A 55,075-nucleotide genomic window follows, 5' to 3' on the forward strand; every position below is an offset into this window, starting at 1 on the left:
CCCCAGTCGAGACCGCGGTGGCCGTTGGGGTGGGCGCTGTCCTTGACCTGGAACTCCGTCGTCACTCGCCACGTGCCCTCGAACGGGAGCTGCCACGTCGCGGGCACGGCCGTTCCGGTCACGTTGTTCCAGACGCTCACTCCGTCGTCGCGGGTCATCAACAGTCGGCCGTCCGTCTCGAGAACGACCCTCTTGCCCTGACGGCCGGCGGTCGACGCCTGCCACCGCACATTGGCGCCGTTCTGAATGACGAAGTTGCCGTCGCTCTGCATCGACGCGACGGAGCCGGGGACCGACGTGCGGGTCTGCCACTGCACAGCGTTGGACCGGCTGTAGATCACGAAATTGCCATCGGCCTGCATGATCGCCTTGTAGCCGTTGTTGGACAGGTAATGTCCGGGCTGGAGAGCCTCTCCGGCGATGAGAGCCGCCGAGAAGGTGTTCGAGCGATATCCAGCAGTGCCGTCAGGACGGTAGAGGACGATGTTCCCGTCGTCCTGCAGCGAGAGCTTCGCCGCCGTTCCCGTGGAATACGTCTGCCAGATGGAAGGACCGGATCCCCGATAGATGACGAGATTGCCGTCCGCCTGCGGGACGAATCGGCAGTCCGCGCCGCTCGTGTACGACTGGAAGACGATCTGATTGCCGGGCGTGTAGACGGCCAGATTGCCGTCGCGCTGCATGACGAGTCGGAACTGCCCCGAAGGGGATCGGAGAGTATCGCCGTACGCCATCTCGGTCCCGACCGGAACGGAATCCGTGTAGAAGATCGGCTTCGTCTCCGTTCCGCTGAACCAGAGGGCCGAGTCGGACGTCGACAGCAGCACGAGATTGCCGTCGTTCTGCATGACGAGCTTGCGCGCCGCAGCGCCGGATCCGCCCGCCCGCAGCACCTTGACGATGCTGTTGTCGGTCGCCCGGTAGATGACCAGCCCGCCGTCGGCCTGGACCGCCAGCCTCGCTCCGCTGTTGCCGCCCGTATCGCTCTTCCAGAGCGCTGAATTGTCCTTGGCGTAGATGACGGCATTGCCGTCCGACTGCATCACGAGACGAGTGCGGCCGTTCGGCGAGACGATCTGATCTCCATTGCGGAGATCGGCCGGAGCGGCGACTTCTCCGACGTAGTCGGCAGCGGAGGCGGGGACGGCCGAGACCACCGATGCGCTGACGACGGTCGCTCCGAGAGCGGCGAGTACTGTTCGACGTTTCATGGGTGCTCCTTCTGGAATATGCGACGCTTCCTCACATCGCTCCATGACCGTAACGAGAGCTCGACTCCGTCGGCACACGCCGGGAGGATTCCTCACACAGGAGTGGGTTCGACGGGCGTCAACGCACTCCTTAACCCGCCGGCAGCCCGATGGGGCGGTCCTCGACGCGGAATCATCCTTCGATGGCGCGCGAGACCGCCCCACACCTCCGCGCGCCCGTACCTCCCCGCGCGCATGCCGATCCCCCTCCGCGAGATGCCACTTGTGCACGCTTTTCGCGGCGTGTCGCGTGCACAAGTGGCATCTCGCGGAGGGGGGCAGAGGCTACGGGCCGCCGAAGCGCTCGGTGCGGACGCGGGCGGGGTCGTGGCCCTGGGCCACGAGGGCGGTGGCGACGGCCTCGACGAAGGCGGTGGGGCCGCAGACGTAGACCGTCGGCTCCTCGGAAGCGGGCATCGCCGTCGCGGCGAGCAGCTCGGGGGTCAGCCTGCCCGCGGGACGGGCGGTGCCGGGCGGGGCGACGCGCGTGTAGACGAGCTCGGTCTCGACGCCGCCGTGGTCGGCGGGAAGGTCGCCGAGCGCGCGCAGGTCGTCGCGGTAGTAGGCGAAGACGCTGGAGCGCACGGAGTAGAGCAGGCGCATCGGGGCGGCGTTCCCGACGCGGCCGTGCTCGCGGGCCATCGCCATCAGCGGGACCAGCCCGCTGCCGCCGGCGATCAGCTGCACCGGCTCGGTCTGCTCGGGACGCCAGACGAACCAGCCGCCGATCGGACCGCGCACCTCGAGGCGGTCACCCGCCTCCAGTCCCTCGACCAGGTACGGCGAGACCTCGCCGTCGTCGAGGCGCTCGACGGCCAGCTCGACGCGGTCGCCGTCGGAGGGCGCGCCGATGGAGTAGGAGCGGCTCGCCTGGTAGCCGTCGAGTGCGGTCAGCCGCACGTCGAGGTGCTGCCCGGCCAGGTGCCCGGGCCAGCCCGGGACGCGGAGAGCGATCAGGCGCGAGGTCGGAGTGAGCGGCAGGACCGACTCGGTCACCGCCTCCGTCCAGATCACCAGTAGCGCTCCTCCTTCCAGGGATCGCCGTGCATGTGGTAGCCGTTCTGCTCCCAGAAGCCGGGCTCGTCGCCGGGCATGAGGCGGAGGCTGCGGACCCACTTCGCGCTCTTCCAGAGGTAGAGGTGCGGCACGAGCAGCCGCGCGGGTCCGCCGTGCTCGGCCGCGAGCGGCGCGCCCTCGAACTCGGTCGCGATCCAGGCCTTGCCGTCGCGGATCTCGGAGAGCGGCAGGTTGGTCGTGTAGCCGCCGTAGCTCTGCGCCATCACGAAGCCGGCGTCGCTCTCGATGCCGTCGAGCAGGAGGTCGACCGAGACGCCGCGCCAGTTAGTCGCGAGCTTGGACCAGCGCGTGACGCAGTGGAGGTCGGTGTGGATGTCCTCGCGGGGCAGCGCAGCGAACTCGTCCGCCGTCCAGCGGCGCGCCCCGGCGGGGCCGGCGTCGATCGAGAAGGCCCACTCGTGGATGTTCGGGGTCGGCCCGATCGAGAGGACGGGGAAGCCCTTCTCCAGGTACTGACCAGGGGGGATGTCCGGGTTCTGCTCGCGCTTGCCGAAGAAGCCCCGCGTGATGATGCCCATGTCCGCCTCAAGTCCTCGGGTGCGCCCCGGTCCGTGGATGCCGCTCGTCGCTCGCCAGGCTAGCGCGCGGCGCCCCGCTACCGCATCGGGCCGCGAGCGGCGAGCCCGCGACCGTGTCGGGGGTGGGTGCGAGGATCGGGCCATGAGCAGAACAGTCGTGCCGCCGTATCTCCTCGTCCGCATCGCCCGACTCGACGACCCGGCGTTCGCCCGGGCCGCGCGGGCGGCCAGCCGCTCCCTCGAGCAGGACGTGCCCTTCCGTCGCGTCCGGCCGGGAGAGCCCTCCCCCGGTCGCTCGACCGCCACCGCGTCGCCGGTCCCCCGCGCGGAGCGGGTCGCCGCCCTCCAGCGGACCATCTCGGACGCGCAGTCGACCGAGACCCTGCCCGGCACCGTCGTGCGCACCGAGGGCGCTCCCGCCACCGGCGACGCCGCGGCGGACGAGGCCTACGACGGGCTCGGGGCGATGTCCGAGTTCCTGCAGCAGGCGTTCGGCCGCGACTCGATCGACGACGCCTGGCTGCCGCTGGACGCGACGGTGCACTTCGGCGAGGACTACGACAACGCCTTCTGGGACGGCTCGCGCATGGTCTTCGGCGACGGCGACGGGCAGGTCTTCCGTCGGTTCACGGTCTCGCAGAGCGTGATCGGCCACGAGCTGGCGCACGGGATCACGGAGTACACCGCGAACCTCGTCTACCGGGGGCAGTCGGGGGCGCTCAACGAGTCGATCTCGGACGTGTTCGGCGCGATGCTCGAGCAGTTCGGCGCCGGCCAGGGCGCGGAGGACGCGAGCTGGCTGATCGGCGAGGGCCTCTTCACCGACGAGGTGCAGGGCACGGCGCTGCGCTCGATGATCGCGCCGGGCACCGCCTACGACGACGACGTGCTCGGCAAGGACCCGCAGCCCGGCTCGATGGCCGACTACGTCGACACCGAGGACGACAACGGCGGCGTGCACATCAACTCCGGCATCCCCAACCGCGCCTTCGCGGTGGCGGCGATCGAGCTCGGCGGTCCCTCGTGGGAGCGCGCGGGTCAGATCTGGTACGACGTGCTGACCGGCGGCGTGCTCACCGCCACGGCGGACTTCGAGGGCTTCGCGGCGCTCACCCTGGCCGCGGCGGCCGAGCGCTTCGGCGCCGGCTCCGAGGTCGAGACAGCGGTCCGCACCGGCTGGACGACGGTCGGGGTCGCGCTGCCGGAGTAGCCGGCTACCCCTGCCGGTCGAGTAGCCCCGCAGGGGCGTATCGAGACCCACCATCGTCAGCAGTCCCGTCTGCAGGCTCGCCTCTCGGCGGTGGTGGATCTCGATACGCCCGCTGCGCGGGCTACTCGATCAGCATGGGGGCCCAACGCGCGGGTCACACGGCCAGCATGAGCGCCCGTCGCGCGGACCACACGGGCAGCATGAGCGCCCGCTGCGCGGGCCGCTCGACCAGCATGCTGTGGGGGCGGGCGCGTACGATCGCGGCCATGGATGTGATCGTGTCGCGCAGTGGCGGCTTCGCCGGGCTCCGCCGGGTCTGGCGGATCGATGTCGATCAGCAGCCGGACGAGGGCGCCTGGCACGCTCTGATCGGCTCGCTCGACTGGGACGACCGGCCGCGCGCCGAGACGGCCCCCGCCGGGCGGCCCGACCGGTTCGTCTACGAGATCCGAGTGCAGACGCATACGGTGCGGCTCGGCGAGACGGAGCTCGACGGGGCCTGGCGCGAGCTGGTCGAGCGGGTGAAGAGGGCGCAGCCGCGCTGAGGGGCGGCGGCGGGGAACGACGAAGGCGCAGGCCCCGGTGAACGGGGGCTGCGCCTTCGGTGCTTGCGGGGTGGGTCTCGATACGCCCCTACGGGGCTACTCGACCAGCATGGTCGACCCCTGCGGGGCTACTCGACCAGCGGGCTACTTCGTGCCGAGGAGGTCGATCACGAAGATGAGGGTCTTGCCGGAGAGGGGGTGGCCTCCGCCGGCGGGGCCGTAGGCGAGGGCGGGCGGGCAGATCAGCTTGCGACGGCCGCCGACCTTCATGCCGGGGATGCCCTGCTGCCAGGCGCGGATGAGGTTGTTGAGGGGGAAGTTGATCGACTGGTTGCGGCTCCAGGAGGAGTCGAACTCCTCGCCGGTGTCGTACTCGACGCCGAGGTAGTGCACGTCGACGGTGGAGCCGGGCTGGGCCTCGGCGCCGTCGCCGATGACGAGGTCCTCGACGACGAGGGTATCGGGGGCCGGGCCGTCGGGGGCGTCGAGCTCGGGCTTGGTCAGGTTCTCGCTGCTCATGCTCTCCATCCTAGGAGGGACGCCCTGGACGCTCGATCCCCGCCGGCCGCCACTCCGACCGGCTCACTCGACCAGCGTGAGGCGCTGGGTCGGCCGGGTCATCGCGACGTACAGCGAGGCGGCGCCGCGCTCCTCCGCCGCGATCAGCCGCGGCCGGGCGATCACGACGGAGTCGAACTCGAGCCCCTTCGCGTCGGCCGTCGAGAGCACGGCGACCGGGCGGTCGAGTCCCCGGGAGCCGCGGCCGACCTCGCGGCCGAGGTCCTGCTCCAGCCGCGCGGTGATCGCATCGAGCTCGTCGTCGGGCGCGATCACGGCGAGCGTGCCGTCCCCGATCGCCCGGTCCTCCAGGACGACGGCGAGCACCCGGTCGGCGAGGGCGGCGTCGCCGCGGTCGCGCACGGTGCGGACCGGCCACTCCGTGGAGCGCACCGCCTCGCCCGGGGTGATCTCGAGTCCGTTCTCGCGTGCGGTGCGCTCGGCGTAGGCGACGATCTGCGCGGGCGTGCGGTAGTTGACGGTCAGCTCCTCGAGGCGCCACGGCGCAGCCTCGCCGTCGCGGCCCTGGCGGCCGAAGGTGTCGCGGAGCGCGGCGTCCCAGCTGGACGCGGCCGAGGCTCCGGACGCCTGGGCGACGTCGCCGACGATGGTGAAGGAGCGCATCGGGCAGCGGCGCAGCAGCACCCGCCACTGCATCGGCGAGAGCTCCTGCGCCTCGTCGACCACGACGTGCCCGTAGGTCCAGGAGCGGTCGGCCGCCGCGCGCTCGGCGGTGGTGCCGACGCTGGTGCGCTCGGCGAAGCCCGCCGCGAGGTCCTTGGCGTTGACCATCCCGTCGACGCCCATGTTGCGGATCGCGGCCTCGGCGTTCTCGATGTCCCGGCGGCGCTGCTCCTTCTCGGCCTTCTTCTGCGCGTCGGCGTGGTCGTCGTAGGCGCCGAGGAGCTCGGCCGCCTCGTCGAGCAGCGGCACGTCGGAGACGGTGAAGGCGGCGTCGCGGTCGCGGCGCAGCAGGGCGCGCTGCTCGGGAGTCCAGCGCGGGGTGAGCGAGGCGAACCAGTTCGGCCGGGCGTAGAGGTCCTGCAGCAGCTTCTCCGGGGTGAGCGGGATCCACGCGGTGTTGAGGGCGACGCGGACGTCGTACGCGGTGCGGACGTCCTCGCGGAGGACGGCCTCGTCGGCCTCGTCGACCGTGTTGCCGTGGCTGCGCAGCTGGTCGGCGAGCTGGCGGGTCAGCTGCGTGATCATCGCCTTGACGAAGGTGACGCGGGCCTCGTTGTGCGGCTTGCGGGAGTCGCGTGCGCGGGTGATCGCCCGCTCCACCTCGTGCGGCTCGAGCCGCAGCTTCTCGCCGTTGACGTCGAGGACCAGCGTCTCGGACGGCACGGCCTGGCGCGAGCGGACGGCGCGCTTGAGCAGCTCGGCCATCCGCGCGGAGCCCTTGACCCGGGCGACCGCCGGGCGGTCCTCCTCGATCAGGTCGAGACCCGGGTAGAGCTGGCCGAGGGTGGAGAGCACGACGCCGGTCTCGCCGAGGGAGGGCAGCACCGCCTCGATGTAGCGCAGGAAGGAGCGCGACGGCCCGACGACGAGCACCCCGGAGGAGGCGATGCGGTCGCGGTGCGAGTAGAGGAGGTAGGCGGCGCGGTGCAGCGCCACCGCGGTCTTGCCCGTGCCGGGGCCGCCCTGCACGACGAGCACGCCGCGCAGCTCGGAGCGGATGATGCGGTCCTGCTCGCTCTGGATGGTCGCGACGATGTCGTGCATCCGCCCGGTGCGCTGGGCGCCGAGAGCCGCCATCAGCGCGCCCTCGCCCTGGAGCGCCGTGCCCTCGCGGAGCAGCTCCTCGTCGAAGACCTCGTCCTCGAAGCGGATCACCTCGCGGCCGCGGAGGGTCAGGTGCCGGCGGGCGCGGGTCCCCATCGGGCGGGCGGCGGTGGCCTGGTAGAAGGCGGCCGACTGCGGGGCGCGCCAGTCGAGCAGCAGGGTGTCCTGCTCGTCGTCGCGCAGGCCGATGCGGCCGATGTAGCGGTGCTCGGTCTCGGCGTCGGCGAGGGTCAGCCGGCCGAAGGCGAGCCGGTCATCGGCACCGGAGAGCGAGCGGATGCGGTCCTCGTAGAGGCGCGCGAACGCGTCGCGCTCGGACCGGCTCTGGTGGTTGCCGCCGACGCTCTCGATCCGGACCGAGTCGAGCGCCTCCCTGGACTGCGCGATCAGCTCGTCGAGGCGGGCGTAGAGCCCCGCCACGTACGCGCGCTCGCGCGAGAGCTCGGACTCGAGGATCGTGTCGCTGTCCGTCATCGTGCGCCCTTCCCTGCCGGTTCCGCGGTCTCGGGCGGGAGGCGGTTGCGCTCCGGGGACCGTCGAAAACAGGCGGTCCAGTCTAACGACCGCGCGGGCGCCGACCCGCGCGGCGGGGCTTCTCGCGACTCGCCGTGGGCGAACGGCGACGCCCTCTTGCGGACGGCCGCCGAGAGGCGCATGCTGTCGGTCAAGAAGAGCTCGACGCCCCGTCAGAGCAGCCGGCCCTGCCGCTGCCGCAGGGCGTCGAGGTCTTTAAGGGGCGCTTCTCGCGGAGGGTCTTGCCGCGCCGCTCGGGAAGAGAAGCGGCGTCGCCCGCGTTGCACGCTGCATGCCTTCGACGAGCAGCACTGTCACCGCCCCCTCCCGCGCCTCGATCGACACCACCGAGTCGGCTCGCGCCGGCTGGGAGTCGTGGCTGGCGCGCCGTGCCGAGCGGGTCACCGGTCCGCACGGCGATCTGGCCCTGGTCGAGACCCGCTGGCTCGAGCCGGGTGAGAGCGTCGACGACGAGGCCGCCCTGGCCGGCTACGGGCCGACCGCGACCCTCACCCGGATGCGCCGCACGAGCCTGGACACCGGCGAGGAGGAGTACGGCTACCGCGTCTGGGACGCGGCCTCCGAGGGCATTCGCTCCTTCGACGCGATCGAGACCTTCCCCTTCGATGCCGCCTGGGTGCTCGAGGCCTGGTTCGAGCCGGTCGACGACGCGCGCACCATCCCGTTCGAGCACCTGCGCGACAACGGGGCGACCCGCGATCTGGTCGTGCCCGGCGACATCACCTTCTCGCTCGTCGACGACGGGCGGGCGCACGAGTACACGGTCGCCGCGTTCGACGACGGCGGCACCCTGCTCGTCCCGTTCGGCGACCCGACCAACCGCAGTGACGACCCGGAGCTGAAGAGCTACCCGGTCGGCCGGTTCCTCGTCGTGCAGCGCCTGGGCGAAGCGGCGGACGCCGGCACGCCCGGCCCGGTGCTGCTCGACTTCAACCGCGCCTACATCCCGCCCTGCGGGTTCTCGCCGCACTACAACTGCCCGCTGCCGCCCGCCCAGAATCGCCTCGGCGTCGCGGTGACCGCCGGCGAGCGCCGGGTGCTGCGCGCCGGCTGACGCCGGCCGAGCTCGGGGTCGGCCGTCTCCCGCGGGAGGCGCCGGCCTCGGCTCCGCCGGCCTCGGTTCAGAGACTCTCCCAGGTCGTGCGCGCGGCCGGGCCCGGCACGATCCGGACGCGGTCGATCGCCGACCGACGCCCCTCCCGGTCGACGAAGGCGAGCTCCAGCCGCTCGCCCGAGTCCGCGTCGGAGGCGAGCGAAGCCGCGCCGTGCGGGGCCGGCCGGTTCTCGTCCCCCCACTGCGCGAGCGCGACGAGGACGAGCTTGAGCGAACGGCCCTGCTCGGTGAGCTCGTAGCGCGAGCGCTCCCGCGAGCCCTCCGGCCGGTAGGGCACCTTCTCGAAGACGCCGGCCTCGGTCAGGGTGCGCAGCCGCGCCGAGAGCACGTCGCTCGGCACCCCGAGCCGCTCGCGGAACTCCGAGTAGGTCCTCGCGCCGCGCAGCGCCTCGCGGACGATCAGAAGGCTCCAGCGCTCGCCGAGCAGCTCGAGCGACCGGGCGACCGAGCAGCGCTCGGCCCGGTCGTCGTCGACGTCGACGGGGCTGCGGGCGGTGGGCACTCACCGAGACTAGCCCGGCTCGACCTCGCTTGGACATTCCAAGCCAGGGCACTAGCGTGACCTCCATGCCGACTCCCAGCACCCTCGTCCGCCCTCCCGTGCGCTTCGGGCGGCGAGGCGCCTTCTGGGTCTCGACGCTCGTGCTGGCGCTCTGCCTCTGGTCCAGCGGCGCCCCCTCCGTGCTCTACCCGAGCTACGCCCAGGAGTGGGGCCTCTCCCCCGTCGTCATCACCTCCGTCTTCGGCGCCTACCCCGTCGCGCTGCTGCTCGCGCTGCTCCTGGTCGGCGGACTGTCCGATGTGATCGGGCGGCGGCGGACGATGCTGCTGGGCATCGCGCTGATCGCGGTCTCGGCGGTCGTGTTCTCGCTCGCGGACGGCGTCGCGCTCCTCTACGTCGGCCGGGCGATGCAGGGCGTCGGGACCGCGCTGGCGCTCAGTGCGGCGAGCGCCTCCCTCGTGGACAACAACGTGTCCGCGAACCCGCGCCTGCCCTCCTCGCTCACGACCGTGTCGACCGCCGCGGGGCTCACCCTCTCGCTGCTGCTCTCCGGAGCGCTGGCGCAGTACGCCCCGCTGCCGCTGCAGCTGAGCTACTGGGTCCTGGCGCTGGTCGGGGCGGTCACCCTCGTCCTGCTGGCGCTCGGCCGCGACGACCGCCCGGTCGCGGGCGCCCGCTGGCGGCCGCACCTCCCCTCCGTGCCGGTCGGCCTCCGACGGGCGTACGCCGGCGCGACCCTCGCCGTCTCGGTCGCCTACGCGGTCGGCGCCCTCGTGCTCTCCCTCGGCGCCCAGATGGCCCGGGAGCTGACCGGCACGACCGACCTGCTCGTGATCGGCTCGGTGCTCGCCCTGTCGTCGATCGTGATCGGGCTCACCGCCCTGGCGATCCAGCGCGTGCACGCGCACCTCGCGATCATCGTCGGCGCCGTGGTCGCGATCGCCGGACTCGCGCTGATGGTGTGGACGGCGGCCAGCGGCTCGCTCGTGCTGTTCGTCGCCTTCATGATCGTCGGCGGCGTCAGCTACTCGCTCAGCTTCTCCGGCGGGCTCGCGCTGGTCGGGCAGGCGGCTCCGGCCGAGCACCGCGGCTCGATGATCTCGGCCGTGTACCTCCTGAGCTACCTGGTCCAGGCGATCACGGCCGTCGCGGCCGGGGCCGTGGCGACGGCGCTCGGGCTGGAGACGGCGATCGACCTGGTCGCTCCGGCCGTGGCGGTGCTCGCCCTCGGCTCCGGGGTCGTCGCCGTCGTCGATCTGCGGCGTCGCCTCGCGGAGGGGCGCGGCGTCGAGGCGGCGCCTGTCGCGGAGGTCGCGGCGGTGCAGCCGCGCTGATCGGCGCGCTCGAGTGCGGAGGGCGGCGTCAGCTGAGGGCGGCGTCAGCTCAGGGCGGCGTCAGCTCAGGGCGACGTCAGCGGAGGGCGGCGTCAGCTGAGGGCGATCAAGCGGTCGAGCGCCTCGGGCAGCCGACGCAGCACCGAGACGTGGCCGTCGTCGGGGTGCTCGATCAGCTCGGCGGTCGGGAGCAGCGCCCGGAGACATCGGGCGTGGTGCGCCGGGATCACGCGATCGAGGCCGCCCTGCACGAGGACGACCGGGCAGCGGATCGCCGCGAGGTCGACTCCCCACGGCGCGGCGAAGGCGACGTCGTCGTCGATGAGGCCGCCGTCGCCCCACTGCTCCGAGCGCGCGACGTCCTCACCGAGGGCCGCCCACTCCTCCTCGAGGGCCGCGTAGTCGGCCGCGACGAACGACTCGGGGTCGAACTCGTCGGTCTCGGCGAAGCGGGCGCGCGCCTCGCGGCCGTCGCGCGCCGAGGCGAGGCCGCCGGGAGCGGCCATGCCGTCGAACCAGGCGAGGTCGCCGTCGTCCGGGGCAGGCGAGGCGAGGACGGCGACGCCGTCGACCCGGTCGGTGAGCAGTGCGGCGCAGGCCAGGGCGTGCGGGCCGCCGCCCGAGGCGCCCGCGGTGAGGATCCGGTCGAGTCCCAGCGTGTCGAGCACGGCGCGGACGTCCTCCGCCGCGGAGGCGACGTCGCGGCCCGGCCGCGCGGTCGAGCCGCCGTAGCCGGGGCGGGCGTAGGAGAGGAGGCGGAGTCCGCGGGCGCGGGCGGCCTCGAGCACCGGGGCGAGCAGGGCGCCGGTCTGCGGGGAACCGTGCTGCCAGAGCAGCGGCCGCCCCTCGTCGCCGCTGTCGTGGACGACGAGCGTCCTGCCGTCGCCGGCTGCGATCTCGATGGTGTCCGCCATGTCCTGCTCCTGTCCTCTCGCGGACCCCGCGGCCCGCTGATCCCCCGGTCCGGACCGCTCAGCCGCCGGTCAGCGCCGCACGGCGAGCGACCAGCTCGTCGAGCAGCACCCGCTCATCGAGAGCGGCCGCCCGCCCTGCACGCCCGGCGAGCTGCTGCTGGCGCACGTGCGCGAGCCTCGTCGCGGAGCGGATGAAGCCGCGCATCGCCCGGGGCCGGTCGCCCCCGGCCACCCTGGCCCAGCGCGCCGCCGTGCGCCGACCCTCGGCGGTGCCGATCATCCGCACCTCGGTCGGCGAGAGCCAGCCCGCGGCCGCGTAGTCGCCCAGACGCTCGAGCGTGACCCGCCGCTCCTGCCGGCGCAGCAGCGTGACGACGACGACCGCGACCACGAACAGCGGCACCTGCACGACGCCGTAGAAGCCGAACCAGTCGGCGACGAGGAAGGACGAGCCGTTCCAGAGCGCGTGCAGGAACGCCGCGAGCGCGAGTCCCAGGAGCGCGATCGGCAGGCGCGCGGCCGGCGGGCGGTTCATCGCGAACCCCAGTGCCGCTCCGAAGCAGGAGGTGAAGAGCACGTGCGCGAAGGGCGAGAGCACGCCGCGGAGGAAGAACGTGACGGCGAGCGAGCCGAGACCGCCCTCCACCAGCGCGCTGCCGAAGTACAGGATGTTCTCGACGAAGGCGAAGCCGGAGGCGACGACCGCCGCGTAGACGATGCCGTCGACCGGTCCGTCGAAGCTGCGGCGCCAGATCAGCAGGATCAGCAGGACGCCGAGGCCCTTCGCCGACTCCTCGACGATCGGCGCCTGGATCACGGCGCCGACGAAGTCCGACTCGCTCGGCTGCGCACCGGAGGCGTAGACCGCGATCTGCACACCGAGGTCGACCAGCAGCGAGATGGCCACCGAGCCGGCCGCTCCCCAGAGGAAGGCGAACCAGAGGCCGAGCGGCGCTTCGGGCTCCCAGCGGTCGACCCAGCGGACGCCGGCCAGCACGATCAGCAGCGGCACCAGGGCGACGACCGCGCAGACCCCGGCCGCGGTCGCGCCGAGCCCGGAGACGACGTAGGCGAGGACCAGCAGCAGCAGGACCCCCAGCAGTGCGACGCCGATCGCGCCCAGCACCGTCGGGACGATCGAGGGGCGGGCGGGGGCCGGCGGCGGATAGGCGCTCATGGGCTCCGAGAGTAGGGCACCGGCGGACGCGCGGTCCGGCGGTTGACAGGGAGCGTGCGCGGGGCGGGTCGGGCAAGCCTCCCCCTGCTGATCGAGTAGCCCGCGCAGCGGGCGTATCGAGATCCACCACCGTGAAGACGGGCGCCGCCGCATCCTCCCCTCACCACCGAGTCGCGAAGCGGCTCCGTCGTGCGGGTGGGAGGCGGCGCAGCTCGCGGGGCCGTGTCCGATTTCCGCGATCGCCCGGCCGCGTGGCGTGCCAGTCTCGGAGCATGGTCGAGGATCCGCTGTTCGAGGAGCGCTACCGCACGGTCGCCTCGCGCGACTCCCGCTTCGACGGCCGGTTCATCACCGGGGTGCACTCGACCGGCATCTACTGCCGGCCGAGCTGTCCCGCCACGACGCCCCGGCCCGCGAACGTCCGGTTCTATCCGACCGCGGCGGCCGCGCACGAGGCGGGGCTGCGCGCCTGCAAGCGCTGCCTGCCGGACGCGGTGCCCGGGTCACCGGAGTGGAACCTGCGCGACGACACCGCGGCGCGCGCAATGCGGCTGATCGGCGACGGTGTGGTCGATCGCGAGGGGGTCGAGGGGCTGGCCGGGCGCCTGGGCTACGGCGCCCGGCAGCTCGGACGGATCCTGCGGGTCGAGCTGGGCGCGCCTCCGCTCGCCCTCGCCCGGGCGCAGCGAGCGCAGACCGCGCGGCTGCTGCTCACCGGCACGGAGCTGCCGGTCTCGGAGGTGGCGTTCGCCGCGGGGTTCGCGAGCATCCGGCAGTTCAACGCGACGATCCAGGAGGTGTACGAGCGGAGCCCGAGCGCGCTGCGGGCGTCGGCCCGGGGAGGCCGGTCGGAGGCGGCCGTCCACGCGGGCGCGACGACACTCGAGCTGCGGCTCGCCGTGCGTGCGCCGTTCGATCCGGGCGTGCTCGACGTCCTCGGCGCCGACGCAGTGCCGGGGCTCGAGAAGGCGGGGCAGGGCCGGTACTCGCGCTCGCTCGCGCTGCCCGGCGGCCCGGCGGTCGTGCGGCTCGAGCCGGACGGCGAGGCGATCCGCTGCACCGCGACCCTGGTCTCGGTGGCCGATATCGGCCCCCTGGTCGCGCGGGTGCGCAGGCTGCTCGACCTCGACGCCGACTCCGCCGCGATCGACGAGGCGCTCGGCGCCGATCCGGTGCTGGCGCCGCTGGTCTCCGCGACTCCCGGGATCCGACTGGCGGGCTCCGTCGACCCGGCCGAGACCCTGCTGCGCGCGCTGATCGGGCTCGGTGCGCCGACCGCGGTCGCGCGCACGGCGCTGACCCGGCTGATCGCGGCGCTCGGCGAGCCGCTGCCCGCCGGCCTCGCCGCCGGCGGCGTCACCCACGCGTTCCCTTCCGCCGCGGCGATCGCGGAGAACGGAGCGGACGTGCTGCGCGGCTCCGAGCACCGGAACGAGACGGTCCGGCGGAGCGCGGCCTTCCTGGCTGACGGCACTCTGCGCCTGGACGCGGGCCTCCGCCGCGAGGACCTGGTGGAGCGCCTGCTCGCCGTCGACGGCATCGATCCGGCCACGGCTGCGTCCGTCGCCGCGCGGATCACCGGCGACCCGGACGTCCTCCCGGCCGGCGACCGCGCCGTCCGCGCCGGCGCCGCCGCACTCGGCCTTCCCTCGACTCGCCGAGCCCTCGCCGAGGCCGCTCGCCCCTGGGCCCCCTGGCGCAGCTACGCCGCCCTGCACCTCGCCGCCGCGAGATGCCACTTGTGAGCGCGACACGCCGCAGAAAGCGCGCACAAGTGGCATCTCGCGGAATGCGGACCACGACGGACCAGCGCTGAGTGCGACCCGCCCGGGTGAGGCTCGGCAGCTGCGCGCCGACGCTCCCCGCGAGATGCCACTTGTGAGCGCGACACGCCGCAGAAAGCGCGCACAAGTGGCATCTCGCGGAGGGGGCGGGGCGTGCTACTCCGTGGGGGGCTCGATGATCGGGAGGGCCGCGGTCATCGCCTCGATGCCGGAGAGGCGGGCGGGCGAGATGAGGCGCAGGACCTCCTCGCGCGACATCAGGCCGGCCTCGACGACGAGGTCGGCGACGTTGCGGCCGGTGGCGAGCGCCGCCTTCGCGATCGCGGCCGACGCGGTGTAGCCGATGCTCGGGGTCAGCGCGGTGACGACGCCGACGGAGGAGGCGACCATCGCCTCGAGGCGGTCGACGTTCGCGGTGATGCCGTCGATGCAGTTGATCCGCAGGGTGAGGCACGCCTGGGTCATCCAGGTGATGCTCTGCAGGAGCGAGTGCGCGATGACGGGCTCGAACGCGTTCAGCTGCAGCTGACCCGCCTCGGCGGCCATCGTCACCGTGACGTCGGCGCCCGCCACCGAGTAGGCGACCTGGTTGACCACCTCGGGGATCACCGGGTTCACCTTGCCGGGCATGATGCTCGAGCCCGCCTGGCGCGACGGCAGGTTGATCTCGCCGAAGCCGGCCTGCGGGCCGGAGGAGAGCAGGCGCAGGTCGTTGCAGATCTTCGACAGCTTGATGGCCGAGCGCTTCAGAGCGCTCGAGAACGACATGAAGACGCCGGTGTCGCTGGTGGCCTCGACGAGGTCCTGCGCCATCTCGAGGTCGAGGTCGGTGAGCTCGTTGAGGTGACGGACGGCGGCGGCGCCGTAGCGCGGGTCGGCGGTGATGCCGGTGCCGATCGCGGTGGCGCCGATGTTGACCTCGGCGAGCAGCCAGATCGTCTCGGAGAGGCGCGCGTGGTCCTCGCCGAGCGTGGTCGCGAAGCCGTGGAACTCCTGGCCGAGGGTCATCGGCACGGCGTCCTGCAGCTGGGTGCGGCCGACCTTGAGGACGCTGCCGAACTCGACGGCCTTCCGCGAGAACGCGGCCTGGAGCAGGGCGAGCTCGTCGAGCAGGCGGCGCAGCGACCAGGTCATGGCGATCTTGATCGACGTGGGGTAGACGTCGTTCGTCGACTGGCTGCGGTTCACGTCGTCGAGCGGGTGCAGGAAGGCGTAGTCGCCCTTGGGCCGCCCGGCGATCTCGAGGGCGACGTTGGCGACGACCTCGTTCGCGTTCATGTTGGTCGAGGTGCCCGCGCCGCCCTGGATCACGCCGACCACGAACTGGTCGTGGAACTCGCCGTCGATGATCCGGCGGCAGGCCTGCTCGATCAGCTCGGCCTTGGCCGGCGCAAGGCTGCCGATCTCGGTGTTCGCCCGGGCGGCGGCGAGCTTGACGGTCGCCAGGGCGCGGACCAGATCGGGGTAGATCGAGATCGGGCGCTTGGAGATCGGGAAGTTGTCCAGCGCCCGGGCGGTGTGGATGCCCCAGTAGGCGTCGGCCGGGATGTCGAGCGGGCCGAGCGAGTCGGTCTCGGTGCGGGTGTCGGCGTCCACGGGGGGTCCTTCCGGCGGGACCTGCAGGGCGGCGCCCCGCAGGCCGTTGCTCACGGGGTCGTTGCTCGCAGGGTCGATGCTCTCGGGGAGGGTGGTCGAGGCGGATGTCACGTCAGCTCCGTCGCTGTCGTCGTGCGGCCCCGAAGGGTGCAGGGGGTCCGCGAACTGCGCCGCCAGCCTACGCCGGGGCTCCGCTCCGGGCGGATCGGCGGCGTCCGGCGCAGGCTCCGGCTCGCCTCCTGCCCGCCGGACGGCCGGACGCCGGTCGGGTGGGCGGATCCACCGTCGGTCATGCCACCTCGCACGAAGCGGCCACCGAAGGACCGTGGCGCGCAAGGTGGCCCTTCTTCTCACCCCCAGAGCCGAGTGGACCGGGCCACTCTCGGAGCATCACCTCGAGATCGGATGCCCCATGCTCGCCCTGCTCCTCGTCCTCGTCCTGCTCGCCGCCGTCGCGGTTCCGCTCGCACTCGCGGTCCGGCGCGACGGCTACTCCCCCGTCGCGTTCGACCGCGCCCACGACAGCCGGGGCGGCAGGGGCTGAGACAGCGGCGCCCCGCCCGCCCGCGCTCAGTCGACGCGGTCCGGCTCCGGGATGCTCGGCGCCGCCTGCAGTCCGCCGCTCAGCGCGTAGCGCTCCTCAGGCGAGAGGACGAGGCGCTTCCTGCCCCAGACGGCGAAGCCGATCAGGATGATCACGTAGACCACGGCGATCGCGATGATCGCCGGCTGGAACGCGTCATTGAAGAGGAAGCCGAGGAAGATCAGCACGTTGATCAGCGCCGCGATCACCGCACCCGGGAGGCCCCACGGGCTGCGGTACGGCCGGCTCGCGTTCGGGAACCGGCGGCGCAGCAGCACGAAGGACACCATCTGCATGAAGTACGCGACGACCGCGCCCCAGACCGCGATGTTCAGCACGATCGCGCCCGCGACGGCGCCGGCGTTGTCCGGGTCGAGCCGGCTGAGCACGTCGACGACGACGAGGGCGACGAAGCCGATCACGGCCCCCACGGTCAGTGCGATCCACGGCGTCTGGCGCTTCCCGGTGAGCGAGAACACCCGCGGGTAGTAGCCGGCCCGGGAGAGCGAGTACATGTTGCGCCCGTAGGCGAACATGATGCCCTGCAGCGAGGCGAGCAGCCCGATCAGGGCGAAGAGGGCGAGCACGGCGGCCGCGCCGTCGCCGACCATCGCGCGGAAGCCGTCGAGCAGCGGCTCGGTCGAGACGCCCATGGCCTCGGAGCCGATCAGCGCCGTGTTGAGGAAGAGGACGAGCAGGCCGGTCACGATCAGGGTGCCGCGGGCCCAGAAGCCGGCGCGGGGGATGTCGCGGACCGGGTCGTGCGCTTCCTCGGCCGCCAGCGGCAGCTCCTCGATGCCGAGGAAGAACCACATGGCGAACGGCAGCGCGAAGAGGATCGGCAGGACGCCGTGCGGGAGGAACTCGGTCTGACCGGCGTCCGGCGCGATGTTCCACAGGCTCGACCAGTCGAGCGCCGGCGAGAGCAGGGCCATCACGGAGAAGGCCAGGAGGATCGCGATGGAGACGATCGAGACGACGATCGCGAAGCGGAACGAGATCGCCGCGCCCGCCGAGTTCAGCGCGACGAAGACGATGTAGAGGACCAGCCACCAGATCCACATCGCGCCGGAGAGGTCGAAGCCGAGCAGCTCGCTCGTCACCCCGTTCGCGTACTGCGCCGAGAAGAAGACGACCACGGCGGTGGTGGCCACGTACTCGATGGTCTCGGCCAGTCCCGTGACCAGGCCGCCCCACGGCCCCATCGCCGAGCGGGCGAAGGAGTAGGCGCCGCCGGTGTGCGGCATCGCGGCGGACATCTCGCCGATCGAGAAGATGAGGCCGTAGTACATCACCACGAGGACGGCGAAGGCGATCAGCATCCCGCCGAAGCCGGCGAAGTCGATGCCGAAGTTCCAGCCGGAGAAGTCGCCGGAGATGACGGCGGCGACCGCGAGGCCCCACAGCCCCCAGACGCCGGCGGAGCGGCGCAGGGTGCGCTTCTCGAAGTAGCCGGCCTCGGCCTCGCGATAGGTCACCCCCGCGGTGCTGGTGACGTTCGCGGAGTCGGGTCCGGACGTCGCCGGGCGCCTCGCACCCTTGCTCGTCGGAGTCTGCTTCGTCTGCTCTGCCATCGGGTCTCCTCGGCTCGGGTGGTCCGAGCATAGGGACCTCAATGGACGCTGGGAAGACCGATGGCGTTACGACGGTGTGAACGGCGCGATCCGAAGGTCCGGTGGATCGACACGCATCCCGCGCCGTCGGCGCCGGCATCACTCCCTCGGGAACAGCGGCTGTGCTTCAATGGACCCCGATCCGACCATGCGGCCTCGTCCGGCCACCCGGCGGAGCGACCCCCGGAGGCATCCCATGGCACCTGTCAGCGCCGAGAGCAGTGCCGCCGATCGACGCCGTGCCGCCGACCCCGCCCCCGTGCGCGGCATGCTCACCCTCGAGCGACTCGACACCCTCATCGAGGCGGGAGAGATCGACACGGTGATCGTCGCCTTCACCGACATGCAGGGCCGTCTCGTCGGCAAGCGGATCTCGGCGCGGCTGTTCCAGGACGACGTCGCCGCGCACGGCGCCGAGTGCTGCAACTACCTGCTCGCCGTGGACGTCGAGATGAACACCGTCGCGGGCTACGCGATCTCGAGCTGGGAGCGCGGCTACGGCGACATGAAGATGATCCCTGACCTCTCGACGCTGCGTCTCGCGCCGTGGCTGCCGGGGACCGCGCTGGTCACGGCCGATCTCACCTGGCTCGACGATGCTCCGGTCGGCGAGGCGCCGCGGCAGATCCTCCGTGCGCAGCTGGACCGCCTGGCCGAGCGCGGCCTCGAGGCGTTCGTCGCCACCGAGCTCGAGTTCATCGTGTTCGACGACTCCTACCGCGAGGCCTTCGCGAAGGGCTACCGCGGCCTCACGCCCGCCAGCGACTACAACATCGACTACGCGCTGCTCGCCTCGACCCGGATGGAGCCGCTGATGCGGGACATCCGGGTGTCGATGGAGGGCGCCGGCCTGTACTGCGAGGGCATCAAGGGCGAGTGCAACCTGGGCCAGCAGGAGATCGGCTTCCGCTACGACGCCGCCCTCGTCACCTGCGACAACCACTCGATCTACAAGTCGGGGGCGAAGGAGATCGCCGACAAGCACGGCAAGAGCCTGACCTTCATAGCCAAGTTCAACGAGCGCGAGGGCAACTCCTGCCACATCCACCTCTCGCTCCGCGGCACCGACGGCACTCCCGTCTTCGCCGACGCGGAGAGCGAGCACGGGATGTCGCCGCTCTTCCGGCACTACCTGGCCGGCCAGCTCGCCGCGATGCGCGAGTTCACCCTCTTCTTCGCGCCGAACATCAACTCCTACAAGCGCTACGTCGACGGGTCGTTCGCGCCGACCGCGGTCGCCTGGGGTCTCGACAACCGCACCTGCGCCCTGCGCGTCGTCGGCCACGGCGCCGGGATGCGCGTCGAGAACCGCGTGCCGGGAGGCGACGTCAACCAGTACCTGGCCGTCGCCGCGCTGGTCGCCGCCGGGCTGCACGGCATCGAGAACGAGCTGGAGCTCGAGGACGTCTGCACCGGCAACGCCTACGGCTCCGGAGCGCCGCGTGTCCCGACGACGCTGCGCGAGGCCGCCGACCTGTTCGAGTCCTCCGCCCTGGCCCGGGCCGCCTTCGGCGACGAGGTCGTCGACCACTACGTGAACAACGCCCGGGTGGAGCTCGCCGCCTACGACGCCGCCGTCACCGATTGGGAGAGGGTGCGCGGCTTTGAGCGGCTCTGACCTGCGGACGGACTCCGAGCAGGGTCCCGTCGCTCCGCGTCCGATCATCGGACTCACCACCTACCGCGAGCGCGCCGTCTCGGGCGTCTGGGACGTCGAGGCGTCCTTCCTGCCCGCGAACTACATCGACTCGGTGACCCGGGCCGGCGGCGTCGCCCTGCTCCTGCCGCCGCAGCCCGCCTCGGCGGAGACCGCCCGCGCCGTCGTCGAGCGCCTCGACGGGCTGATCGTCTGCGGCGGCAAGGACATCGACCCCGCCCGCTACGGGCAGGAGGCGCACCCGGAGACCGACGCCCCCCGCCCCGAGCGCGACGCCTGGGAGGACCACCTGATGACCGCCGCGCTCGAGGCCGACCTGCCGTTCCTCGGCATCTGCCGCGGCGCGCAGCTCCTCAACGTCTCGCTGGGCGGCACCCTGCACCAGCACCTGCCCGACGTCGTCGGCGACCGCCGCTACCAGGCGGGCGGCGGCGTGTTCTCGCACGTGGACGTCGCGGTCGAGCCGGAGTCACGACTGCGCGGGCTGCTCGGCGAGGACGCCGTCGTCGCGCAGGTCTACCACCACCAGGCGGTCGACCGGGTCGCGGACGGCCTCGAGGTCGCCGCGCGGACCGCCGACGGCACCATCGAGGCGCTCGAGCTGCCGGGGCGCCGCTTCGCGCTCGGCGTGCAGTGGCACCCGGAGGAGGACACCGCCGACACCCGCCTGTTCACCGGCCTGGTGGCCGCGGCACTCGCGCACCGCGCGGGCACCGGCACGGCAGACGGCTCCTCCCTCAGAACCCCGAAGGACGCACTCCGATGACCCCGCAGACGCCGACCCCGCAGACGCCGGCCCCGCCGACGCCCACTCCGCAGACGACCGTGCAGACCCTCGTCGACCCCTCGACGGGCGCCGCCTTCGACGAGGTCGCCCTCGCCGACCTCGCGAGCGTCGACGCCGCGATCGAGCGCGCGGCCGTGGCGCAACGCGGTTGGGCGGCGCTGGCCCCGCTCGACCGGGCCCGCGCCCTCCGCCGGTTCGCCGCCGCCGTGGACGGCGCGATCGAGGAGCTGGCGCAGCTCGAGACTCGGAACTCCGGCCACCCGATCACGCAGTCGCGCTGGGAGGCGGGGCACGTCCGCGACGTCCTGGAGTACTCCTCCGCCGTCCCGGAGCGCCTGCTCGGCGCGCAGATCCCGGTGGCCGGCGGGCTGGACGTGACGGTGCACGAGCCGCTCGGCGTCGTCGGCATCATCACGCCGTGGAACTTCCCGATGACGATCGCCTCCTGGGGCTTCGCGCCGGCGCTCGCCGCGGGCAACGCCGTCGTGCTGAAGCCGGCCGAGTGGACGCCGCTGACGAGCCTGCGCCTCGCCGAGCTGGCCCTCGCGTCGGGGCTGCCGGAGGGCCTCTTCCAGGTGCTGCCCGGCCGGGGCGACGTCGTCGGCGAGCGCTTCGTGACCCACCCGCTGGTCCGCAAGGTCGTCTTCACCGGATCGACGCGGGTCGGCAAGCGGGTGATGGCGGGCTGCGCCGACCAGGTGAAGCGGGTCACGCTCGAGCTCGGCGGCAAGAGCGCGAACATCGTCTTCGCCGACTCCGATCTGGAGCGCGCCGCGAGCACCGCCCCCTACGGGGTGTTCGAGAACGCCGGTCAGGACTGCTGCGCCCGCAGCCGGATCTTGGTCGAGCGGCGCGTCCTCGACCGCTTCCTCGAGCTGCTCGAGCCGGCCGTGCAGGGCGTCGTCGTCGGCGACCCGCGTGACGAGGCGACCGAGATGGGCCCGCTGGTCTCGGCCGCGCAGCACGAGCGCGTCGCCGCCTTCGTCCCGGAGGGGGCACCCGTCGCGTTCCGCGGCTCGGCGCCCGCGGGCCCCGGCTTCTGGTTCCCGCCGACCGTGCTGCTGCCCTCGAGCGGCGACCCGGTCTGGCGCGAGGAGGTCTTCGGCCCGGTCGTCTCCGTTCTCCCCTTCGAGGACGAGGCCGACGCGATCCGCCTCGCCAACGACACCGACTACGGCCTCTCCGGCTCGATCTGGACCCGCGACCTCGGCCGCGCGCTGCGGATGTCGCGGGCGGTCGAGAGCGGCAACCTGTCGGTCAACTCGCACTCCTCGGTCCGCTACTCGACCCCGTTCGGCGGCTTCAAGCAGTCCGGGCTCGGCCGCGAGCTCGGACCCGACGCGGCACTCGGCTTCACCGAGACCAAGAACATCTTCTTCGCGGCCGATTGACCCGCCCCGTTCCACCCCCGCACCCTCCCGTGAAAGGCCGCACCATGGCTCTCCCTCCCCTCGACACCACCCCGATCGACCTCACGCAGCGGCTCGCCGGCAAGGTCGCCGTCGTCACCGGCGGCGCCAGCGGGATCGGCCTCGCCACCGCGACGCGCTTCGCCCGCGAGGGAGCGCGTGTGGTGATCGCCGACGTCGACGTCGCGCGCGGCACCGAGGTGGCGGAGGCGCTCGGCGGGATGTTCGTGCGGGTCGACGTCACCAGCGAGGCGGAGGTCGACGCGCTCTTCCAGGCCGCGGTCGACGCCTACGGCTCGGTGGACATCGCCTTCAACAACGCGGGCATCTCGCCGCCCGACGACGACTCCATCGAGACGACCGAGCTGCCGGCGTGGGAGCGCGTGCAGGACGTCAACCTGAAGTCGGTCTACCTCTGCTGCCGCGCGGCACTCCGGCACATGACGAAGCAGGGCCGCGGATCCATCATCAACACGGCCTCGTTCGTGGCGGTGCTCGGCTCGGCGACGTCGCAGATCAGCTACACCGCGTCGAAGGGCGGCGTGCTCGCGATGAGCCGTGAGCTGGGCGTGCAGTTCGCGCGCCAGGGCATCCGCGTGAACGCGCTCTGCCCGGGCCCGGTGAACACCCCGCTTCTGCAGGAGCTGTTCGCGGCCGACCCGGTGCGGGCTCAGCGCCGGCTCGTGCACATCCCGGTGGGGCGCTTCGCGGAGCCGGAGGAGCTCGCCGCCGCGGTCGCGTTCCTCGCCAGCGACGACGCGTCCTTCATCACCGGGTCGACGTTCCTCGTGGACGGCGGCATCTCCTCCGCCTACGTGACCCCGGAGTGAGCACGACGTGAGCGCGGACACCGGGACGAGCGGGACGGACGACGACGCGGAGGGCCGTCCGGCGGCTCCCGCGGCGAGCGCCAGGGAGGCGATCCTGCGGCGGCTGCTCCGGAGCAACGCCTTCGAGGAGACGGTGCAGCGGCTGATGCAGACGGTGAGTCTCGGGCTCGTGGGGCCCGGCGAGCGGCTCCCCTCCGAGCGCGAGCTCGCCGCGCAGCTCGGCGTGGGGCGAGACACCCTGCGCGAGGCGATCGCCTCGCTCGCGGACGCGGGATACCTGGTGGTGCGGCGCGGCCGGTACGGCGGGGCCTTCGTGGCGGAGGAGCTGCCGGCGGCGCCGGTCGGCCGGCGCGGCTTCGACCGGGCCGAGATCGACGACGTGGTGGCGCTGCGCGAGATCCTCGAGGTGGGGGCGGCGCGGCTCGCGGCCGGCGCGGACCTGACGGCCGCCGATCGGGAGCAGCTGTTCCGGGCTCTCGCCGACGTCGAGGACGCGAGCCCCGAGGACTACCGGCGGCTCGACTCGCGGCTGCACCTGACCATCGCCGAGCTGGCCGGCGTCCCGTCGCTGCTGCCGCTCGTGGCTGAGAGCCGGACGCGGGTGAACGCCCTGCTGGACGACATCCCGCTGCTGCCGCGGAACATCGCCCACGCGGACGAGCAGCACAGGGCCCTCGTGACGGCGATCCTCACCGGTCGGGCGGCGGAGGCGGCCCGGCTGATGACCGAGCACGTGCACGCCTCCGCGGCGCTGCTGCGGGCGTTCCTGACCTGAGTCGGGAGCGGCTGGTCAGTTGACGTCGGTGCCGGTCGCGATCGCGACGAACGGCACCAGCAGGCCGAGGAAGAGCAGGGCGACGACGAAGAGCACGACGAGGCTGATCATCACCGCGTTGAGGACGATGCCCCAGATCGCGAGCGTGCGGCCGGTCGGCTCGCGGCGGAGGCCCAGGATGCCGAAGATCAGGCCGGCGACCGGCGCGATGACGGTGAGGCCGAAGAAGACCGAGGTGACGCCGAGGATGAGGCTGGTCAGCGAGAACGGGGTCGACGGGGCCGGGGCGGCGGCAATGGGCGGGACGCCGTAGGGGGCCGGGTGCTGCGCGGCGGGCCGCTCGAACGGCGGGTCCTGCTGCTCGGACTGCTGCTGCCGCGACTCCGGGGCCGGGTCGGTGAGGACGGCGGTCGAGCCGTAGACCTCGGTGGGCTGCTCGTCGGCGGAGGTGGTGCGGATGGACGTGGTGGCGGCGGTCGGGGTGGCAGCGGTCGGGGTGGTGGCGGACGGGGTGGTCTCGGCGTTCGACATGGTCGGTGCTCCTTCTGCGGGGTGCGGTGCCGGGGGCGCCCGGCGATGCCTCCACGCTACGGACGGCGCGGATCCTCCCCCATCCGGCTAACCCCCGGGCGGGAGGGGGAACCCCCCGCTCACTCCCGGGGGCCGGTGCAAGACTGGGTCGACCGGCGGCGCGCCGGGACGATCGCGAGGGAGCGGCCGCGGATGGACGACGACGAGACGCTGCGCCGCCGCCGCGACGGCCGCGGAGCCAGGGCGGTCTGGCTCGCCGGACTGTCGGCGATCGCGGGCTTCGTGATCCTCTCGCCGCTCATCTCGGTCACGGCGACGGTGCTGGCCTGGGGTGCCCGGCGTCGCGGCGGCACCCTGAGCGACCGCAACGGCGTCGTCGCCGTGAACTGGCAGCTGACCTACCTCGCGCTCCAGCTGATGCTCGTGCCCCTGCACCTTGCGCTCGTCTCGGTCCGCGACACCTGGGGCGGCGGCTGGCCCACCCTCACGATCGCGGCGATCCTCGGCCTCTTCGTGCTGAATCTCGTGCTCTGCGTCGTGCTCGGCATCCGCTCGGGCCGCGGCCGGAGCGTCCGCCTCGTCATCGCGGTGCCGTTCGTCCACTCCTCCCGGCCGGTGCGCTGAGCGCGACGCGCATGGCCCTCCGCCGGGGCTTCAGCAATTGAGCGCGCCGCCCAGGATTCCGAAGATCAAGCCTCCAGTCGCCGTGACGACCGCTCCCGCCCCGGTGATCGCACCGCCCAAGCCCCCGAGCACGGCGGCATTGACGCCCGATTTCGCCACACAGTGACCCCACTCCTTCGAGGTCCAGTCGCTCGAGAGAGTCCCAGCCACCGCGCCTCCAGCAAGGGCTCGCTGAACCTCTGACGGCTTGAAGTGGAAGGTCATCGTGTCCGCGTCGTCGACGGTCCAGCTGCCGCTCACGGTCCGCCCGTTGCCGGCGCCGATCCTGGTGGGCAGGGCCTCCGAGGTGACGCTTCCATCGGTGATGCGGACCCGGCCGTCCTTCGACGTCACCGGTCTGGCTCCGCCGCCGACGTCGAAGGTGATGGTCGAGGCGGTCGTGCGCTTCACCGTCAGCTCGACATGTCCCCTGGACTGCACCTGCGCCGGTGCTTCCACCGCGGCGGTTGCCGCGGCGAAGGGGGCTCCGCCGAGGGTCGCCACGCAGACAGCCGCCACGGTCAGTGTCATTCGAATGCTCTTCATTGAGTACCTTCCTGGATTTCGTCATCGGCGCTGACTGCGCCAGAGGGTGAGCACTGCACGGCAGATGAAATACGAGATCGCGATGGAAGCGGTATTGATCACCACTGTCCACGGGTCGATCGCTCCGGTTGCTTGGGAGATGGCGCCGCCGCACCACGATCCGACGAAGGCGATCACGCAGAATCCCCACGGTGTGCGTGTTCCCCATATCGGGGCTCGCTTCTGCTCGTCTTTCGGCTGCTCTGCCTCACCCATCTGAGAACCATACTGAAATGGTGACAACGGCTACGGCCTCAGGACCGATTTCGCGAGGTTGGCGCGCGATCACGCCTCTCTCGGAGTCCGCTCGCCCGAACCGGTGGAGCGATCGCAACGGCGTCGTCGCCGGGGCCGGCAGCTGAGCCACCTCGTGCTCTGCGTCGTGCTCGGCATCCGCTCGGGTCGCGGGCGGAGCGTCCGCCTCGTCATCGCGGTGCCGTTCGTCCGCTCCTCCCGGCCGGTGCGCTGAGCGCGACTCGACGTCCTGTTCCGCGGCGTCGACCGCGGCCTCCGTCGGTCGTCCTGCTCAGCGCCGGCGGTGCCGGAGGAAGAGCACCAGCCGGCTGATGAGGAGGGTGGTCACGACGGAGACGCAGATCGATGCCATGTTCATCGGATCGGCCACACCGGCGGCCCGGGCGACGGCGCCGCCGATGGTCATTCCGACGAACAGGATCGCGAGGAAGCCCCACGGGGTGTGCTCCCCGTACAGCGACCTCCGGTTCTGCCGGGTACTCGAGTGCTCTGGCTCCGTCATCTGCACACCATACGCACATGGTCATCGAGGCGAGGCCTGTCGGCAGCGATCGCGGCAGGATGGCGCAGGACGCGGGCTCGTCGCGGTCCGAGGGTCCGACACCGGCTCGCAGGTCCGGACACCGCGGAGCGCGAAGGAGCAGGCGTCCGCGGGATGGCAGGGTGGTCGGGTGACGCCGATCGCCTTCCCCCCGCCCGTGTCCGTGGTCGCCGACGACGGGACGCGGATCGCGACGTACGCGCTCGGCGACGAGGGGGCGCCGACCGTGCTGGCCGTGCACGGGTTCGCGTCGAACTCGGTGCTGAACTGGGAGACGGCGGGCTGGCTGCGGACGCTGAACCGCGCCGGGTACCGGGTGGTCGCGCTCGACCAGCGCGGGCACGGCGCCAGCGAGAAGCCGCATCGCGCCGGCGCGTACGGGGTCGACCTGATGGTCGCCGACATCGTGCGGGTCATCGAGACCTACGACCTGATCGCTCCGCACTACCTCGGCTACTCGCTCGGCGCGCGGATGGGCTGGGTGCTCGGGATGGAGCATCCGGAGCTGCTCGAGACGCTCAGCCTCGGCGGGCTCACGGTGGGCGAGCCGCTGCGGCACTTCGATGCGGCGGCGGCGCGTGCGCGGGTGGCGGACGGCGGCGAGATCGACGACCGCTTCACGCGCGCGTTCATCGGCATGGCGGAGGGCGTCGCCGGGAACGACCTGGCCGCCCTGGTGGCCGTGGCCGACGGGGTGCGCGGCGGGGCGCATCCGGAGCTCGGCGCGCATCCCGAGCTGCCGACGCTGATGGTGACGGGCGGGGCCGACCCGATCGCGCCCGGCGGGGCGAGGCTGGCGGAGGAGGCGGGCGCGCGCTTCGTCAGCGTCCCGGGCCGCGATCACACGAGCACGGTGCCGGCGCGGGCGTTCAAGGACGCGGTGCTGGCGTTCCTGGCGGAGCACGCCTGACGCCGGGGTGCGATCCGCAGGCGATCCCGGCGGGAGCGCGCTCTCGTCCGCGCGGAGGCGCCGGCGGAGCGCCGGATCACCTGCAGATCGGACGGAACTGCCCATGGAGGCGCGCGGCGTAGCATCGCGGGATGCTTGCGATCCGCGTCGAGAACCCCGGCCCCGACTCCCGCCTCGTGCTCGAGGAGACCGCCACCCCCTCCCCCGGACCCGGCGAGGTGCTGCTCCGCGTGGCCGCCGCGGGCGTGAACCGCGCCGACCTCGGCCAGCGCGCCGGTGTGTACCCGCCGCCGGCCGGAGCGTCGGAGATCCTCGGCATGGAGGTGTCCGGGACCGTCGTCGGCCTCGGCGAGGGCGTCACGACGGTCGCGCAGGGCGACGAGGTCTGCGCGCTGCTCTCCGGCGGCGGCTACGCCGAGCACGTCGTCGTCGACGCGGGGCTGCTGCTGCCGGTGCCGGAGGGCGTCGACCTGATCTCGGCCGCCGCGCTGCCCGAGACGACCGCGACCGTCTGGTCCAACCTGGTCCTCGTCGCCGGGCTCCGCGCCGGCGAGACCGTGCTGATCCACGGCGGCGGCAGCGGGATCGGCACCACCGCGATCCAGATCGCCGCGGCGATCGGCGCCCGGGTCGCCGTGACGGCCGGCAGCCCGCGGAAGCTCGACGCCTGCCGGGCGCTCGGCGCGGACATCCTGATCGACTACCGCGAGCAGGACTTCGTCGAGCGGATCGCTGCCGAGACGGACCGCGGGGTCGACGTGATCCTGGATCCGGTCGGCGGCGACTACCTCGCCCGCGACGTCGAGGCGCTCGCGCTCGGCGGCCGCGTCGTCTTCATCGGCAACCAGTCCGGCGCGCAGGGCTCCCTCGACATCGGGACGCTGATGCGCAAGCGCGCGGCGGTGCATGCCACGACGCTCCGCGCCCGGCCGCTGGAGGAGCGGTGCGCGATCGTCGCCGCGGTGCGCGAGAGCGTCTGGCCGCTCGTCGCGGACGGGACCGTGCGGCCGGTGGTCGACGAGGTGATCCCGCTGGCCGAGGCCGAGCGGGCGCACGAGCGGATGACCGCCTCCGGGCACATCGGCAAGCTGCTGCTCACCCCGTGACGGGGAACTGACGACACAGCATCAGCCGAGAGGCCCCGTCAGCCGCGATCGGCGATGACGGGGCCTCTCGGCTGACGTTCTGCGGCGCGGACCGGTCAGACCGCCGCGCGGAGCAGGCCGAGCGAGCGGTTGATGCCGTCGACGTCGACGCTCGCGGGGTCGAACGCCGCCTCCGGGGCGAGCCCGAGGGCGTCGAGCGCCTCCGCGTGGTCGGCGGACGACGGGTCCGTCGCGGCGCGGACCGTGTCGGCCCAGGCGGCCGGGCCGCCGGGCGCGTCGAGCGGAGCGGCTCCGCGCGCGCCGGTGCAGCGCGGCAGGGCTGCGCTGAGCGGCGACACCGACTCGAGGCGGATGACGTGGCGCCACTCGTCCTCGAGGTCGTAGACGTAGAACAGCTCGTCGCCGACGCTCTCGAGCACCTCGGCGAGCGCGACACCGCCCTCGTCGACGAGGCCGGAGCCGAGCTCCTCCGCGTCGGCCGGCGAGCCGATCGGCGCCTGCTCCTCGTCGGGCACGCCGACGCTGAAGTAGTGCGGCTGCGCGTCGGTCCAGCCGAGCGAGAGCTGCAGCGCGAGGTGCAGATCGCGCAGCGACGACTCCGAGGACAGCTCGAGCCGGCGCCAGACGACCGGCTTCGTGCCGAGCAGCGACACGTGCAGGGCGTAGGCGGAGTCGGTGTCCTCCGTCGCCTCGTCGAGGATCTCGAGGCGGGTGGCGTCGCGGGCGCCGAGCAGCACGATGCTCGCGCGGACCACCGAGGCGAGGACCGGCTGCAGGCCCTCGGGGAGCACGTAGCCGAACTCGGGCGAGTGCAGCAGCAGTCCGAGCTCGGCGGCGTCGTCGAGCATCCGCTCGGCCGCGCCGACCATCCGCTCGCGCTCGTCCAGGGCGTCCTCGAGCGAGACGTCGAGCTCGGCGGCGAGCTCGTCGACCAGCTCGCCGACGACGAGGCCCTCGTGGATCTGCGCCTGGCAGGCGACCGCGATCCGGGCGAGGACGGCGTCGGTGGTGGTGATCGCGCGCTCGCGCGGCGAGAAGGCGCCGTTCTCGGTGTCGGCGGCGGCGAGCGCCTCCTGAGCGCTGACGAGCCAGAGCTCGATGAAGCGGGCGATGTAGGCGATGCGCTCGACCGTGGCCTCGCGCGCCTCGGAGCTGCGCCAGGCCGGCGCGGCGTCGCCGAGGCCCGCGGTGGAGCCGTCGGCGTCGAGCACGTCGGAGGCGACCAGTGCGTCCCACCAGGCGGAGACCGGGATGCGGACGGCGTCGTCGCTCGGCGACGAGCCGGCGGAGGCGACACCGGCCTCGACCACGATCTCGCGGGCGGCGCGCTCGGAGATCGTCGCTCCGTCGGCGGCGGCGAGGTGCTCGACGACGACGTCGGCGGCGTGCACGAGGGCGGTGGCGCGGGCGGCGGAGAGCATCTCGGCGTCCGGGACCTCCTCGACCTCGAGCAGGTCGTCGAGGACGGCCTCGACGAAGGAGCCGGCGAGGTCGAGGACCTCGTCGAGCACGGCCTGGCACTCGTCGAGCTCCTCGTCGGTGCCGGTCCAGAGGTCCTCGTCGGTGAGGAAGTCGAGGAAGTGCTCGACGACCTCGGCGACGGTGAAGAGGGTGTCGTCCAGGTCGGCCTCGCTCTCCTCGCCGGAGAGGTCGGCCTCGATCTGGTCGAAGACGGCCTCGAGGAGCTCGGCGTCCGGCTGGGCGAACGAGCCGCGCGGGCGGAGGTCGCGGGTCATGGCGAAGAGGTCGGTGAGGACCTCCACGGCCTCGTCGACGTCGAGGTGCTCGTGCAGGACGGCGACGTCCGCGAGGTGCGACCGGTACCAGCTGCGGAACCGCACCATCAGCGCGGTCTCGGCCGTGCGGCCGCCGCCCTGGCCGCCGGAGCCGCCGGAGCGCCCGTTCCCGGATCGTCCCTGATTGCGCTTCTTGCCCATCGTTCCTCCGCGACCGCTCCCCCTCGACGACGGAGCAGTACAGCCTACCCAGTGCGGGCGAGCCGGGTCACGCGCGAGGGGACTCCAGTGATGAACGCCTCGGGAACTCGATGCGGCGGGCCGACCAGCCCGCTCGCAGCGCCGGAGCAGGGATCAGCCGCGCGTTGACAGCGGGCCCCCGTCCTGCCTGACTGGGCTCGACACGAGGAGGCGCTCATGGCGGGGATCATCGCATTCGACCACGTCGGCGTGACGGTGCACGATCTCGAGACGGCGACCGCGTTCTTCGTCGGGCTGGGCCTCGTGCTCGAGGGCCGGGCGCCCGTGGAGGGCGAGTTCCTCGACACGGTGGTCGGCATGCAGGACGCCCGGACCGACATCGTGATGCTGCGGCCGCCCGGCGGCGGGACCGCCGTCGAGCTCTCGCGGTTCGTCCGGCCCGCACCGCGTTCCGTCCCCGCCCCCGTCGAGGCGGACGAGCCGGGGCTGCGGAGTCTCGCCTTCGTCGTCGACGACCTCGCCGCCGTCCTCGAGCGGCTCGCGGCCGACGGGTACGGGCTGGTCGGCGGTGTCGGCGAGTACGAGGGGGTCTGGCGGATGGCGTACGTCCGCGGACCGGAGGGCGTCATCGTCGCGCTCAGCGAGCGGCTGGCCTGACGCGCGACCCTCCTCCGCTCGGATCGATCCGTCGCGAAGGGCTGTCCCGCCCGCTTCGATCCGTCGCGGACGGCTCTCCCGTGCACTCGGGCGCGTGCTTCTCCGCCGGATCGATCGGTGCCTCGGCGATGCGGCCGCGCGCGCGTCGGCGTAGCGTCGGGCCATGGGTGCATGGAGTGGAGAGCCGTTCGGCAACGACACGGCGAGCGACTGGGTCTACGAGCTCGACGAGGCCGGCGACTGGCAGTATGTCCGCGAGGCGCTGGACGCCGCCGTCGCGCCGACGCAGGTGGACGCGGATGCGGCGACTCTCGCGATCGCCGCCGCCGAGGTGGTCGCGCGCGGGCTCGGCCGGGAGGGCGGTCCGCACGCCGAGACGATCGCGCACTTCGTGCAGCGGGCCGGGCGTCCCGACGACGAGCTCGTCGCGCTCGCCCTCGCCGCGCTGGCCGCCGCCGACTCCCCCGGCAGCGAGCTCACCGAGCTCTGGGAGGAGGCCGACCCGGAGGAGTGGCGGGAGGCCAACGACGCGGTGCGGAGCGTGCTCGAGGAGGCCTGATCGCGAGTGCCTCCCCGCGGGCGGGCGACGCGCCACTCGCGCCGCACTAGCGTGGCGGGGAGCGGCCTGAGCAGGCCGCAACGAGAGCGACGAGGGGCCACGATGCCGGACTTCACCACGGACGACGGGGTCCGGCTGAGCTGGACCGAGCAGGGCGACCCGGCCGGTCGGCCGGTCGTGCTGATCGCCGGGTTCAAGGCGCCGGCGACGAGCTGGAAGCCGCAGCAGGGGCCGCTCGCGGAGGCCGGCTACCGGGTGATCTCGTTCGACCGGCGCGGGCACGGGCTGTCCGAGCGGACGGAGGCCGGCGCGACGATGCTCCGGCACGGCGCGGATCTCGCGCAGCTGCTGCGGCACCTGGATCTGCGCGGCGCGGCGCTGGTCGGCGGGTCGATGGGCGGGAACTCGATCTGGGCGTTCCTGGCCGGCTCCGCAGGAGGCACGGCGGGAAGCGCCGACGAGAGCACCGACGGCAGCGCCGACGAGAGCACCGACGGCAGCGCCGACGAGAGCACCGACGAGAGCCGCGTCGACCGCATCGTGATCGTCGACCAGACGCCGCGCATGCTCAACGGCGACGACTGGCCCTACGGCTTCTACGACTACACCGAGGCGAACCGCGACACCCTCTTCGCGACGACGATCCCGGATCCCGGGCGCTGGAGCATCGCCTCGAAGGGGCCGGTGCGGATCGCGCGGCTGCTGAAGGCGCTCGGCGGCGGCGAGCGCCGGGAGCTGACGGAGACCGAGCGGCGGCTGCTGAACGACCACGCGAAGGCGGACTGGCGGCCGGTGATCACGCGGACGAGCGTGCCGGTGCTCTTCGTCGCCGGGCGCGAGAGCGAGTTCTGGCCGGCCGAGCACGCGGCGGCCGCGGCCTCGCTCGCCCCGCGCGGCGACTCCCTCGTGATCGAGAAGGACGGGCACGCGGCGAACATCGAGCAGCCGAAGGCCTTCACCGAGGCGCTGCTGGAGTTCCTGGCGCGCTGATCCGCGACCGCCGGCGGCCGCGCGGGCTCAGCCCGGGAACGCCTTGCCCGGGTTGAGCACGCCGAGCGGATCGAGCGCGTCCTTGATCGAGCGGTGCATGCCGAGCACGCGCGAGCCGAGCTCGTCGGCCGCCCCCGGCAGCTTCAGCAGACCGACGCCGTGCTCGCCGGTGACGGTGCCGCCGAGGTCGAGGCAGTCCTCGACGATGCGGTCGAAGGCGCTCTTCGCGCGGGCCTTCGCGGCCTCGTCGCCCTCGGGCGCGATGATCAGCGGGTGCAGGTTGCCGTCGCCGGCGTGCGCGATGGTCGCGATGACGACGTCGTGGTCGGCGGCGGCCGAGCGGATGCGGGCGAGCATCTCGGGGACGGCGCGGCGCGGCACGCAGACGTCCTCGGTGAGCACCGGCCCGAGACGCTCGAGCGCCGGATAGGCCAGGCGGCGGGCCAGGAAGAGCCGGTCGACCTCCTCCTGGTCGGTGGCCTGCTCGACCGAGAGCGCGCGGGCACCGGCCATCAGCGCCTCGACGCGGTCGGCGGCGGTGCGACCCGCCTCCCCCGGCTCGTCGACCTTGGCGAGCAGCAGCGTGTCGACGCCGTGCGGGAGCCCGAGGTGCTGCCAGTCGTCGACGGCGCGCAGGCAGGTGCTGTCGATGATCTCGAGGGCGGAGGGGATGATGCCGGCGGCCGAGATCGCGGCGACCGCGACTCCGGCGTCCTCGAGCGAGCCGAAGGAGCCGACGATCGCGCGCTGCTCACGGCCCGCGAGCGGGAGCAGGCGGAGCGTCAGCTCGACGATGATGCCGAGCGTGCCCTCCGAGCCGACCATCAGGCCGGTGAGGTCGTAGCCGACGACGCCCTTCGCGGTGCGGCGGCCGAGGCTGACGAGCGAGCCGTCGGCGAGGACGACCTTCATGCCGAGGACGTAGTCGCGGGTGACGCCGTACTTCACGCAGCAGATGCCGCCGGCGTTGGTGGCGGCGTTGCCGCCGATGGTCGAGATGGCGGAGCTGGCCGGGTCCGGCGGGTACCAGAGTCCGGCCTCGGCGACGGCCGCCCGCAGCGCGTCGTTGATCACGCCGGGCTGGGCGACGACGAAGCGCTCGTCGGCGTCGATCTCGAGGACGGCGTCCATCCGCTCGAGCGAGACGACGAGGCAGCCGGCGAGCGCGTTGGCGCCGCCGGAGAGGCCGGTGCCGGCTCCGCGCGGGACGACGCTCAGACCCGCGCGAGCGGCGACGCGGACGGCGTGCGCGACGTCCTCCGCGCTCTCGGCGAGGACGACCGCCAGCGGCAGCCCGGAGGGCGCCCACTCGGCGTCGTCGTGGCGGTAGGCCTCGAGGACGTCGTGGTCGGTGAGGACGCGGTCGCCGAGCAGCGCCCGCAGATCGGCGAGGACGCGGTCCCGGACGTGGTGGGAGTCCCGGGGGTCCGTCGTCAGCGTTTCCACGGTCGTCGAACCTACACCCGGCGCCTCCGGGCGCGGATCCGCCCCGTCGATACGGAACCCCGGAGCGCGACCCCGAGAGCTGCCGGCACGAGGACGCACGCGTGTTTCGATCGTGAGAAATCCCGAAGCGATCTCGCGGCGGGGGTTGCGCTCTGGCCAGGTTCTCGTTGGAATCGCGGGATGACCGAGACGACGAACGCCGCCGCCAGTGCCCCCGCGAAGGGCGGAGGGTCGCTGAAGAAGGTCATCACCGGCCCGCTGCTCTTCGCCTTCATCGTCGGCGACACCCTCGGTGCCGGCATCTACACGCTCGTCGGCACGATGGCCGCCGACGTCGGCGGCGTGATCTGGCTGCCGCTGCTGATCGCGCTCGTCATCGCGCTGCTGACGGCCGGCACCTACGCCGAGCTGATCACCAAGTACCCGCACGCCGGCGGCGCCGCCCGCTACGTGGACCGGGCGTTCGGCAAGCCGTACCTGTCGTTCCTGGTCGGCTTCCTGATGATGGCCTCCGGCATCACCACCGCCGCCTCGCTCGCCAATGCGTTCGCCGGCGACTACCTCGGTGCGCTGCTCGACGTGCCGCCCGTGCCGACCGCGATCGTCTTCATCGCGGTGCTCACGCTGATCAACCTGCGCGGGGTGAAGGAATCGCTGACCGCGAACCTGGTCGCCTCGGTGATCGAGGTCAGCGGACTCGTGATCGTGATCGTCTGTGCCGCGATCTTCTTCGGTGGCGGCAACGGCGACGCCGGCCGCGTCCTGGAGTTCAACCCGGAGGTCGCGCCGCTGCAGGGCGCGTTCGCCGCCTCCATCGTCGCCTTCTTCTCCTTCCTCGGCTTCGAAGCCGCGGCGAACATGGCCGAGGAGGTCCGCAACCCCTCGAAGGTCTACCCGCGGGCGCTGTTCGGCGCGCTGATCACCGCCGCCGTGGTCTACCTGCTGATCGCCCTCGGCGCGGTGATCGTGCTGCCCAACGAGGAGCTCGCGGAGTCGACCGGCCCGCTGCTCGATGTCGTCGCGGCCAGCGGCGTGGCGGTGCCGCCGTGGCTGTTCGGCCTGATCGCGCTCATCGCGATCGCGAACGGCGCGCTGCTGTTCATGGTGATGGCGAGCCGGGTCGGATTCGGGCTGGCGTCCTCCGGTCTGCTGCCCAGCGCCTTCGGCCGCGTGCTGCCGAACCGCCGCACCCCCTGGGTCTCGATCGTCGTCGTCGGCGGCGTCACCATGCTGCTCAGCCTGATCGGCGACGTCGGCACGCTGGCCGAGACGACCGTGCTCCTGCTGCTCCTGGTCTTCATCTCGGCGAACATCTCGGTGCTGGTGCTGAAGAAGGACCGCGTCGACCACCCGCACTTCTCGGTGCCGCGGGTCGTTCCGATCCTCGCGATCATCGCGAGCGTCGTGCTGCTGACGCAGCAGACCGGCGTGGTCTGGCTCGGGACCGCGGGCTACGTGGTCGTCGGGACGCTGCTGTTCCTGGCGACGCGCTTCGGCAAGAAGAAGCACGCGGAGCAGGTCGAGGCGGCGGAGAGCTCCGACCGCTCCTGAGCGGTGTCCGGCGGCAGGATGCCCTCGACGGCACGGACTTCCGCAGGGGTGGCGCAGAACATCCAGCGGGTGCCGGTCAGGGCAGGAGGTCGATCATTCCCGGGCGGGCCTTCATGGCGTGGATGACGAGTTCGTTCCCGCTGTCGAAGACCAGGACGACCGTCTCGAGGAGGCGACCGTGGGTGTCGAAGCCGAGGCGCAGCTGACGGGCCGGTGAGTCCTCGTCCAGGTCCTCGACCCAGAGCGCCAGAGCCGCCGCGTGAACGGCGTCCTCCTCGGAGATGCCGTGCCTCAGAGCAGAGGCGTGGACTCTCACGCCGCGGCGGAGGCGAGCGCCTCCCGGACGACCTCGGAGCGGGTCTTGTGCTCTCTCGCGGCACGCTCGTCGAGCGCGGCGAGCTCCTCGAGCGTCAGCCGTACCGCGACGACCTGCGAGGGCTGCGCGCCCCGTCCCGGGCGTCCCCGTCCTCTCGCCTTGAGCGCATCGACGTCGTACCCGCGTTCCGCCTCGGCGGCCCAGGCTGCGATCTGCTCCTCCGTCACCGGTCGGCCGGCGATCGTCTCCTCATCGGTCATGCGGATTATCGTAATACGCAATGATCGGGTCGACGACGTCTCTGAACCATCCGGCGAGCAGCCTCCGACGACGCGGAGCGGACGTCTGCAGAGATGATCTCCGTGCCGGCTGATGAGGTCAGCGCAGGTGTGGGACGGTGAAGCATGCCCGTCTCCCTCGCGCCGTTCCCGCCCGCCGAACTCGCCGCCTGGCGGACCGCGCAGCGCGCGTCCTACGTCGCGGACCGGATGCGCGCGGGCGACGACGAAGCGGCGGCGCTGCGGAACGCGGACGCGAACGACGAGCGGCTGTTCCCTGGCGGAGTGCTCGCACCGGGCCACGACCTGCTGCGGGTCCTCGACGACGGGCGCCCGGTCGGCGTGATCTGGGTCGGCCCGCACCCGCAGGAGCTCGAGGGCGTCGCCTACATCTGGGACGTCGAGGTCGACCCGTCCGAGCGCGGCCGCGGGTTCGGCCGCGCGGCGATGCTGCTGGCGGAGGAGCACGCCCGTTCGCGCGGCTACCGGGCGCTCGCGCTCAACGTCTTCGGCTTCAACACGACGGCGCGGGGACTGTACGAGTCGCTCGGCTACGAGCCGACGTCGATTGAGATGCGCAAGGAGCTCGGCACCGCGGACTAGCCGCGACCATTGGCCAGCTGCTCAATCATCCCGAGATCGAGACCGCCTCAGCCATTCGGGCCAGAGCGCCTGACCAAACCTCGGGGGCTGGGTATTTCTGCTCACCCTCTTCGCCCGCGCACGGTCCGCGGGCCACCCAGCAGCATCGAACGATTGGCCGCCGCTGAGCAACTCCCGCAGAACATACCCCCCGCTACTCAAGTGCGACTCTTGATTCCGCAGTGAGAAAGTTCAACTCCACACTCAAACCGCTCTCAGCTGACTTTAGGGGCGCACGTCAACGACTCGCACGACAACTAAGTTGACTAATTGCTGAGCAACATCAAGCATCTCGCGAACATGGCCTTCTGTCTCCACTACAGTCCGCGTGGCGCGAATTCTCTCCAGCGGCTGCCGCGTCTCCAACTTCGGCTTTGTCACATCGAGCTCGTGGGCCACCTGATTCCTTGCATGGAAGGCGCGGTTCAAATCACTACCTCTCTTCGAATCGGAACATCTCATTCTGAATGTCTTATCCGAAACGCCTAGTGCGGTTGCAATTTCGCTGACTCGTGATGACGACTGGGCGCTAGAACCGGTCAGCTCGCGAATCCAATTATTCATCAGCACCTCGCGAGGAGTTTGCCCGTCCTCGAGAAGTAACGACACGAACATACGAGCGCTCACCGTCTGAGAGTTTACATCGGATACTGCTTTCTCTGCGAACTTGGCAAACTGCACACCGACCGATTCGTCCGCTTTGTGGAGTAGCTTAGGAATAGCGGACTCCGCTAAAAGTTTTACTGTCCTATCGAGACCCGCACCCGCAAAAAGAATTGCCGCTCGAAGCGAATCCTGGGACGCGCCAGACCAGTTACCCTTCAACTTCTTATTAGAACTGACCTTCTGAATCCTATTCTGCAGGCTGCCGGCATTGATTGCGTCAAGGCTGGATTGTAACGCGGCGCGCAGAGCATTCTGCGCCTCTCGACAAACATCGTCTACTTTTGCGTGAGCCTCCGTGATCTGAAGGGGAGCTCGCTTCGAATCATTGAGTAAGAGACCTGCCGCGGCTTCAAGCGAATATTTGATTTCATCTCCTGCAGATGCGGGCGATGAAGCAGTCGTGGTGGTGGTATCAGACGGAGTGAAACTCTCACTTTTTAGAGACACATCCGCAAGATCGTTAGAACTTCCGCCCTCAGAGCTACGATCAAATTGGGCTTCTTTTGCGATATCAGTCAACTGCTCGGTCATGGGCACACCATACCGACGGCGATCAGCATCCACCGAAAAACTTTCTCGGGCTACAGAACTGGCACGGTCCGAATGCATTGAAGCGACGTCTGGGGGTCTTGCGGAAGGGCCGGATGAGCATCGCGCACAGGTCGCAAGTAACGCGATGCTGGCGGAGGCGTCGGCCTCGGGTCGGCTCTACCCGCTCCGCTCGCAGATGCGCATCGCCGCGGACAAGGACTACGTCGGCTACGTGCGCGCAGTGCTGTCCGACGAGCCTCCCCAGCATCGCGAGGACTTCGGCGGGTACGACCTGCGCTTCTTCGATGATCCGGGCGCGCTGCGGCGTGCCGTGGTGCAGCGCGACCGGGAGCACGGCCTCTCGCGCCTGGTCGCCGGCTACGCGTGGAAGTGGGTCACGAAGACGGACAAGGACTACGACACCACCTCCGGCCGCATCGTCTTCGACCGCGCGCACTCCTTCGACAAGAAGGGCCGCGAGAACAACAAGAAGCTCGGAATCACCTACAGCGACGAGGACCTGCTCGCGTACGTCCGCAACATCTACACGGTGCTGCTCACGCGCGGCATCCGGGGGACGTACGTGTACGTCTGCGACGAAGCGCTCCGCGAGCACCTGGCGCGCTACTTCTGAGCGAGGCGCGAGGTCACCGGCTCACCCATCAGTGTCCCCGCGGCCGGCGACCTCCACGAGGATCCGGTTCAGCCAGGTCCGGGCAGCATCGACTGTCGGCACGACCGGAGTCCGACCACCGACCTCTGTCTCGGCACGAGCGTCCTCATAGGCGGAGCCCCAGCCTTCCATGGCCCGCAGAGGGAGAGGCGGCCAGGGCTGTCGACGTCGCCAGCCGAAGGTCCGGATGCAAAGGCTGCGAACGAGCGCCGGATCGGGACCTGCCTCCCACATCAGCTGCAGGTCGACCAGATCGTGCGCCCGCACGCAGGTGGGATCGGTCACGGAGTGGAGCTTCTGCGCGATCTGGTATTCGAGACCGACCACCCGGACGGGCCGCAGATCACCGAAGCCGAAGGCGGCCCCGAACCGCACGAGCTCGTCGTCGATCACCAGGGGCAGGTGCCCGTCCGGCTCGGTCTCCGGATCGGACACCTCGACGTCGAGCGCACCCCAGGCGCTGCCGAGGAACGCGATCGAGACGCGGTAGGGGTGCATCACGTACTCGGGTCGGGCGAGGCCGGGATCATGGAGCCTGACGGCGCGCACCGTCGCGGTGAACGCCACACGGGGTGGCGCATCCGGGTCGCGGCGCTGCTCGCCCCGGGACGCCGGAACCGCGCCCCACCCCTCGGCCAGACGCGAGCGGAAGTCGCGCTCGAACTCCTCCCCACGGTCACGGGTGGAGACGTCGAAGTCCGAGGTGGCGCGAGTGCCGCGCTCACCGAAGCGGAGCTTCACACCCATTCCACCCTTCACCGCGACGGAGTCGGGAAGCATCTGCGACACGATCAGCGTGCAGAGCATCACCCGTGCACGCGCTACCGGGATCCCCAGCTCGCTCGCCGACTGCGCGAGTCTCTCGTTCAGCTGTGTCACGTTCAGCGGAGGCACCGCCGTCATCGCGCCGCTGCCTTCCATGGCCCGATCTCCTGGTCGTCGACCAGCCCGCGCCGTCCCGCCTCCTCGACCAGGGCGGACCAGCGGTCGGGCGGCATCCGGTGCTCCATGTCCTCCAGCGCTCGCCGGACGGTCGTCGCCGGGACACCCCCGTAGCGGGTGAACTCGTGGTCGGAGAGGTCGGTCCGGTTCTGCAGGTCCAGCCAGTCCGGCAGAGCCCGCCGAACCCGGCGGCGGGTGCCCACGCGCACCTTCGGCGGGTTGAACTGCCCGAGCGTCAGCAGATCGAGCACGGACTCCCGGTGCAGGAACGCGCCCTCCCCCGCGAGCGCGACGGCGATCGTCGGCTGGGTGATCCGGGTCGTCGGCACGTCGCGGTGCGTGTACACGCCCTGGCCGTGCGCCCGGAGCGCACCACGAGCGGCGAGCTTCCGGACCTCGACGGCCGGAACGCCGGCGTCCTCCGCCTCCGCGATCGTCACCACGCCGTGCCGCACGGCAGCCAACTCCCACAGGTCTCTTCGGTACCCCATCTCACTCCCCTCTGTCAAAAGCGTACCGAAATGAGGACTGTTCTGACCGTGGTCGGCGCGGTGCGGGTCATCATGACGCGCGCTGCGCGATGGGCAGCGGACGGAGTGGCGTCCTCGGCGGTCAGGGGCCGGAGAACGTGACGGCGGTCGAGCCGCTGGGGACGGCGGCGGCCGCGAGTGTCGCCGCGGGGCGGTCGGCGTCGCTCGTCAGGGTCACGTCGAGGTGGTCGAAGTCGGCGCGGAAGCCCGCGGTGGGGACGGCGGCCGAGATCGCGGTCCAGAGGCGCTCGGCGTCATCGAGCCAGGGGCCCGAGGTGCCGGTGACGAGCAGCGAGCGGTCGGCGCTCTGGACGCTCACGTGCAGGGGCGGGGCGTCGGGGAGGAGCGCGGGGGCGTCGCGGGCGAGTGCGAAGGCGTCGTCGGCGGTCGCCTGCTCCGCCAGGAAGAGGCTCAGGCCGCTCACGCGGTCCTCGCTGTCGTCGGCGGAGAGGGCGAGGGATTCGACTCGCGGGTCCTCGCGCAGCGCGAGCGCCGCCGCGATCCGGCCGGACGTGAGGTCCTCGTCGCCGGACACGGGCAGGGTGAGGTCCTCGGCGTCGAGGAGGATCCGCACGTCTCCGGTCGGGCGCTTCGCAGCGAAGGCGGCCAACCGGTCGGCGAGGGACGTCACGTCGGCGTCGGAGAGGTCCTCGCGGGCCACGATCTCGGCGCTGACTCCGCCGGTGAACGGCATGTCCTCGACGGCGGAGAGCTCGAGGTCGGCGACCGCCTCGTCGCTGGCGAAGGTGCGCGCGAAGTCGGCGCGGAAGGAGTCGCCGCTGCAGCCCGTCAGCAGGAGCACCGCGGTCAGGGCCAGCGCCGCGGCGCCCGCCCCGCGTGACCGACCCTGCCTCATCCGGTCAGCGTACGTTCCGGCTGCAGAGCGCAGGGGGAGTGGACGGATCGGCCTCCGCGTGCTCGGCGCGCGAGGGGCGCGTCGATCCGGCACGGAAGGTCGTGTGAGAGCCGTCGAGGCAGCCGTTAGTGACGGGTCGATGCGGCGGCAGAGCGGGCGGGGCCGCACCCGCCGACAGGACGCCGGGCCGCCCGCGTCGAGAGCGGGCGGCCCCGGGTCGTCAGCTCGTGGAGGGGACGGCGGTGGGATCGGCCGACGGGGCGGGCTCGGCGGCCGAGGTCGAGGCCACGCCCCGGCCGAAGGCCTGCCCCTGGAGGATCGCTCCGAGGTCGACGCCGGTCGCGGACTTGACGCTGTCGAAGGTGGCCGTGAGGCTCGCCGCCTGCTCGCGGGCGATGTGCGTGGCCGCGGTGTCGCCTCCGATCAGGGTGATGGTGCCGACGTTCTGGTAGCCCTTCGCGAACTCCGCCATGAGGGAGGGGAGCTGTCCGATGAGCTCGCGGCCCAGGATCGCCTCCTGGTTCTCGCGGAGCGCCTCCGCCTCGGCCTGGATCGCGGCCGCGCTCGCCTCACCCTTGGTCCGAATGGCCTCCGCCTCGGCGGACGCGTTCGCGCGCAGGGCCTCGGCCTCGGCGCCGGCCTTGGCGCGCAGAGCGTGGGCCTCCGCCTCGGCGCGGGCGCTGACCGCTGCCGCCTCGGCCGCGGCGGACGCCTGACGGGCCTCCGCCTGGCGCTGGACGGCGTAGGCCTCGGCGTCGGACACCTGCTGGGCGACCTGGCGGTCGGTCTCGGCCTTCTTCGCGCGGCCGTAGGCGTCGGCGTCGGCCTCGGTCTGGCGCCGGTACTTCTCGGCGTCGGCCACGCGCTTGACGTCGGCGTCGAGCTCGGCCTGCCGGTTCTCGGCGCGCTGGACGAGCACGGCCTGCTCGCGCTCGGCGCGGGCCAGGTTCTCGGCCTGCTCCGCCTCGGCGTTGGCGCGGCCGACCTCGGACTTCGAGGCGGCGGTGTTCTTGTCGAAGGCGGTCTGCTCGATCAGGTTCGCCTCGTCGGTGGCGAGCTGACGGGCCTTGACCTCGCGGGCCGCGTTGATCCGGGCGACGTCGGCCTCGCGGCGGACGCGCTCGATCTCCTGGGCACCGAGCGCCTCGATGTAGCCGTTGCGGTCGGTGACGCCCTGGATGGCGAAGGAGTCGAGGACGAGGCCCTGGGCGAGCAGGTCGCCCTTGATGCCCTCGGCGATCTCGTCGCCGAGCTTCTGGCGGTCCTGCATCACCTCCTCGACGCTGAGCTTCGCGACGACGCCGCGCAGTGCGCCCTCGAGCTGCTCGGTCGTGAACACGTCGATCGACTGGTCCTGCGAGGCGAACCGCTCGGCGGCGGCGCGCACCTGATCCGGCGTCGAGCCGATCTTGACGAGGGCGACGCCCGCGAGGTGGATCGTCACGCCGTTCTTGGTCTGCGCGACCGGCTCCATCTTGATCTGCCGCGACCGCAGCGAGATGCGGTCGGAGCGCTGGGTCAGCTTGTTGACGAACGCGCCGCCGCCGGTGATGACGGTCATGTTCGAGGTCAGGCCGTCGTCGCCCTTCTGCTTCTTTCCGACGATCACGATGGCCTCGTCGGCCTGCGGGACCTGGTACCAGGCGCGGAAGATGAAGAAGCCGATGATGGCGAGCAGCAGCACGACACCGACGACGATGCCGGCGCCGACGACCCAGAGCAGATCAGAATTCATGGACGAGAGACCCCCTTCTCGGAACCCGCGGAGGGCGGGTTTCTGAGCGATGTACAGGTTCATCGTGGCATGGACGGGGTTCCCGGGCGTCGGCCGGACGGCGGATGCGTGCTGGTTCGAGCGGGACGCGCGCAGGTGCCGGACGGAGAGCAGGACCGCGGTCGGGACGCCGGGCGACGAGCCGGATCGCAGCGGGAGGAGGCACAGCGGGAGGAGGCCCAGCGGCAGGAGGCACAGCGGCGACGAACGCCGGGTGATGCTTCGACTCTCGCGAGCACTTCAGTGCTGGGGTACCTGGACTCGAACCAAGAACAACTGAACCAGAATCAGTCGTGTTGCCAATTACACCATACCCCAATGGTCATCCGGCGGTGAGGCCGGGACCAGGCGGCGGCCGGAGTGGAACTCGGCGCCGAGAGACGACAGTACCCTACGGACGCACGCCGCTCAAATCGGCTCCGCGATCGTGCACGGCGGGGGCCTCCGATTCGGGGGCGGCCTCGCCGAGGCGGGCGCGGACGAGGTCGCGGTTGATCGCCGAGGCGACCTGCGCGCCGGAGCCGGCGGCGACGATCAGCTGCTGCGGTCCGGGGGCGGTGACCTCGCCGGCGGCGTAGAGGCCGGGGACGGAGGTGCGGCCGCCGGCGTCGACGCGGAGGAAGCCGTCGGGGTCGACCTCGGGGCCGGCCGGGTCGAGGTAGTCGAGGACGGGCACCCAGACCGGGCGGACGAAGGCGCCGGTGCGCGGGATCACGTCGCCGTCGGCGAGGGCGACGCCGGTCATCACGGCGCGCTCCCCCACCAGGTCCGCGACGGGGCGGCGCTCGATGCGGATGCCGATCGAGTTCAGGAGCGACTCGTCGGTGTCGCTGACGACTCCGACGCCGTTGGTGAAGACGATGAGGTCCGTCGACCACTGCGAGAGCAGCATGGCGCGCTCGGCGAGGTCGGCGGTCTCGCCGATCAGGGCGAGCGGCTCGCCGGCCTTCTCGTAGCCGTCGCACTCCATGCAGCTGTGCACGGCGGTGCCGTAGTAGGCGCGGAGGCTGGGGAGGGTCGGCAGGCGCTCGGAGAGGCCGCCGGCGACGACGACCGCGGTCGCCAGCACGGAGCGGTCGGCCGAGCCGCGGACGCCCTTCGCGGTGACGACGAACTCGCCGCCGGAGCGCTCGACGGCGGTGACCATCGCGTTGTGCACCTGGGCCTCCTCGTACTGCTCGAGCTCGGCGCGGCCGAGGCGGCGCAGCTCCAGCGGCGAGACGCCGTCGCGGGTGAGGAAGCCGTGCGAGTGCAGGGTCGCCGCATTGCGCGGGCGGTTGCTGTCGAGCAGCAGCACGCTGCGGCGGGCGCGGACGAGGTTCAGCCCCGCCGAGAGTCCCGCGGGACCGGCGCCGATGATGACGACGTCGTAGTGGCCGCCCTGCACCTCCGCCACGATCAGCTCCGGGTGTCGGCGAGGCGGGCGAGGCGGGCGATCGACTCGGACTTGCCGAGGATCTCCATCGACTCGAACAGCGGCGGCGAGACGCGGCGGCCCGAGATCGCGGTGCGCAGCGGCCCGTAGGCGATGCGGGGCTTGAGGCCGAGGCCCTCGATCAGCGCGCCGGCGAGCGCCTCCTGGATCGAGGCGGTCAGCCACTCCCCCTCGGGCACGAGCTCGAGGGCGCCGATCGACGCGGCGAGGACCTCGCCGGCGTTCGCAGGCAGGCCCTTGAGCGCGTCCTCGTCGTAGGAGAGGGCGTCGGCCGTGGTGAAGAGGAAGCCGAGCATGCCGGGCGCCTCGCCGAGCAGGCCGATGCGCTCCTGGACGAGCGGGGCGGCGGCGTCGAGGACGGCGCGCTGGTCGGCGGTCGGCTCGCCGGAAAGGACGCCGGCGGCGATCAGGTAGGGGATCGTCCGCTCGGTGAAGTCGTCGACCGCGAGCAGGCGGATGTGGTCGCCGTTGATCGACTCGGCCTTCTTGAGGTCGAAGCGGGCCGGGTTGGGGTTCACGTCGGCGACGTCGAAGGCGGCGATCATCTCGTCGATCGAGAAGACGTCGCGGTCGTGGGTGAGCGACCAGCCGAGCAGGGCGAGGTAGTTGACCAGGCCCTCGGGGATGAAGCCGCGGTCGCGGTGGTGGAAGAGGTTGGCGGAGGGGTCGCGCTTGGAGAGCTTCTTGTTGCCCTCGCCCATCACGTAGGGCAGGTGACCGAAGCGCGGGACGAACGTGGTCAGCCCGATGTCGATCAGCGCGTGGTACAGCGCGATCTGGCGCGCAGTGGAGGGCAGGATGTCCTCGCCGCGGAGGACGTGGGTGATCTGCATCAGCGCGTCGTCGACCGGGTTCACCAGCGTGTAGAGCGGCTGGCCGTTGGGGCGGACGACGACGAAGTCGCTGAAGGAGCCGGCCGGGAAGGTGATCTCGCCGCGGACGAGGTCGTCGAAGGAGAGGTCGGCGTCCGGAACGCGCAGGCGCAGCGCGGGGCTCCGGCCCTCCGCGCGGAAGGCGGCGCGCTGCTCCTCGGTGAGGTCGCGGTCGAAGTTGTCGTAGCCGTGCTGCTTGGCGCGGCCGGCCGCCTCGTTGCGCGCGTCGATCTCCTCGGCGTTCGAGTAGCTCTCGTAGAGGTGGCCGGAGGCGAGCAGGCGCTGGATGACGTCGGTGTAGACGTCGCTGCGCTCGGACTGCCGGTACGGGCCGTGCGGGCCGCCGACGCCGACGCCCTCGTCCCAGTCGAGCTTCAGCCAGCGGAGCGCGTCGATGAGCTGCTCGTAGCTCTCCTCGCTGTCGCGCGCCGCGTCGGTGTCCTCGATGCGGAAGACGAAGGTGCCTCCGGTGTGCCGCGCGTAGGCCCAGTTGAACAGGGCCGTGCGGATGAGGCCGACGTGCGGGGTCCCGGTCGGGGACGGGCAGAAGCGGACGCGGACGTCGCTCCCGGTCGCGGTCGTGAACGGGTGCGCGTCGTGGGCGCGATCGGAGGGCGGGGTGAGCTCAGACATACGGGGCGATTCTAGCGGCGGGGCGGGGATCGGCGCCCGGACTGGACACGGGGCCCGCTCGGGTGGATGTCCGGCTCGCGGAATACGGTCCGGCTCGCAGGAAGCGGCCGATCCGGCGAGCCGGGGGTGGATTCGCGAGCCGGAGGTGACGGCGGGTCGACGTTCGGCTCGCGGAAACGGCCTCGGCACGCAGGAAGCGGCCGATCCGGCGAGCCGGGAGTGGATTCGCGAGCCGGAGGTGACGCGAGTGGACGCTCAGCACGCGGAAACGGCTGAGGCTCGTGGGAAGCGCGTGATTCTGCGAGCCGGAGGTGGAATCGCGAGCCGGAGGTGCGGCGGAGGACGGCGCGGCCGGGAGCGCGGTGGGGGGCGCGATGGAGACGCTTAGCGCGAAGCAGTGCTCCGAGTCAACGGACTTCTCGAACGGGAGGAGCAGTGGTGGCCTGTGGCTACCGCTTCTCCCCCGGGGCCGCTCGACGACGAGCGCGTCGCACCCTGCCGCCCCGGACGCGCCAGCATGCCCGGAAAGGGGTCCCGATGAGCACGGTCGTTCTCGACACCGCCCTCTCAGCGCTCGCCCCTGCGACCGACTCGTCGAGCGAGTCCGCCTCGCCGCGCGAGGAGAAGGACGCCCGCACCCTCTCGCTCTTCCAGGCGGCGGCGACCGCCGACGACGCCGAGGGCGCCCGCATCCGGGAGCGCATCGTGCTCGACCACCTCGGGCTGGCCGAGGCGATGGCGAACCGGGTGTCCCGCGCCGGCGGCGACCGCGCGGACCTCCGCCAGGTCGCCTACGTGGGGCTGGTCAAGGCCGCCCGCCGCTTCACGCCGGAGCGCGGCGACAGTTTCGCCGCCTTCGCGGTGCCCACCATCACCGGCGAGCTCAAGCGCCACCTGCGCGACCTCGGCTGGATGATCCGCCCGCCCCGCGGCGTGCAGGAGCTGCACCGCCGCTCGGCCGTCGTCGCCGACGAGCTCGCGCAGGAGCTCGGCCGCCACCCGAGCGATCGGGAGATCGCCGCGCGGCTCGGCGTCGAGCCGGCCGAGGTCGCCGACGCGCGCGCGGCCGGGCATCCGCTCTCCCTCGACGAGACCGTCGGCGAGACCGGGGTCCGGCTGGCCGAGACGATCGGCGGGGAGGACGAGGACCTCGCGGCGATCGACCGCCGGCACGGCCTGGCCCGGGCGCTCGCCGAGCTCGAGAACGGCCAGCGCGAGCTGCTCCGGATGCGCTTCGTCGAGGAGATGACGCAGCAGCAGATCGCCGACGCGCTCGGCACCACGCAGATGCAGGTCTCGCGGCTGCAGCGCCGGATCCTCGCGCAGCTCGCCGACCGCCTCGGCGCCCCGTCGCGCAGTCATCAGCCGAAGGCGCCCCGGAACGGGGTCGCGACCGTCACGCCCGTCCACCCTGCGGCGCGGCTGCGGACCGCCTGAGGTGCGCGTCGGCGCGCGAGGGCAGGGTGGCGAGCGCGTCGAGGACGTGCGCGGTCTGCACCGCGAGCAGCGCCGGGTCGGGCTCGGAGGAGAAGACGTCGCCGCGGCGCAGCGACGCGTCGGTCAGCACGACGTGCGGTCCGCTCGCCGGCGGACCCCACGCCTCGGGCGGCGCCGGTCCGAAGATCACGACCGACGGGATGCCGTAGGCGGACGCCAGGTGCGCGGCACCGGTGTCCACCGTGACGAGCACCTCGGCCGCGGCGACGACCGCGGCGAATCCGCTCAGGTCGATCGCACCGGCGAGCACCTCGCCCGTTCCGGCCAGCTCGGCCACGCGGCGGGCGCGATCGGCCTCGTTCGCGCCTCCGGTGTAGACGACGCGGCGCCCCTCGGCGGCCAGCGACTGCGCGACCGCGGCGAAGCGCTCCTCCGGCCACTCGCGCGAGCCGTAGAACGCGCCGATGTGCACGATCGCCGCGCCGTCGACGGGGGCGGGCACGGCCGGGACGGCGATGCCGACGTCCTCGGGGTCGGCGTCGAGACCGATCGAGTTGACGAGGCGGGCCCAGCGCGCGCGCTCCAGCTCGCCGTCGAGCCAGAGCGGGCGCGGGTCGTCGTGGCTCGCGTCGGGGTCGAGGGCGGGGACGCGGAACTCGAGGCGGCGCTCGGGCTCGAGCGCGATCAGGGCGTCGCGGGACTCCGGGCCGTTGCCGTGCAGGTTGACGGCCAGCTCGATGCGACCGGGCGCGACGGGCAGCGGATCGTCCAGCCCGCGCAGGGTCGGCACCAGGGCGTCGAGGCCGTCGATCAGGTCGACGATCGGCTCCAGCCAGGGCGTGGTCGCGAGGATCAGCCGGTGCTCGGGGAAGCCGCGGCGCAGCGCCTTGAGGGCGGGGACGGCCACGAGGATGTCGCCGAGCTTGAGGGCTCGCAGGGCGAGGATCTCCGGGGTTCCGTCCGGGTCGGTGAGAGCGCGCACGGCGCCTCCTTCCTGTCGGAGGTCCCGTACCCCGCTCCGGCGACCTCAGACGCGCGGATCTCGCCCAGGCGGTCCCGCGGCTCCGACGCGCCCGAGCGCACTACTTCTCCTCCCCCGCGTTTGGAACCCGGAGGAGGGGGGTACGAGGGAGAGGTGAACGACTCGATCCAGCCGGGCTCCGCGCACCGCACCGCGGAGGACGCCCCCGCCCCGCGCGCTGCGCGGCTGCGCGGAATCCTCTTCGACCGCGACGCGACGCTCGTGGTCGACGTGCCCTACAACGGCGACCCGGCGCTGGTCGAGCCGATGCCCACCGCGCTGGACGCGGTCGAGCGGGCCCGCGAGGCGGGACTGAAGCTCGGTGTCGTCACGAACCAGTCCGGCATCGCCCGCGGCATCATCGACCGCGCGCAGGCCGACGCCGTGAACCGCCGCGTCGACGAGCTGTTCGGCGGCTTCGACGCCTGGATGCTCTGCCCGCACGGCCCCGAGGACGGCTGCGCCTGCCGCAAGCCCGCGCCGGGCATGGTGCTCGACGCCGCGCAGACCCTCGGGCTGCCCGCCGGCTCCCTCGCGGTGATCGGCGACATCGGCGCCGACGTCGGCGCGGCTGCGGCCGCGGGGGCCCGCGGCGTGCTCGTGCCCACCCCGATCACCCGGGCCGAGGAGGTGGCCGCCGCTCCGCTGCGCGCGGCGACGCTCCTCGAGGCCGTCGAGCTGCTGCTGGCGATGCAGCCGGACGAGGACGCCGAATGACCCGCCGCGTGCTGGTGGCGCGCCTGGACAGCGCCGGCGACGTGCTGCTCTGCGGGCCTGCTGTGCGGGCGATCGCCGCCGACGCCGAGGTGCTGCTGCTCGCGGGACCGCAGGGCGCGCCCGCCGCGGCGCTGCTGCCGGGGCCTGTGGCCGTGCGCACCTGGTCCTGCCCGTGGATCGGCGACGCCTCGCGCCCGGTCGACTCCGCCCTCGTGGCGGAGCTGCGCGCGATCGTCGAGGAGTTCGCTCCGGACGAGGCCGTGATCCTCACCTCCTTCCACCAGTCGCCGCTGCCGCTGGCGCTGCTGCTGCGCCTGTCGGGCGTCGCGCGGATCTCCGGCGCCTCGGTCGACTTCGCCGGCGCCCTGCTCGACGTGCGGCTCGTCCCGGGCGAGACGCTCGAGGAGGACCAGCCGGAGCCGGAGCGCGCCCTCGCCATCGCGGCGGCGGCGGGCTTCGCGCTGCCGGAGGGCGACGACGGGCTCCTGCGGGTCGACCGCGGCGGCGTCCTGCCCGCCGCGCTCGAGGGTGTCGGACCGTACGTCGTCGTGCACCCCGGAGCCGCCGTGCCCGCGCGAGCCTGGCCGACCGAGAACGCGGCACGCGCGGTCGAGCTGCTCGCCGACTCCGGACTCGCGGTCGCCGTCACCGGCGGGCCGGGCGAGCGCGCGCTGACCGCGCGGGTCGCGGGCAGCCGCGGCATCGACCTCGGCGGCGCCACCGACTTCGCCGGCGCGGCCGAGGTGCTCGCTCGCGCGGAGGTCGTGATCAGCGGCAACACCGGCCCGGCGCACCTCGCCGCGGCCGTCGGCACCCCGGTCGTCAGCCTGTTCGCGCCCGTCGTCCCGGCGATCCGCTGGGCGCCCTACGGCGTGCCGGTCGAGCTGCTCGGCGACCAGCAGGCCGCCTGCGCCGGTTCGCGCGCCCGCGTCTGCCCCGTCCCCGGCCACCCCTGCCTCGCGGGGGTGAGCGCCGAGGAGGCGGTCGCCGCCGCCCACCGGCTCCGCGCGCTCCCGCGGCGCGACTCCACGACATCCACGACGACACCCTCGGAGGCGCTCGCATGAGGATCCTGCTCTGGCACGTGCACGGCGGCTGGGCGGACGCGTTCGTCCGCGGCGACCACGAGTACCTGCTGCCCACTACCCCCGCCCGCGACGGCTGGGGCCTCGGCACCGGCGGCCGCGACTGGCCGAACACCGTCGAGATCGCCCCGGAGGAGCTGCGCGACGCCGACGTCGACGTCGTCCTCCTGCAGCGCCCGGACGAGCTCGCGGAGGCGGAGCGCCTGCTCGGGCGGAGGCTCGGCCGCGAGATCCCGGCGGTCTACGTCGAGCACAACACGCCCCGCGGCGACGTGCCGGACAACCGCCACCCGCTCGCCGACCGCGACGACCTCCTCCTCGTGCACGTCACGCACTTCAACGCGCTGATGTGGGACACCGGATCGACGCGCACCACGGTGATCGAGCACGGGATCAACGACCCCGGCCCCCTCTACACCGGTGAGCTGGCGCGCTTCGGCGTCGTCATCAACGAGCCGGTGCGCCGGCAGCGGGTGACCGGCACGGATCTGCTGCCGCGCTTCGCCGCGGTCGCTCCGCTGGACGTCTTCGGGATGAAGACCGAGGGCCTCGTCGGCACGCCCGGCCTGCCCGCCGACCGCCTCGACGTCCTCGGCGACGTGACGACCGGCGCGATGCACGCGGAGCTGGCCCGCCGCCGGGTGTACCTGCACCCGTTCCGCTGGACCTCGCTCGGCCTCGCGCTGCTCGAGGCGATGCACCTGGGCATGCCGGTCGTCGCGCTGGAGACCACCGAGGCCGGCCGCGCCGTGCCGCCCGAGGCCGGGGCGATCTCGAACGACCTGGACGCGCTGGCGGCAGCCGCCCGCGCGCTGATCGAGGACCCGGAGCGGGCCGCCGTCGCCGGAGCGGTCGCCCGCGAGGCCGCGCTCGCGCGCTACAGCCTCGGCCGCTTCCACCGCGACTGGGACGAGCTTCTCGGCGACCTCGCCGCCGCCCCGCGCACCCTCTCCACCGCCGGAACCCGCGAAGGGAGCACCCGATGAGCACCAGCCGACCCCTCTCGATCGCGATGGTGTCCGAGCACGCCAGCCCGCTGGCGACGCTCGGCGGCGTGGACGCCGGCGGCCAGAACGTGCACGTCGCGGCCCTCGCCGACGCGCTCGCGCGCCGCGGCCACCGCGTCACCGTCTACACGCGGCGCGACGACGCGTCGCTCCCCCGCCGCGTGCCCTTCACCTCCGGCGTCGAGGTCGTGCACATCGACGCCGGCCCGGCCGCCAAGGTCTCCAAGGACGAGCTGCTGCCCTTCATGGGCGACTTCGCCGTCGACCTCGCGAACGACTGGCTCGACTCGCGTCCCGACCTGGTGCACAGCCACTTCTGGATGTCCGGGGTCGCCGCGCTCGACGCCTCCGAGCGGGTGGAGCGCGCCACCGGGCGCCGCGTGCCCGTCTTCCACACCTTCCACGCGCTCGGCGTCGTCAAGCGCCGTCAGCAGGGCGCGCTCGACACCAGCCCCGAGGAGCGCGCCTGGCTCGAGCCCGGCGTCGGCCAGCGGGCGGACGGCGTCGTCGCCACCTGCTCGGACGAGGCCTTCGAGCTGAAGGGCCTCGGCGTGCCGACCTCGAGCATCTCGGTGGTGCCCTGCGGTGTCGATCTCGAGCGCTTCACGCCCGACGGACCCGTCGCCGAGCGCACCGGGCGGGTGCGCCTGATGAGCATCGGCCGCCTCGTGCCCCGCAAGGGCATGGGCCACGCGATCGAGGCGCTCGCCCGCCTGGTCGCCGACGGCTGCGACGCCGAGCTGGTCGTCGTCGGCGGCTCCGGATCGGGCGATGCACTCGCCGCCGACCCGGAGTACCAGCGCCTGCACGCGGTCGCCGAGGGCCTCGGAGTCGCCGACCGCGTCGTCTTCGCGGGCCAGCTCTCGCAGACCGAGATGCCGGCGATGCTCCGCTCCGCCGACATCGTGATCTGCGCGCCCTGGTACGAGCCGTTCGGCATCACCCCGTTGGAGGCGATGGCCTGCGGCGTGCCGGTGGTCGCCTCCTCCGTCGGCGGGCTGATCGACACGGTCGTCGAGGACGTCACCGGCGTGCACGTGCCGCCGCGCGACCCCGCCGCCCTCGCCGAGGCCCTCGCCGCGCTGATCGCCGACCCGGAGCGCGCCCGCACCTACGGAGCCGCCGGCCGCGCCCGCGTCGAGTCCCGCTACTCCTGGGACCGCGTCGCCGCGGACACCGAGCGCGCCTACCTGACCACCCTCGCCGGACTCGGCGACGGCGATGCCGCCATGAGCGGCACCGCTCGCACCTCCCTCTCCTCCACCCCCCGGAAGGCGGCCCCGCGCAGATGAGCATCGACACCGTTCTGGACACCCCGACGGACACGCCGTCCGGCACCCCGGCGGACGCCGCCCGGCGCCTCGTCGACGACCACGTGGCCCGCGCGCTCGACGTCGTCGCGCAGCTGGAGCGGCACTCCGGCCGGATCGTCGCCTGGGGCGTCGAGCTGGCGGACCGCCTGCACTCCGGGGCGCGGCTGCTGGCGGCCGGCAACGGCGGCTCGGCGGCGGAGGCGCAGCACCTCACGGCGGAGCTGGTCGGCCGCTTCGACGGCGACCGCATCCCGTTCTCCGCGATCTCGCTGCACTCCGAGACCTCGAGCCTCACCGCGATCGGCAACGACTACGGCTTCGACCACGTCTTCGCCCGCCAGGTCACCGCGCACGCCCGCACCGGCGACGTCGTCGTGCTGCTCTCGACCAGCGGCCGCAGCGCCAACCTGCTGCACGCGGCCGAGGCGGCCCGCGCGGCCGGCGCCCGCACCTGGGCGCTCACGGGCGACGGGCCCAACCCGCTGACCGAGGCCTGCGACGAGTCGATCGCGCTCGAGGGCCACGGCTCGAACGTGCAGGAGGCGCAGCTCGTGCTGGTGCACGCGCTGTGCCGGGCGTTCGAGCACCGGATCCGCGTGCGGACGGGGGCGGCCGCGTGAGCCGGCTGCGGATCGCCGTGGTCGGCGACGTGATGCTCGACGTCGACCTCTCCGGGCCGGCCGAGCGGCTGAGCCCCGACGCGCCGGTGCCCGTGGTCGACGTGTCGACCCGCGGGGTGCGCGCCGGCGGTGCCGGGCTCGTGGCGCGGATGCTGATGCGCGACGGGCACGAGGTCGTGCTGGTGACGGCGCTGGCCGACGCTGCCGATCCCGATGCGGCCGAGCTGCTCGCCGCCCTCGACGGTGTCCGCGTGGTCGCCGGGCCCTCCGGCGCGCCGACGCCCGTGAAGACGCGGGTCGCCGCCTCCGGCCAGGCGGTCGTCCGCTTCGACCGCGGCTGCGAGCGCCCGCCGGTGCCGACCGTGACCGAGGAGATGCTCGCCGCACTCGGCGAGGTCGACGCGGTCGTGGTCGCGGACTACGGCCGCCGGCTCACCGAGGACGCCTCGCTCCGCGCCGCCCTCGACGCGCTCACCGTGCCGCTGGTCTGGGATCCGCACCCGCGCGGGACGGCGCCCGTCGCCGGGACGACCCTCGCGACGCCGAACCTCGGCGAGGCGACCGGCTTCTCCGGGGCGAGTGGCCGCGGCGTCACCCTCGCCGAGACCGCCGCCACCACGCTGCTCGAGCGCTGGGGCTGCGGCGCGGTCGCCGTGACGATGGGCTCCGGTGGCGCCCTGGTCCGCTCGCGCGACGCCGGCGTGCCGGTGGTGCACCCCGCCGCCGCCGTGCCGCCGACCGATCCCTGCGGGGCGGGCGACCGCTTCGCCGCCTCCGCCGCCGTCGCGCTGGCCGGCGGGGCCACCCCCTCCGAGGCGGTCGGCGCAGCCGTCGCCGCGGCCGGGGCCTACCTGCTCGCGGGCGGAGTCTCCTCCCTCGGCGCTCCGGCGGACACCGCCGCCCTGCACGGGGCGTCCGGAGTGGACGCGCTGCGCGTCGCCGAGGCCGTCCGCGGCGCCGGCGGCACCGTGGTCGCCACCGGCGGCTGCTTCGACCTGCTGCACGCCGGCCACGCCCGCACGCTCTCGGCCGCCCGGGCGCTCGGCGACTGCCTGATCGTCTGCCTCAACTCCGACGACTCCGTCCGGCGCCTCAAGGGACCGGCCCGACCGATCATCCCTGAGGACGACCGGGTCGACCTGCTGCTCGCGCTCGAGTGCGTCGACGCGGTGCTCGTCTTCGGCGAGGACACCCCCGACGAGGCGCTGCGCCGCATCCGCCCGGACGTCTGGGTGAAGGGCGGCGACTACTCCGCCGAATCGCTGCCCGAGACCGCGACGGTCGCCGAATGGGGCGGCCGCGTCCTGACGGTGCCGTACCACGCGGGCCGCTCCACCACCCATCTCGCCGCCGCGCTCGCGCGCGTCGGCTGACCGCGTCGGCTCCGGCCGACCACCGCCCGCTGCGCCGATCCTGTCGGCGCTGACGATCCTGGAAGGGACACCCATGACCACCACCCCCACCCCCATCGGCCGCGTCCTGATCACCGGAGGCGCCTCCGGACTCGGAGCCGCCGTCGCCGCCGCCGTCACAGCCGCGGGCGGTACCCCGATCGTCCTCGACCGCGACGTCTCGAACGTCCAGGAGGGCGTCGCCGCCTACCAGGTGGACGTCGCCAAGACCCGCGAGGCCGAGAAGGCCGTCGTCGAGATCGCCCGCGAGCACGGCGGCCTCGACGCCGTCGTCACCGCGGCCGGCATCGACCGCTGCGGCCGCCTCGTCGACGTCGAGCCGGAGGAGTGGGAGCGCGTGATCTCGGTCAACCTGCTCGGCACCGCCGCCGTCGTCCGCGCCGCGCTGCCGTTCCTCACCGAGACCCACGGCCGCGTCGTCACCGTCGCGTCCTCCCTCGCGATCAAGGCCGTCTCGGACGCCACCGCCTACTGCGCGTCGAAGTTCGGCGTGCTCGGCTTCACCCGCGCCCTCGCGGCCGAGACCAAGGGCGAGATCGGCGTGACCACGCTGATCCCCTCCGGCATGAAGACCCGCTTCTTCGACGACCGCGACGCCCAGTACAAGCCGGGCCCCGACGCACTCCTCAACGACCCGGAGAACGTCGCCAACGCCGTGATGTTCGTCCTCGGCCAGCCCCGCGGCTGCGAGGTCCGCGAGCTCGTCATCACCCACGAAGAGGAGCCCTCCTGGCCGTGAGCTGACGCCCCCGTCGGGGCTCCGCGAGATGCCACTTGAGTACGCACGCCTCGGCGTGTCGCGTACTCAAGTGGCATCTCGCGGTTGGGGGGGGCAGGCGTCAGCGGGTGGAGGCGAGGACGCCGCGGACGTCCTCGAGGACGCGGGCAACGGGGACGTCGTCGACGAAGGACAGCTCGTGCTCGCAGCGCTCGGCGGTCCAGCCGACCTGGGTGACGTCGACACCGCAGACCGGGCAGCGCGTGGTCCAGCTGAGCTGGAGGCGGTGGCGCTGCCGGCCGAGCGGCTGA

Annotated in this window: 55 protein-coding genes and 1 tRNA gene (2 of these 56 cut by a window edge); 28 read left to right on the top strand and 28 right to left on the bottom strand. The window is 72.8% G+C overall.

Annotation, left to right across the window (positions count from 1 at the left end):
- From EDF36_RS17460 to EDF36_RS17470, 3 genes are all read right to left on the bottom strand, one after another.
- Window positions 1–1,211, bottom strand: partial view of a peptidoglycan DD-metalloendopeptidase family protein gene (locus EDF36_RS17460; protein ID WP_185020532.1) — the 5' portion only. Its footprint begins 310 nt before the window's first position; the window shows 1,211 of its 1,521 coding nt (coding positions 1–1,211); it begins with the start codon at window positions 1,209–1,211; its stop codon lies off the left edge, out of view.
- A gap of 324 nt (window positions 1,212–1,535) precedes the next feature.
- Window positions 1,536–2,264: a ferredoxin reductase gene (locus EDF36_RS17465; protein WP_260300771.1), complete on the bottom strand. Its 729-nt coding sequence runs from the start codon at window positions 2,262–2,264 to the stop codon at window positions 1,536–1,538.
- Complete coding sequence (locus EDF36_RS17470) at window positions 2,261–2,845, bottom strand: molybdopterin-dependent oxidoreductase (protein WP_123704990.1); 585 nt, start codon at window positions 2,843–2,845, stop codon at window positions 2,261–2,263. Before EDF36_RS17470 ends, EDF36_RS17465 begins: the two co-directional genes overlap by 4 nt.
- A 142-nt stretch (window positions 2,846–2,987) precedes the next feature.
- On the opposite strand from EDF36_RS17470, the gene EDF36_RS17475 reads away from it, so the two are divergent.
- Together EDF36_RS17475 and EDF36_RS17480 are read left to right on the top strand one after the other, a co-directional pair.
- Complete coding sequence (locus EDF36_RS17475; RefSeq protein ID WP_123733967.1) at window positions 2,988–4,055, top strand: M4 family metallopeptidase; 1,068 nt, start codon at window positions 2,988–2,990, stop codon at window positions 4,053–4,055.
- A 266-nt stretch (window positions 4,056–4,321) separates the two neighbouring features.
- Entirely contained in the window at window positions 4,322–4,600 is a 279-nt protein-coding gene (locus EDF36_RS17480) for a protealysin inhibitor emfourin (protein WP_123733968.1), read from the top strand.
- Window positions 4,601–4,744: 144 nt separating this feature from the next.
- On the opposite strand, the gene EDF36_RS17485 is transcribed toward EDF36_RS17480, so the two are convergent.
- Entirely contained in the window at window positions 4,745–5,119 is a 375-nt protein-coding gene (locus EDF36_RS17485; protein ID WP_123447904.1) for an FKBP-type peptidyl-prolyl cis-trans isomerase, read from the bottom strand.
- Between the two features lie 63 nt (window positions 5,120–5,182).
- A complete protein-coding gene (locus EDF36_RS17490; RefSeq protein ID WP_123733969.1) occupies window positions 5,183–7,420 on the bottom strand; it encodes a UvrD-helicase domain-containing protein in 2,238 nt (745 codons plus the stop codon).
- Between the two features lie 331 nt (window positions 7,421–7,751).
- Here EDF36_RS17490 and EDF36_RS17495 point away from each other — a divergent pair, with 331 nt between their 5' ends.
- Complete coding sequence (locus tag EDF36_RS17495; RefSeq protein ID WP_123733970.1) at window positions 7,752–8,534, top strand: DUF1684 domain-containing protein; 783 nt, start codon at window positions 7,752–7,754, stop codon at window positions 8,532–8,534.
- A gap of 67 nt (window positions 8,535–8,601) precedes the next feature.
- On the opposite strand, the gene EDF36_RS17500 is transcribed toward EDF36_RS17495, so the two are convergent.
- Window positions 8,602–9,096, bottom strand: coding sequence for a helix-turn-helix domain-containing protein (locus EDF36_RS17500; protein ID WP_123733971.1), 495 nt, complete (start codon window positions 9,094–9,096; stop codon window positions 8,602–8,604).
- A 65-nt stretch (window positions 9,097–9,161) separates the two neighbouring features.
- Between EDF36_RS17500 and EDF36_RS17505 the strand changes: the two genes are divergently transcribed.
- Window positions 9,162–10,430 (top strand): MFS transporter, encoded by a 1,269-nt coding sequence (locus EDF36_RS17505; protein WP_123733972.1) that lies wholly within the window; start codon window positions 9,162–9,164, stop codon window positions 10,428–10,430.
- Between the two features lie 92 nt (window positions 10,431–10,522).
- Here the strand turns inward: EDF36_RS17505 and EDF36_RS17510 are convergent, their stop codons facing one another.
- Together EDF36_RS17510 and EDF36_RS17515 are read right to left on the bottom strand one after the other, a co-directional pair.
- Complete coding sequence (locus tag EDF36_RS17510; protein WP_123733973.1) at window positions 10,523–11,344, bottom strand: alpha/beta fold hydrolase; 822 nt, start codon at window positions 11,342–11,344, stop codon at window positions 10,523–10,525.
- Between the two features lie 58 nt (window positions 11,345–11,402).
- Window positions 11,403–12,521: a PrsW family intramembrane metalloprotease gene (locus EDF36_RS17515; RefSeq protein WP_123733974.1), complete on the bottom strand. Its 1,119-nt coding sequence runs from the start codon at window positions 12,519–12,521 to the stop codon at window positions 11,403–11,405.
- A gap of 272 nt (window positions 12,522–12,793) precedes the next feature.
- Between EDF36_RS17515 and EDF36_RS17520 the strand changes: the two genes are divergently transcribed.
- Window positions 12,794–14,266 (top strand): Ada metal-binding domain-containing protein, encoded by a 1,473-nt coding sequence (locus tag EDF36_RS17520; RefSeq protein ID WP_123733975.1) that lies wholly within the window; start codon window positions 12,794–12,796, stop codon window positions 14,264–14,266.
- Window positions 14,267–14,461: 195 nt separating this feature from the next.
- Here the strand turns inward: EDF36_RS17520 and EDF36_RS17525 are convergent, their stop codons facing one another.
- Window positions 14,462–15,901 (bottom strand): aspartate ammonia-lyase, encoded by a 1,440-nt coding sequence (locus EDF36_RS17525; protein ID WP_243840041.1) that lies wholly within the window; start codon window positions 15,899–15,901, stop codon window positions 14,462–14,464.
- A gap of 412 nt (window positions 15,902–16,313) precedes the next feature.
- On the opposite strand from EDF36_RS17525, the gene EDF36_RS21900 reads away from it, so the two are divergent.
- Window positions 16,314–16,445 carry a hypothetical protein gene (locus EDF36_RS21900; protein WP_260300772.1) on the top strand — a complete coding sequence of 44 codons (132 nt, stop codon included), beginning with the start codon at window positions 16,314–16,316 and terminating at the stop codon, window positions 16,443–16,445.
- A 26-nt stretch (window positions 16,446–16,471) separates the two neighbouring features.
- Here the strand turns inward: EDF36_RS21900 and EDF36_RS17530 are convergent, their stop codons facing one another.
- Window positions 16,472–18,058 (bottom strand): amino acid permease, encoded by a 1,587-nt coding sequence (locus EDF36_RS17530; protein ID WP_123733976.1) that lies wholly within the window; start codon window positions 18,056–18,058, stop codon window positions 16,472–16,474.
- Between the two features lie 307 nt (window positions 18,059–18,365).
- Between EDF36_RS17530 and EDF36_RS17535 the strand changes: the two genes are divergently transcribed.
- Genes EDF36_RS17535 through EDF36_RS17555 form a run of 5 tightly spaced genes read left to right on the top strand, consistent with a single transcriptional unit; the run spans window position 18,366 to window position 23,555 of the window.
- Entirely contained in the window at window positions 18,366–19,715 is a 1,350-nt protein-coding gene (locus EDF36_RS17535) for a glutamine synthetase family protein (protein WP_123734094.1), read from the top strand.
- A complete protein-coding gene (locus EDF36_RS17540) occupies window positions 19,702–20,520 on the top strand; it encodes a gamma-glutamyl-gamma-aminobutyrate hydrolase family protein (RefSeq protein ID WP_243840034.1) in 819 nt (272 codons plus the stop codon). Before EDF36_RS17535 ends, EDF36_RS17540 begins: the two co-directional genes overlap by 14 nt.
- Window positions 20,517–21,932 carry an aldehyde dehydrogenase gene (locus tag EDF36_RS17545; RefSeq protein ID WP_123733977.1) on the top strand — a complete coding sequence of 472 codons (1,416 nt, stop codon included), beginning with the start codon at window positions 20,517–20,519 and terminating at the stop codon, window positions 21,930–21,932. The genes EDF36_RS17540 and EDF36_RS17545 overlap by 4 nt, the downstream gene beginning before the upstream one ends.
- 44 nt (window positions 21,933–21,976) lie before the next feature.
- Window positions 21,977–22,780 (top strand): 3-oxoacyl-ACP reductase, encoded by an 804-nt coding sequence (locus tag EDF36_RS17550; RefSeq protein ID WP_123447921.1) that lies wholly within the window; start codon window positions 21,977–21,979, stop codon window positions 22,778–22,780.
- 7 nt (window positions 22,781–22,787) lie between these two features.
- A complete protein-coding gene (locus EDF36_RS17555; protein WP_260300773.1) occupies window positions 22,788–23,555 on the top strand; it encodes a FadR/GntR family transcriptional regulator in 768 nt (255 codons plus the stop codon).
- Window positions 23,556–23,570: 15 nt separating this feature from the next.
- Here EDF36_RS17555 and EDF36_RS21905 read toward each other — a convergent pair whose 3' ends face one another.
- Window positions 23,571–24,086, bottom strand: a complete 516-nt coding sequence (locus tag EDF36_RS21905) for a DUF4190 domain-containing protein (RefSeq protein ID WP_243840033.1) — start codon at window positions 24,084–24,086, stop codon at window positions 23,571–23,573.
- A 192-nt stretch (window positions 24,087–24,278) separates the two neighbouring features.
- Between EDF36_RS21905 and EDF36_RS21400 the strand changes: the two genes are divergently transcribed.
- Window positions 24,279–24,710: a DUF4870 domain-containing protein gene (locus EDF36_RS21400; RefSeq protein ID WP_185020533.1), complete on the top strand. Its 432-nt coding sequence runs from the start codon at window positions 24,279–24,281 to the stop codon at window positions 24,708–24,710.
- Between the two features lie 30 nt (window positions 24,711–24,740).
- Here EDF36_RS21400 and EDF36_RS17570 read toward each other — a convergent pair whose 3' ends face one another.
- The 3 genes from EDF36_RS17570 to EDF36_RS21410 all read right to left on the bottom strand — a co-directional run bounded on the left by EDF36_RS17570 (window position 24,741) and on the right by EDF36_RS21410 (window position 26,091).
- Entirely contained in the window at window positions 24,741–25,295 is a 555-nt protein-coding gene (locus tag EDF36_RS17570; RefSeq protein WP_123705011.1) for a hypothetical protein, read from the bottom strand.
- Between the two features lie 21 nt (window positions 25,296–25,316).
- Window positions 25,317–25,472 carry a hypothetical protein gene (locus tag EDF36_RS21405; RefSeq protein WP_185020534.1) on the bottom strand — a complete coding sequence of 52 codons (156 nt, stop codon included), beginning with the start codon at window positions 25,470–25,472 and terminating at the stop codon, window positions 25,317–25,319.
- 388 nt (window positions 25,473–25,860) lie between these two features.
- Window positions 25,861–26,091 carry a hypothetical protein gene (locus EDF36_RS21410; RefSeq protein WP_185020535.1) on the bottom strand — a complete coding sequence of 77 codons (231 nt, stop codon included), beginning with the start codon at window positions 26,089–26,091 and terminating at the stop codon, window positions 25,861–25,863.
- Between the two features lie 169 nt (window positions 26,092–26,260).
- Here EDF36_RS21410 and EDF36_RS17575 point away from each other — a divergent pair, with 169 nt between their 5' ends.
- Window positions 26,261–27,040, top strand: coding sequence for an alpha/beta fold hydrolase (locus EDF36_RS17575; RefSeq protein ID WP_185020536.1), 780 nt, complete (start codon window positions 26,261–26,263; stop codon window positions 27,038–27,040).
- A 131-nt stretch (window positions 27,041–27,171) separates the two neighbouring features.
- Window positions 27,172–28,146, top strand: a complete 975-nt coding sequence (locus EDF36_RS17580; protein ID WP_123733980.1) for an NAD(P)H-quinone oxidoreductase — start codon at window positions 27,172–27,174, stop codon at window positions 28,144–28,146.
- A gap of 95 nt (window positions 28,147–28,241) precedes the next feature.
- Here the strand turns inward: EDF36_RS17580 and EDF36_RS17585 are convergent, their stop codons facing one another.
- Complete coding sequence (locus EDF36_RS17585) at window positions 28,242–30,083, bottom strand: plasmid pRiA4b ORF-3 family protein (protein ID WP_123733981.1); 1,842 nt, start codon at window positions 30,081–30,083, stop codon at window positions 28,242–28,244.
- Window positions 30,084–30,299: 216 nt separating this feature from the next.
- Between EDF36_RS17585 and EDF36_RS17590 the strand changes: the two genes are divergently transcribed.
- The 3 genes from EDF36_RS17590 to EDF36_RS17600 all read left to right on the top strand — a co-directional run bounded on the left by EDF36_RS17590 (window position 30,300) and on the right by EDF36_RS17600 (window position 32,289).
- A complete protein-coding gene (locus tag EDF36_RS17590; protein ID WP_123733982.1) occupies window positions 30,300–30,740 on the top strand; it encodes a VOC family protein in 441 nt (146 codons plus the stop codon).
- 163 nt (window positions 30,741–30,903) lie between these two features.
- Window positions 30,904–31,299 (top strand): DUF4259 domain-containing protein, encoded by a 396-nt coding sequence (locus tag EDF36_RS17595; protein WP_123705016.1) that lies wholly within the window; start codon window positions 30,904–30,906, stop codon window positions 31,297–31,299.
- 102 nt (window positions 31,300–31,401) lie between these two features.
- The gene (locus EDF36_RS17600) at window positions 31,402–32,289 is read left to right on the top strand and encodes an alpha/beta fold hydrolase (protein WP_123733983.1); all 888 of its coding nucleotides are present in this window, start codon (window positions 31,402–31,404) and stop codon (window positions 32,287–32,289) included.
- Between the two features lie 27 nt (window positions 32,290–32,316).
- On the opposite strand, the gene EDF36_RS17605 is transcribed toward EDF36_RS17600, so the two are convergent.
- Window positions 32,317–33,735, bottom strand: coding sequence for an FAD-binding oxidoreductase (locus tag EDF36_RS17605; RefSeq protein ID WP_260300774.1), 1,419 nt, complete (start codon window positions 33,733–33,735; stop codon window positions 32,317–32,319).
- A gap of 180 nt (window positions 33,736–33,915) precedes the next feature.
- Here EDF36_RS17605 and EDF36_RS17610 point away from each other — a divergent pair, with 180 nt between their 5' ends.
- Window positions 33,916–35,286, top strand: a complete 1,371-nt coding sequence (locus EDF36_RS17610) for an APC family permease (protein ID WP_123733984.1) — start codon at window positions 33,916–33,918, stop codon at window positions 35,284–35,286.
- Window positions 35,287–35,362: 76 nt separating this feature from the next.
- On the opposite strand, the gene EDF36_RS17615 is transcribed toward EDF36_RS17610, so the two are convergent.
- Window positions 35,363–35,602: a toxin gene (locus EDF36_RS17615; protein WP_123733985.1), complete on the bottom strand. Its 240-nt coding sequence runs from the start codon at window positions 35,600–35,602 to the stop codon at window positions 35,363–35,365.
- Window positions 35,599–35,862 carry a ribbon-helix-helix protein, CopG family gene (locus EDF36_RS17620; RefSeq protein ID WP_123733986.1) on the bottom strand — a complete coding sequence of 88 codons (264 nt, stop codon included), beginning with the start codon at window positions 35,860–35,862 and terminating at the stop codon, window positions 35,599–35,601. The genes EDF36_RS17615 and EDF36_RS17620 overlap by 4 nt, the downstream gene beginning before the upstream one ends.
- Before the next feature lie 144 nt (window positions 35,863–36,006).
- On the opposite strand from EDF36_RS17620, the gene EDF36_RS17625 reads away from it, so the two are divergent.
- Window positions 36,007–36,483, top strand: coding sequence for a GNAT family N-acetyltransferase (locus tag EDF36_RS17625; RefSeq protein ID WP_123733987.1), 477 nt, complete (start codon window positions 36,007–36,009; stop codon window positions 36,481–36,483).
- A 264-nt stretch (window positions 36,484–36,747) separates the two neighbouring features.
- On the opposite strand, the gene EDF36_RS21005 is transcribed toward EDF36_RS17625, so the two are convergent.
- The gene (locus EDF36_RS21005; protein ID WP_148060089.1) at window positions 36,748–37,719 is read right to left on the bottom strand and encodes a hypothetical protein; all 972 of its coding nucleotides are present in this window, start codon (window positions 37,717–37,719) and stop codon (window positions 36,748–36,750) included.
- A 145-nt stretch (window positions 37,720–37,864) separates the two neighbouring features.
- Here EDF36_RS21005 and EDF36_RS17630 point away from each other — a divergent pair, with 145 nt between their 5' ends.
- Window positions 37,865–38,353, top strand: a complete 489-nt coding sequence (locus tag EDF36_RS17630) for a DUF2075 domain-containing protein (RefSeq protein WP_260300775.1) — start codon at window positions 37,865–37,867, stop codon at window positions 38,351–38,353.
- A 21-nt stretch (window positions 38,354–38,374) separates the two neighbouring features.
- On the opposite strand, the gene EDF36_RS17635 is transcribed toward EDF36_RS17630, so the two are convergent.
- From EDF36_RS17635 to gltX, 7 genes are all read right to left on the bottom strand, one after another.
- Window positions 38,375–39,313 carry a nucleotidyl transferase AbiEii/AbiGii toxin family protein gene (locus tag EDF36_RS17635; protein WP_311316383.1) on the bottom strand — a complete coding sequence of 313 codons (939 nt, stop codon included), beginning with the start codon at window positions 39,311–39,313 and terminating at the stop codon, window positions 38,375–38,377.
- On the bottom strand, window positions 39,292–39,825 hold the full coding sequence (locus EDF36_RS17640; protein WP_123733989.1) for a type IV toxin-antitoxin system AbiEi family antitoxin domain-containing protein: 534 nt from the start codon (window positions 39,823–39,825) through the stop codon (window positions 39,292–39,294). Before EDF36_RS17640 ends, EDF36_RS17635 begins: the two co-directional genes overlap by 22 nt.
- A gap of 121 nt (window positions 39,826–39,946) precedes the next feature.
- A complete protein-coding gene (locus EDF36_RS17645; RefSeq protein WP_123733990.1) occupies window positions 39,947–40,720 on the bottom strand; it encodes a hypothetical protein in 774 nt (257 codons plus the stop codon).
- A gap of 220 nt (window positions 40,721–40,940) precedes the next feature.
- On the bottom strand, window positions 40,941–42,455 hold the full coding sequence (locus tag EDF36_RS17650; protein WP_123733991.1) for an SPFH domain-containing protein: 1,515 nt from the start codon (window positions 42,453–42,455) through the stop codon (window positions 40,941–40,943).
- 285 nt (window positions 42,456–42,740) lie between these two features.
- Window positions 42,741–42,812 (bottom strand) — tRNA-Gln (locus tag EDF36_RS17655).
- A 73-nt stretch (window positions 42,813–42,885) separates the two neighbouring features.
- Window positions 42,886–43,881, bottom strand: coding sequence for an NAD(P)/FAD-dependent oxidoreductase (locus tag EDF36_RS17660; protein WP_123734100.1), 996 nt, complete (start codon window positions 43,879–43,881; stop codon window positions 42,886–42,888).
- A gap of 11 nt (window positions 43,882–43,892) precedes the next feature.
- The gene (gltX, locus tag EDF36_RS17665) at window positions 43,893–45,434 is read right to left on the bottom strand and encodes a glutamate--tRNA ligase (RefSeq protein ID WP_123733992.1); all 1,542 of its coding nucleotides are present in this window, start codon (window positions 45,432–45,434) and stop codon (window positions 43,893–43,895) included.
- 537 nt (window positions 45,435–45,971) lie between these two features.
- Here gltX and EDF36_RS17670 point away from each other — a divergent pair.
- Window positions 45,972–46,871 (top strand): sigma-70 family RNA polymerase sigma factor, encoded by a 900-nt coding sequence (locus EDF36_RS17670; RefSeq protein WP_123733993.1) that lies wholly within the window; start codon window positions 45,972–45,974, stop codon window positions 46,869–46,871.
- On the opposite strand, the gene EDF36_RS17675 is transcribed toward EDF36_RS17670, so the two are convergent.
- Window positions 46,831–47,853 carry a glycosyltransferase family 9 protein gene (locus EDF36_RS17675; protein ID WP_123733994.1) on the bottom strand — a complete coding sequence of 341 codons (1,023 nt, stop codon included), beginning with the start codon at window positions 47,851–47,853 and terminating at the stop codon, window positions 46,831–46,833. The genes EDF36_RS17670 and EDF36_RS17675 overlap by 41 nt on opposite strands.
- 153 nt (window positions 47,854–48,006) lie before the next feature.
- Between EDF36_RS17675 and EDF36_RS17680 the strand changes: the two genes are divergently transcribed.
- From EDF36_RS17680 to EDF36_RS17710, 7 genes are all read left to right on the top strand, one after another.
- Complete coding sequence (locus EDF36_RS17680) at window positions 48,007–48,609, top strand: HAD family hydrolase (protein WP_308197651.1); 603 nt, start codon at window positions 48,007–48,009, stop codon at window positions 48,607–48,609.
- Window positions 48,606–49,676: a glycosyltransferase family 9 protein gene (locus tag EDF36_RS17685; protein ID WP_123733995.1), complete on the top strand. Its 1,071-nt coding sequence runs from the start codon at window positions 48,606–48,608 to the stop codon at window positions 49,674–49,676. Before EDF36_RS17680 ends, EDF36_RS17685 begins: the two co-directional genes overlap by 4 nt.
- Window positions 49,673–50,680: a glycosyltransferase gene (locus EDF36_RS17690; RefSeq protein WP_123733996.1), complete on the top strand. Its 1,008-nt coding sequence runs from the start codon at window positions 49,673–49,675 to the stop codon at window positions 50,678–50,680. Before EDF36_RS17685 ends, EDF36_RS17690 begins: the two co-directional genes overlap by 4 nt.
- On the top strand, window positions 50,677–51,993 hold the full coding sequence (locus EDF36_RS17695; protein ID WP_123733997.1) for a glycosyltransferase: 1,317 nt from the start codon (window positions 50,677–50,679) through the stop codon (window positions 51,991–51,993). Before EDF36_RS17690 ends, EDF36_RS17695 begins: the two co-directional genes overlap by 4 nt.
- Window positions 51,990–52,634: an SIS domain-containing protein gene (locus EDF36_RS17700; RefSeq protein WP_123733998.1), complete on the top strand. Its 645-nt coding sequence runs from the start codon at window positions 51,990–51,992 to the stop codon at window positions 52,632–52,634. The genes EDF36_RS17695 and EDF36_RS17700 overlap by 4 nt, the downstream gene beginning before the upstream one ends.
- 5 nt (window positions 52,635–52,639) lie before the next feature.
- Window positions 52,640–54,007 carry a PfkB family carbohydrate kinase gene (locus EDF36_RS17705; RefSeq protein ID WP_123734102.1) on the top strand — a complete coding sequence of 456 codons (1,368 nt, stop codon included), beginning with the start codon at window positions 52,640–52,642 and terminating at the stop codon, window positions 54,005–54,007.
- A 73-nt stretch (window positions 54,008–54,080) separates the two neighbouring features.
- Window positions 54,081–54,785, top strand: a complete 705-nt coding sequence (locus EDF36_RS17710) for an SDR family oxidoreductase (protein ID WP_123733999.1) — start codon at window positions 54,081–54,083, stop codon at window positions 54,783–54,785.
- A 100-nt stretch (window positions 54,786–54,885) separates the two neighbouring features.
- On the opposite strand, the gene EDF36_RS17715 is transcribed toward EDF36_RS17710, so the two are convergent.
- A protein-coding gene (locus EDF36_RS17715) for a glycosyltransferase family 9 protein (RefSeq protein WP_123705035.1) crosses the window boundary here: on the bottom strand, window positions 54,886–55,075 show its 3' end. It continues 893 nt past the right edge of the window; the window shows 190 of its 1,083 coding nt (coding positions 894–1,083); its start codon lies off the right edge, out of view; its stop codon occupies window positions 54,886–54,888.

Source organism: Rathayibacter sp. PhB152 (assembly GCF_003751395.1).
Classification (GTDB): domain Bacteria; phylum Actinomycetota; class Actinomycetes; order Actinomycetales; family Microbacteriaceae; genus Rathayibacter; species Rathayibacter festucae.

Coding starts and splice junctions, on each gene's coding strand:
- EDF36_RS17470 (WP_123704990.1), bottom strand. CDS start 2,845: ATGGGCATCATCACGCGGGGCTTCTTCGGCAAGCGCGAGCAGAACCCG.
- EDF36_RS17475 (WP_123733967.1), top strand. CDS start 2,988: ATGAGCAGAACAGTCGTGCCGCCGTATCTCCTCGTCCGCATCGCCCGA.
- EDF36_RS17480 (WP_123733968.1), top strand. CDS start 4,322: ATGGATGTGATCGTGTCGCGCAGTGGCGGCTTCGCCGGGCTCCGCCGG.
- EDF36_RS17485 (WP_123447904.1), bottom strand. CDS start 5,119: ATGAGCAGCGAGAACCTGACCAAGCCCGAGCTCGACGCCCCCGACGGC.
- EDF36_RS17490 (WP_123733969.1), bottom strand. CDS start 7,420: ATGACGGACAGCGACACGATCCTCGAGTCCGAGCTCTCGCGCGAGCGC.
- EDF36_RS17495 (WP_123733970.1), top strand. CDS start 7,752: ATGCCTTCGACGAGCAGCACTGTCACCGCCCCCTCCCGCGCCTCGATC.
- EDF36_RS17505 (WP_123733972.1), top strand. CDS start 9,162: ATGCCGACTCCCAGCACCCTCGTCCGCCCTCCCGTGCGCTTCGGGCGG.
- EDF36_RS17510 (WP_123733973.1), bottom strand. CDS start 11,344: ATGGCGGACACCATCGAGATCGCAGCCGGCGACGGCAGGACGCTCGTC.
- EDF36_RS17515 (WP_123733974.1), bottom strand. CDS start 12,521: ATGAGCGCCTATCCGCCGCCGGCCCCCGCCCGCCCCTCGATCGTCCCG.
- EDF36_RS17520 (WP_123733975.1), top strand. CDS start 12,794: ATGGTCGAGGATCCGCTGTTCGAGGAGCGCTACCGCACGGTCGCCTCG.
- EDF36_RS21900 (WP_260300772.1), top strand. CDS start 16,314: ATGCTCGCCCTGCTCCTCGTCCTCGTCCTGCTCGCCGCCGTCGCGGTT.
- EDF36_RS17530 (WP_123733976.1), bottom strand. CDS start 18,058: ATGGCAGAGCAGACGAAGCAGACTCCGACGAGCAAGGGTGCGAGGCGC.
- EDF36_RS17535 (WP_123734094.1), top strand. CDS start 18,366: ATGCTCACCCTCGAGCGACTCGACACCCTCATCGAGGCGGGAGAGATC.
- EDF36_RS17545 (WP_123733977.1), top strand. CDS start 20,517: ATGACCCCGCAGACGCCGACCCCGCAGACGCCGGCCCCGCCGACGCCC.
- EDF36_RS17550 (WP_123447921.1), top strand. CDS start 21,977: ATGGCTCTCCCTCCCCTCGACACCACCCCGATCGACCTCACGCAGCGG.
- EDF36_RS21905 (WP_243840033.1), bottom strand. CDS start 24,086: ATGTCGAACGCCGAGACCACCCCGTCCGCCACCACCCCGACCGCTGCC.
- EDF36_RS21400 (WP_185020533.1), top strand. CDS start 24,279: ATGGACGACGACGAGACGCTGCGCCGCCGCCGCGACGGCCGCGGAGCC.
- EDF36_RS17570 (WP_123705011.1), bottom strand. CDS start 25,295: ATGAAGAGCATTCGAATGACACTGACCGTGGCGGCTGTCTGCGTGGCG.
- EDF36_RS21410 (WP_185020535.1), bottom strand. CDS start 26,091: ATGACGGAGCCAGAGCACTCGAGTACCCGGCAGAACCGGAGGTCGCTG.
- EDF36_RS17580 (WP_123733980.1), top strand. CDS start 27,172: ATGCTTGCGATCCGCGTCGAGAACCCCGGCCCCGACTCCCGCCTCGTG.
- EDF36_RS17585 (WP_123733981.1), bottom strand. CDS start 30,083: ATGGGCAAGAAGCGCAATCAGGGACGATCCGGGAACGGGCGCTCCGGC.
- EDF36_RS17590 (WP_123733982.1), top strand. CDS start 30,300: ATGGCGGGGATCATCGCATTCGACCACGTCGGCGTGACGGTGCACGAT.
- EDF36_RS17595 (WP_123705016.1), top strand. CDS start 30,904: ATGGGTGCATGGAGTGGAGAGCCGTTCGGCAACGACACGGCGAGCGAC.
- EDF36_RS17600 (WP_123733983.1), top strand. CDS start 31,402: ATGCCGGACTTCACCACGGACGACGGGGTCCGGCTGAGCTGGACCGAG.
- EDF36_RS17610 (WP_123733984.1), top strand. CDS start 33,916: ATGACCGAGACGACGAACGCCGCCGCCAGTGCCCCCGCGAAGGGCGGA.
- EDF36_RS17620 (WP_123733986.1), bottom strand. CDS start 35,862: ATGACCGATGAGGAGACGATCGCCGGCCGACCGGTGACGGAGGAGCAG.
- EDF36_RS17625 (WP_123733987.1), top strand. CDS start 36,007: ATGCCCGTCTCCCTCGCGCCGTTCCCGCCCGCCGAACTCGCCGCCTGG.
- EDF36_RS21005 (WP_148060089.1), bottom strand. CDS start 37,719: ATGACCGAGCAGTTGACTGATATCGCAAAAGAAGCCCAATTTGATCGT.
- EDF36_RS17630 (WP_260300775.1), top strand. CDS start 37,865: ATGCTGGCGGAGGCGTCGGCCTCGGGTCGGCTCTACCCGCTCCGCTCG.
- EDF36_RS17635 (WP_311316383.1), bottom strand. CDS start 39,313: ATGGAAGGCAGCGGCGCGATGACGGCGGTGCCTCCGCTGAACGTGACA.
- EDF36_RS17640 (WP_123733989.1), bottom strand. CDS start 39,825: ATGGGGTACCGAAGAGACCTGTGGGAGTTGGCTGCCGTGCGGCACGGC.
- EDF36_RS17645 (WP_123733990.1), bottom strand. CDS start 40,720: ATGAGGCAGGGTCGGTCACGCGGGGCGGGCGCCGCGGCGCTGGCCCTG.
- EDF36_RS17650 (WP_123733991.1), bottom strand. CDS start 42,455: ATGAATTCTGATCTGCTCTGGGTCGTCGGCGCCGGCATCGTCGTCGGT.
- gltX (WP_123733992.1), bottom strand. CDS start 45,434: ATGTCTGAGCTCACCCCGCCCTCCGATCGCGCCCACGACGCGCACCCG.
- EDF36_RS17670 (WP_123733993.1), top strand. CDS start 45,972: ATGAGCACGGTCGTTCTCGACACCGCCCTCTCAGCGCTCGCCCCTGCG.
- EDF36_RS17685 (WP_123733995.1), top strand. CDS start 48,606: ATGACCCGCCGCGTGCTGGTGGCGCGCCTGGACAGCGCCGGCGACGTG.
- EDF36_RS17690 (WP_123733996.1), top strand. CDS start 49,673: ATGAGGATCCTGCTCTGGCACGTGCACGGCGGCTGGGCGGACGCGTTC.
- EDF36_RS17695 (WP_123733997.1), top strand. CDS start 50,677: ATGAGCACCAGCCGACCCCTCTCGATCGCGATGGTGTCCGAGCACGCC.
- EDF36_RS17700 (WP_123733998.1), top strand. CDS start 51,990: ATGAGCATCGACACCGTTCTGGACACCCCGACGGACACGCCGTCCGGC.
- EDF36_RS17710 (WP_123733999.1), top strand. CDS start 54,081: ATGACCACCACCCCCACCCCCATCGGCCGCGTCCTGATCACCGGAGGC.